Raw genomic sequence first — 56,653 nt, 5'->3', positions numbered from 1 at the left:
CGCCGCACACCTGCTCGCCTACAACATGATCCGCGCCCTGATGGTGCGCGCCCTCCAGAATCAATCCAGCAGCCCTCGCGCCTATAGCTTCGCCGCTGCACGACGCGCCGTGGCGCGCTTCCAGGAGGCCTTGCGTCATGACCCCTGTCGTTGCTTCAACTCAGCCTTCGAGCAGATGCTCAACGCCATCAGCGCCGCCAACATTCCCATACGCCCCGGCCGCGTCGAGCCTCGAGCCGTCAAACGACGCCCCAAAAACCCAATCCGCCTGACTCTCCCTCGCCCTTTGGCTCGCCAGAACATCCGCCTCGCACAACAACAACGCTTAAGGTAGTGCCATTGGGGTTGCACCCGGGCTACGCCGGCTTCCGGTCCAACGCCCCGCGCGACCCGACTACAGCTCCTCGCCGCCGCGGACCTTGATGATGCCGCGCACACCGAGGCCGCCATCGCTGTTGATGATCGCGCCGGTGATCGGCGCCGCGTTGTCGCGCGACGCCAGCAGCACGTAAGGGCCGCAGTACTGCGCGGGTGTCGGCGCGATGCGCAGCGGCGTGATGTCCGCGATCATCTGGTCCAGTCCTTCGATCTGCGACAGCTTCTGCGTCGCGGTACCGGTGGCGTCGAGTCCGGACAGATTGGTGCTCATGCCGCCGGGGGCGACGCCGTTGACCCGCACCTTGGGCGCCAGCTCGTGGGCGAGCTGGCGTACCAGGCCAACCAGCGCGTGCTTGGAGGCGGTATACAGCGGTCCGCCGCCACCCGGATAAAACCCGGCATTGGATAGGGTGAAGATGATGCTGCCCTGGGTCTTCACCAGTTCGCTCAGGGCCGCACGCGAGCCCAGCAGTCCGCCCTTGACGTTGACCGCGAACAGCTCGTCGAAGGCCGCGCCCAGGGTATCGCCTTCGAGCTGCGGCAGCGCCTGGAAGAAGTCGAAGATGCCGGCGTTGGCAATGAAGGTATCGAGCCTTCCGAAGCGAGCCACCGTGCGTTCGACCGCGCGCAGGTTGTCCGCGTAGCTCGATACGTCGCCAACCACCGCCTCAACCTGTTCGCCGTGGTCCTGGCTCAGCGCCTGCGCACGCTCGGCGCTGAATTCGAGGACACCGACCTTGGCACCTTCCTGCACGAAGCGCTCGACCAGCGCACGCCCCAAACCGGAACCGCCGCCGGTGATCAGTGCCACCGAATTGTTCAGCCAGCCCATTGCTCGCTCCTTCAAAGAAAGATCAACAGATTGCGGCCCACCACCGAGCGCTCGTCAAAATCCACCCAACGCTGCACCAGGCGCAGGGTCCCGGCCGGGCAGCGGCGCACAATGTCCTCGCGGCAATAGACGAATTGATCCACTTCGTAGGTGCGGCGGCTGCGCTGGGTCAGGCAGTTGGACCGCACCGCATATTCCTCGCGATCAGCGCCCCCGAGCTTGAAGGTTTCGATATTGGTCACCAGCCGGCGATAGCGCTCCGGTGGGTCCACCCGCCATTGCATGCCGCCGTGAAACTGATCGACGCGCGCCTTGAGGAAGGTGAAGTCGTCGTCGTAAAGAAACACCTCCGGCGCGGCCTGGTAGCGCCGCTCCTTGCGGAAGCGCAGCTCGCGGCTGGTGACCACGTAGCGGATCGTCGGATCGACAATCTGGTCCAGCCAGTCGGACAGGCGTTCGGTGTCGAGCAGGCGTGCCTCGCGGTGGAGCAGCTTCTCGACCTCCCTGGAAACCGCTTCCGACGCATAGTCCTCGAGCTGGGAGAAGTCCTGGCGCGGAGCGCTGGTGTTGTTGGTTGCGACAGCAGCATTGACCATGGATGCGCGCTCCTTATGCCGCGGCCTGGGCGGGAACCATCGCTTCCCCGGCCGGGTCCGGGTCCAAGCCGGATCCGGCCTCGATCAGCTGACGCTTCCAGGTGCTGTCCTGCACCGGCATCTCGGCCCAGGACTTGGCGCGCATGGTTTCTTCGTAGAAGCGGAAGTAGCCGCGATAGGAAGTCTCGCCTATGGCGGACTCGCCCACCACGCCCGGCAGCTCGGGATCTTCGCGATCGCCACCGATGCCCATCTGCGCATTCATGAACCCCTGCCGCGTCATGTGGCCGCGCGACAACTGCGATTCGGATTCCATGTTGTCGTTGTCGTCGGCCTCCCAGTAGCCGGCGACGCCAAAGGTGCGGTGCAGGGAGTTGGCGATACGCTGTTTGAGGTCCTGCGGCATGTCCTTTTCGACGATGGCCCAGGTGAAGCATTCGGTGCGGTCCGGCGCATGTGGATGCCACACCTTGAACAGGCTGGACCCCCACAGGTAGGTGTTGTTGGGAAACACCGAGCCGTTGATGTGCGAGCCGTAGTAGCGCGTGCGTAACGCGCCGTAGGCCTTTTCCATCGCCGGCCGCTTCTTTGCCTGCCAGGCCAGGATCTCCTGTGCCAGCGGGGTGTCGTGCGCACCGGGATTGACGTCGTACAGAATTCCAAGACCGTGACCGTAGCGCGTGGCCACCTGCAGACCGGCGCCGGCGGGCGGCAGCATCGCGTTGCCCGACATCGGCGCCAGCATGCTTCCCCCGGCCTTGAGTGCCGCGGCGTGGGTCCAGCCCACGTGATACGCGTCGCCAACGAAGTTTTCGCTCGGCGCCTTCCAGTTGCAATGCACCATCGAGCGCGCCGGCGGGCCGACCAGCTCGGCACCGCCGTTGGCTTCCATCCAGATGTCCAGGTAGAAGCGCGCCTCGCCCAGGTAGTCGAGCAGGCTCGGCGCCTGCGCATCGAAGTTGCCGTAGACGAAGCCGTGATAGCTGGTGACCTGCGCCACCTCGCGCAAGCCGTGCGTGCGCTTGTCGAGGCGTCCGCGGTACAGCTCTTTTTCGAACGGCATCGACTGCAGCGCGCCGTCGGTGCCGTAGGACCAGCCGTGGTAATTGCACACGAAGCCGCGCGCATTGCCGGCCTCCACCGGGCACACCCGTGCGCCGCGATGCCGGCAGACATTGAGAAACGCCTTGATGCCGCCATCCTGCTGGCGGACCACGATCACCTCGTCCTGGCCCATGCGCGTGGTGATGAAGTCGCCCTTGTTGGGGATCATGCATTCGTGGGTAAGGAACAGCCAGGTACGCGCAAAGATGCGCTCCATCTCCAGGTCGAATACATCGCGGTCGTGGTAGATGCGCGCGCTTTGCAGCCCGCGGGGGACGTCGATCAACAGGCTCATGGTTTGTTTTCTCCGTAGCTCATGGCTGAGAGGTGCTCCTCCAAAAAATCCAGGCGGTCGTTGCCCCACCACATGTGTTCGCCGACCATCATCGTGGGCGCGCCGAACACACCGCGGGCATGCGCCGCGTGCTGGTCCTGCTCGTAGCGCTCGCGCGCCGCGGCCGACTGTATGAATCCGAAAAAGTCGTCTGGATTCCAATTCATGTCGCGAGCCACACCGGCAATCAGCGACGGGTCGCTCATGTCGCCGCCCAGGCCCCAGACCGGGTGCCAGGCGCTGCGCACGTAGGCTTCGGCCTGACCACGATCCAGCGCGTAGTAGAGGCCGATGTTCAAAGACTCCGACTGCAGCGACTTGGGGAACTGTATCGGCAGGTCGTAGCGTTGGGCCCAGCGCTGCATATCGGTCTTCAGATAGCGCAGTTTGATCGGGATGCTGACGTTGGGCGGCGCGGTATTGCCGGCGGCCCGTTTGGCGGCAGGAAGATCGATCACGCGATAGGCCAGTTCGCAGCCGTACTTGCGCGCCATACCGGGCAGACGCGAATGCGCGAGGTAGGCGAACGGGCTCATGAAGTCGAAATAGAAGTCGAGCGTGGTCACGGGCTTCTGCCTTGAGCACTAGCGGTGCCGGCGGCCTGGCCCAGCTCGGCGTGCAGCGCCGCCCACCGCCGGCCGGACTCGCGCGCACCTTCCAGATAGGGCTCGGGCACCAGGGTGTAGGGTGGCCGGCAGGGGCCGGCCTTCATCCAGCCAGCGGCGTCCATGCGCGCCTTTTCCAGACCGATGTTGTAGACGGAGAATTCCTTGAACGAGCCCAACGGGAACAAGGTCTGGTAGGTGCGCCCGATGGCGTCGCCCAGGCGCTTGGCCTCGGTCCAATCCCCGCTGCGCTTGGCAGCGGCAACCGCGTCGCGTAGCGCGATCACCGGCTGCGGACCGCACACGGCGCCGCTGGTCCAGAACGCGGTGCAGGACTCCGGATCGATGCGCGCGGCGGCGTAGTAATCGACATCGATCGGGAAGAAGCGAATCCTGCCGCGGGTGAGCCTCAGGTCCGGCACCAGGGCGCCAATCCCCAGATACTTGGCGCAGATCACCTGCGGTATATCCGCGACCTGCGCCCAGAACGGGCGTGGGAATTCGAACTTGAACGCCTCGTGGTTGGCGTAGACGCAGATCGCGGTATCCGGGCAGGCCTCGGCAAGATCGCGATAGAACTGCACCGCGGTCGGTACGTCCGGTGCACACCACATCGGCGGGCCCAGCATCACGCCGTCCACGCCCAGCTCGGCCGCCTCGCGGGTCTGGCGGACGCTCTCGCGGGTGGACAGCGAACTGGTGCCGCCGAAGACCGGCACGCGACCGCGCGCGGCCTCCACCAGTACACGCATGAAGTCGCGCTTCTCGTCCCAGGTCAGGGTGGCGCATTCGCCCAGCGACCCCAGCGACAGAATGCCGTTGATGCCGGCGGCGATCAGTTGCTCCACCACCCGCGCGGCCTCGTCCAGGTCCACCGTGTCCTGCGCGCGCCAGTCCGAGGCATTGGATTTCGACGGGGTGGGCACGATGGCCCAGGCACCCTGCACATCGTCCACGCTCAATCGTTGTTTGCGCACGTCAGACCTCGAATGCTTCGATGATGATGCTTCGCGGAACGGGAGATTCTGGTGCTCCGGTTTCCGCCCTCGAATCGGCCCTGCGATGCCAGCGAGAATCAACGACCGCACGTTATTCGTGAACCGGGCACATGGAATAAATGCCATCAGCGCGGTGAATTCGATACAGGGGAGGTGGCTTCGCGGGCACCAGTTGACTCGAACCCTGGGTGCTGGCCGCGGATTCCACGGATGACACCGATTGAGAATCGGCGACTTGCCAGCACCGATCACGTCACCTGATCGGTGAAGCAAGGATGCTCAGCAGGGGGGCCCAGCCGGCCGGATTCAGGCTGCGTCGGCTTCGCCGAAGAAGTCCAGCAGCAGACGGTTGAAGCGGTCGGCGTGCTCGATCTGCGTCCAATGCCCACAGCGGCCGAAGACGTGCATCTGCGCACGCGGCAGCAGTTCCATGAACTTGTAGGCGTTGGAGAGCGGGATCACCTGGTCGTCGCGGCCGTGGACGATCAAGGTCTCCACCTCGACCCTGCGGATGTCCTCTTCCGGGCTGGCCATGGCGTCCACCCAGCGCTGGCGGGGCGCCGGAAACATCGCGGCAAACGACTCCTGAAAGCCCGGCCGGATACTGCCCCGGTAGCGCAGCATCGCCAGCTCGTCATTGACCAGGTTGCGGTTGAACGCGAACAGGTCCATCAGCTTGCGCATGTTCTCGAACGAGGGCTCGTAACCCCAGACTGCGTCCAGCGCCGGCGTGATCTGGAAGCGCACGCCCACCGCGCCCATCAGCACCAGCCGCTGCACGCGCTCGGGATGACGGATGGCCAGGGCCAGGCACAGCGCGCCGCCGAAGGAATTGCCCACCACGCGCGCCTTGGCGATTTTCAGCGCGTCCATCACGCCGACGATGTGGGTGACCCAGTTGTCCATCGTGTAGCGGTGCGCCGTCGGTCGCTCGGTGTAGCCGAAGCCGACCATGTCGGGCGCGATCACGCGGTAATGCGGACTCAGCGCCGGCAGACTCAGACGCCAGTTGACGAACGCGCTCACCCCCGGCCCGGAGCCGTGAATCAGCAGCACCGGATCGCCGCTGCCGACGTCGTGGTAATTGGTCTCGATGCCGGCCGCGACCACGCGCTTGCCGATCTCGGGGTTGCTGGCCGCGTCGTTCATGACGAACTTCTCCGATAGTCCCAAATTAACCTGGACAAAGCGTTTCGGCCACGGATTGCGCGGGCTGAGTCCAAAGCGTGTCGCACGCGACTCGAGCGCCTTCTGCATGGTGCAACGAGTCTCGGCAGGTCCTTCGACTTGTCCGTGTTCGTCCGTGTGATCCGTGGTGGGAACGCTTTTTCTGGTTGATGAAACTGCGCGACGACTGCGGCTAGGGCCGCAGCAGCATCTTCATCGCGCCGTCCTTCTTGTGATGGAAGGTGGCAAAAGCCTGGTCGATATCGGCAAGGGCAAAGCGATGGGTGAAATACGCCCCCGGTTCGACGACACCGCGATCCATCAGACGCAGGCCTTCCCACATGAAGGGCTGCACATTGGCAAAGCCGTTCATGTGCAGGCTGATGTTGCGCAGGAACACGTCGGCGAGGTTGAGATTGAAGGTGGCATCGGTGAATACGCCGATGGCCGACACCACGCCGCCGGGGCGCACCAGGTCCAGGCTCATCTGCAGCGATTCGGTATAGCCCACCGCCTCGATCACCTTGTCGAAACCACGACCGCCAGTCTCGGCCAGCGCGCGCTCCTTCCAGCCTTCCTGGGTGATGTCCACCGTGGCGGCGCCCTTGCTGCGGGCGATCTCCAGGCGATAGCCGAGCCCGTCCAGCACCACCATGCGGCCGGGACCGCGCGACAACGCGATGTCCAGCGCCATCATGCCGGTCGGACCGCAGCCCACCAGCGCCACCGTCTCGCCGGGCTGTATGTCGGCGAACTTGTTGGCGATGATCGCAGACGGCAGATTGCACGACAGGGTGACCGCCGCTTCGTCGCTGATCGACGCCGGGATCTTCATCGCATGACCGTCGGCCTGCGGGATCACCAGCGCTTCGGCATGGGTGCCGTTGATGCTGCCGAACGGCACGCCGAATCCGTACACCGCTCTGTTGGTGGTTTCGCAATGCGCGGTCTGGCCCACCTCGCACATGTAGCAGTGTCCGCAGGACACCGAATAACCCATGCTGATGCGGTCCTTGGGCTTGAAGCGGCCGACGCGCTTGCCCACCTGCACCACCTCGCCGATCAGCTCGTGGCCGGTCTGCGACTTGCCCCGTTCCATGATCGGGTCCAGCGCACCGCGATACAGGTGCAGGTCCGAACCGCAGATCGACGTCGCCGTGACCCTGACCAGCATGCCCTGGTCGTCGTCCAGCACCGCATCGGGAATCTGGGCGCAGCGGATGTCGTGCGGTGCGTAGTAGACGGCGGCTTTCATAGGAGGTTTCCCGGGAACTACGAGGATCGAACCCTTGGACGGCTCGCTTTCACAGCCCTGCTGCCAGCGAGCGACGAAAATCGCGGGTGGCCTGCTTGGCGGATTCTGCAGCATCCGTCGCGTCCGGCAGCGCCGCGCAATAGGCGTCGATCGCACGGTCGGCCAGCGGCTCCCATTTGGCCACCCAGCCGCGAATGACCTCGGCGTTGCCTTCCTTTTCGCAGACCATCCGTACCAGCGCGGCCGACCAGCGCCGATGGCGCGTGGCGTCGGTGTTCTGGGCGTCGGTCAGCATGCCGAGCAGGGTGTCCTGGTGATGACGTGCCGCATCGCCGAGACGCCGCAGCACCGCTTCTTCGATTGCCGGTTTGGCGACCAGATTGAGCGCAACGAAACACTCCGCCCAGTCGTAGGCCACCAGCACCTTCTCCATCAATTCGCGGAAGCCCTGCCAGGCCGGGTCGTCCTCCCAGTAGCCGCGTTCGGCCGTCCCGAAGCCCTTGTCCGGAAACATCGCCGACAGTTCCTTGGCGCGGTACGCCGCATGGCTGAGCCAGCGAAAGGCGTCCATGCCCTGGAATGCGGCTGCGATGGAAATGGTGCTGGCCGGTCCCATCTGCGCCAGATAGGCCGAGGCCATCTGCACGGTGTGAAACAGATAGCGCGCAGGGGTATGCAGGCGCACCAGCGAGCCCGCCCACTGCGGACTCAGCGCCTTGTCGTGTTCGCGCTCGTTGAACTGGTTGAACAGGCCGTAGACGTAGGTCTCCTGGCCATCCTGGAGCAGGCAGTAGGTGCGGTAGATCAGCTCGTCCGGATCGCGGAACGCGTTCCAGTCGTCATGCCTGAGCGGACTGTTGTCGCGGTGCTTGATGTACCAGCGATTCATGAACAGCTCGGGGTCGAGCTCGTACGGTGCGGCCGAACCCGGGCGCGTGCTGTAGTGCAGATTGACCGAGACCACTTCGTACTCGCTCGGCTTGCGGCGGCGCCCGGCGAGATGACTCCAGGTCTTTAGCGGCTTCAGCACCTCGATGTTTTCGCTCATCTGCTGTCCTTCTCTGATTACAGTTTCAAGTCAAAATAGAATCGCACCTGCTCTGCGCTGTTCTCGATTCTTCCGGCGAAGGAGCTGAGGTCGACTTCCAGCTCGCTCATGTGGAAAGGCTTACCGAGCATTTCCTCGATGGTGGCGCGACGCAGGATCAATTCGCCTTCGGTGGACACGCGCACGTAGGCGAGCTTGTCATCCACGCTGATGACCCTGTCCGGGTTGTCCACTTCCGCAGCCTCGATCACCGCGCGCGCAAGCGCACCCTGGCGCAGCACGGGGCCGACACGGTTGTTGAGATGCGCCGAGTTGATGTTGTTGGGTGATTCGCTCATGAATTCTGGTTTCCCGTGGCAGCAAGAACGACAGGGAGGGCTACTGCGAGTACAGCGGTTTGACGCCTTCCACCTCGACCAGCAATTCGCCGTTCTCGACCTTGATCGGGTATCGGGCGAGTTGCGAGTGGTCGGGGTTGACGCCCTTGCCGCTGCAGGCGTCGAACGTCCACTGATGGGCGCGACAGGTGATGACCTTGCCATCCAGTTTGCCTTCGACCAGCGGGATGTCCTGATGCGGACACTGGCCCTGGTAGGCACAGGGCTCACCGCCCTCGGGCCACACCACCAGCACTTCCTCACCGTCGACCTCGAAGGCCTCCATCTCGCCTTCCCACAAGTCGTCGAGCTTGCACACTGCCTTGAATGTCATCGCAGGCGCCTCAGTGCGCAGGTCCGCGCACGCTGCTCGGCGAGCCTTCCCAGAAAATCTCGACGCACTCCATCGGTCGCAGACCGGCGGCGCCTACCTTCAGATCGCGCGGGAACGGTTCGTCGGAACCCTGGCGGCGCACCCGCAGCACGCCGGGGCGGGCTTTGACGCGGCGTCCCACGGAATGCACGGCGGCCGCAGCCGCCAGCTCGTCCATGCTGTTGTCGGTATCGACCGCCACAAGCTGCAGGACAAAATCTTCCTGAAAGTTTGTCGTCAGTGGAAACAAAGCCATCTGTTGCTCCTCATCCAAGATTCTTTTTTTTGAGTTCGCGGGCACCGTTACCGGTGCCCGCGAACGTGTCGATCCGCCAAGTCGGTCCTGCTCAGCCAGCCTTGCGCAGCCGCTCGGCGCGGATGTCTTCCACCCATGAGAACTTCAGCGCATCGTCGCCCATCTCGCCCGGGGCCAGGCCCATGTACTTGAGCGTGCCGCCCAGATCCGGTGGCTGGATATGTCCGGCCAGGAAGCGATCGACCAGCGACAGATGACCCTTGTAGCGATCCGGTTCCTGCTCGAACACCCAGCGGCAGCCTTTCGAACAGAAGTGGTAGTCACGATCCTCGTGGGTCAGCGGGAAGTCGCGCACCTTCCACGCCGGACCCGGCGTGTAGTTGATCGGCAACTGGCACATGTTGCAGACCACCGGCAGGGTCAGCGGCAGGGTCTGTTCCATCTTGTTGTCGAGGGCGCTTTCGGTGATGACGTCCCAGCAGTGACCCCAGGTGTCGTTCCAGCCCGGATACTTTTCTTCGAGCCAGGCGCGCTCTGCGGTGGAAACGCCGGCGGCCGGGTTCCACCACACGGTCGGGCGCCAGAACCACACGCCCAGGTGCATGCCGTGGTGCTGGCAGTCGATCTCTTCGAGCATGTCGTCCCAGAACCAGGGCTTGTCCAGACCGAGTTCGAGCAATGAGCGCTCGAACTGGGTGACGATCCACTCCTGCATGAACTCCTTGAACGACTGCTTGCGGTGTTCCAGCGGCGTGTAGTAATCCATCACCGGCCCGGTGAGGATCGCGAACAGCTTCCAGGCGCGCCAGATGGAGATGTCGACCAACTTCTGCGCCTCGTCCTTCTTGCCGTTCTTGACCAGGATGCTGACCAGCGGACCGCCGATCTGCGCATGGCGCGACTCGTCGGTCTGGATGCTCGAGATCAGGCTGGAGAAGGTCCAGTCGCCGGCTTCCGCGGCGTCGGCTGCCAGACCCAGAAACTGCATGTTGGTGAAGCCGGTTTCGAACGCGAAGGTCAGCATCAGCGCCACGCCGGTCGCGCCGCGCGTGACCATCATGTCGTCGAAGAAGTGACGCGCCGCAATCATCGCCCATTCATTGGTGTCGTAGGCCTTGAACGCCCAGTCGAACTGGCGATCCTTGGACACGTACTGGTGCGGGAAGAACAACTGCAACTGGCTGTGGCGGATCTCGTCCATCATTCCGAACGTGGCCATGTTGCGCATGCCCGGCGCGCGGCCGAAGCGCACCATGCGGCCCTCGGCACCGGAGGCCGAATACTCGCCACGGGCGATCGCGCCGAAGTGAGACTTGAGCACGGACAGCCAACCCGGCGCGGCGTTTTCGAACATCTTGCTGCGCTCCAGCGCCGCCTTCACCGAGTAGGCGCCCGCGTCTTTCTCGCGCTGGACCTTCACGTATTCGGGATAGGTGGTCTTGTACGGTTCGTCGTATTCCTCGAAGGCTTCGACAGGGATGCCGAACGCGCTGCTCAGCTCCTCGGGAAACAGCTCCGACTCAGCGACGTACTTCGGGGTCCAGTTGGTGGTGCGCGCAATCTCGTACCAGTCCAATCGTCCTAGATTTGCCATGAGAATCTCTCCTTTGATGCCAGTCCAAACATCGAAAACGTCCGGGCCGTGACCCACACGCCTACTGCGAATCCGTTGCCACGCTCAACTCACCGCCAATGCCACCGCGCTGGTCATCAGACGAAGCGCAGCGATACGCTGCCCAAGCCCTGCATGCGCAGGTTCACGTGATCGCCTGGCGCCACCGCCACCGCCTCGGTGATGCCGCCGGACAGGATCAGGGTTCCCGCCGGAATCTCCTGTCCGCGCGCACCCAGATGATTGGCCAGCATCGCCACCGCCGCTGCCGGATGACCCAGTACCGCCGCGCCCGCACCGAAAGCGACCGGGACGCCATTTTTTTCCAGCACCACGCCCACGGTGCGCAGATCGACTTCCGAAGGCGGCTGGATGCGGCCGCCGACCACATAGCGCGAGGCCGAGGTGTTGTCGGCAATCACGCTCTTGAGATCGAACTTGAAGTCGCGGTAGCGCGAGTCGATCACCTCGATGCCCGGCATGATGAAATCGGTCGCCGCCAGCACCGCACCGATATGGCAGCCCGGGCCTGTGAGCGCGGCCTTGGTGACGAACACGATCTCCGGTTCCACTTTGGGGTGGATCAGCTCCGCGCACTTCACTTCGGCGCCTTCCGACACCGTGAAGTAATCCGCCAGATAGCCGAACACCGGCGCGGTCACGCCCATCTGCTTCATCTTGGCGTGTGAGGTCAGCCCGGCCTTGAGTCCGACGATGCGATGGCCGCGCGCGATCTTGCGCTGGCGCACGGCGTCCTGGATCGCGTAGGCGTCGTCCCAGTCCATGTCGGGATGATCGTCGGTGATCTTGTGCGTATCGCGCGCCTCCAGTTCGCAGTGCTCCAGATGCGCGGCGAGTTTGGCGATGGTGTCGCGGTCGAGTTTCATGAGTCAGACGGCCTTCGAGGGCTGTGCGGCGCCGGCATGCTCGCGCCTCGGGGAGACGGCGGAATGCCCAGTCACCAACTCGCCCAACAATTTGTTCATGGCAGTTCTCATGGCTCAGACGAAGCGCACCGAGCAGCCGCCAATGCCGCCCAGAGTCATGCGGAATGCGTCACCGGCCGCGATGGGGAACATGGCCGCCAGCGATCCGGACAGCACCACTTCGCCGGCCTTGAGGGGGATGTCCAACTTGCCCAGGGTATTGGCCAGCCACACGATGGCGTTGACCGGCGAACCCAGGGTGGCGGCGCCGGCACCGGTGCCGACGATCTCGCCGTTCTTTTCCACCACCATGCCGCAGGTCACCAGATCCACTTTGCGGGGATCGACCAGGCGATCACCGAACACCATCACGCCGCAGGAGGCATTGTCGGCCACGGTGTCCTGGATCTTGATCTTCCAGTCGCGGATACGTGAGTCAACGATCTCGAAACAGGCCATCACGCCTTCGGTGGCGGCCAGCACGTCGGCGGCGGTGACGCCGGGACCTTGCAGGTCACGCTTCATCACGAAGGCGATCTCGCCCTCGGCCTTGGGCTGGATCAGGCGCTTTAGCTCGATGGCCTCGCCCTCGCCGTAGACCATGTCGTCGAGCAGATACCCGAAGTCGGGCTGGTTGACGCCGAGCATGTTCATCACCGCGCCGCTGGTGACGCCGATCTTCTTGCCAACCACCCGCGCACCCTTGTCGATGCGCATCGCCACCATGCGCTGCTGCACGTGGTAGGCGTCTTCGATACTGATGTCGGGATGGCGGCTGGTGAGCGGTTCCAGCACCTCGCGCGACACGAGTGCCCGGTAGAGTTCTTCGCCAAGACGGTTGATCAGGGTCTTGTCCATTACTTTCTTCTCAAGCACAGCAGCCACCCTGGACCTGCATTGATGGGCACTTGACGGTGCCGTACGAACAGAACACGCAGCAGTGCCCTGCAGCGGGCTTCAAAACACGCTTGCAGCCAACGCACTCGTAGAAGAACTGACAGCAATTCGTAGGCATGACTTCCAGCCGCGACAATCCGCACTCCGGACAGGTAATCACCGACTCGAGCACCGCATGAGCCCCATGATCGACATCGGCCGGAGTCGTGTTGGAGGGAGTCGGCATGGAGTGCGTTTCAGAGCTTCACGCAGATGTTCTTGAGCTCGGTATAGAACTCAAGCGAATGCACGCCGCCTTCGCGGCCGATGCCGGACTGCTTGGCGCCGCCGAAGGGCGTACGCAGATCGCGCAGGAACCAGCTGTTGACCCACACCAGCCCCACTTCCATCGCCGCCGAAACCCGGTGCGCACGAGCGACCTCGCGGGTCCACACCGAGCAGGCCAGGCCGTAGGGATTGTGGTTGGCGCGGCGGATCACTTCGTCTTCGTCGTCGAACGGCATGATCAGCGCACAGGGCCCGAAGATTTCTTCGCGCGCCACGGTGGAATCATCCCCCAGGCCGGTCCAGACGGTGGGCTGCACCCAGGCGCCTTCGGCCAGCCCGCCGCTCATGCTGGGCACGCCGCCGCCGGTAACCACGGTGGCACCCTCGTCCTTCGCCTTGGCGTAGTAGCCCAGCACTTTCTGGCGATGCTCCTGCGAAATCAGCGGCCCCATGTGGGTGGATGCTTCTTCGGGACGACCCAGGGTCATCGCCTCGGCGCCGGCCTTGAGCGCGTCCACGAAACGCTCGAACAGGGGCCGTTCCACATAGACCCGCTCGGTGCCCAGGCAGACCTGGCCGCAGTTGGCGAAACAGGAACGCAGGGTGCCTTCGATGGCGGCGTCGAAATCGCAATCGGCGAATACGATGGCGGCGTTCTTGCCCCCCATCTCCAGCGACACCGGTCGCGCGCCGGTGGCCGCCGCCTTCATGATGATTTCGCCGGTGCGCGTCTCGCCGGTGAAGGTGATGGCATTGACATCGCGGTGCGAGGTGACGAACTCGCCCGCCGAATTGGGACCAAAACCATGCACGACGTTGTAGACACCCTTGGGCATGCCGACGGTGTTCATGACCTCGCCCAGCAGGGTCGCGGTTTGCGGAGTTTCCTCGGAAGGCTTGACCACCACGGTGTTGCCGCAGGCCAGAGCCGGTCCGACTTTCCAGGTCATCAGCAGCAGCGGCAGATTCCACGGGCAGATCACGCCGACCACGCCCACCGGACGCCGGATCGCGTAGTTGAGCGCGCCGCGTCCGTCCGGCGTCGCCATCTCGAAGAACTCGGTCGGCACGTTCTTGATGACGTCCGCAAAGATCTTGAAATTGGCGGCACCACGCGGGATGTCGATGTGCCGTGCCAGGCTGTAAGGCTTGCCGGTGTCGGCACACTCCGCCTCCAGGAATTCGTCGAAGCGCCGGTTGATCTCGTTGGCCACCGCGTACAGCAGATCCACGCGATCATTCACCGCCAGCTTGCCCCAGGGCCCGTGCAGCGCGGCGCGCGCCGCTGCCACCGCGGCGTCGACCTCGGTCTTGCCGGCCTCGTGCACGCGGCCCAGCACCGTGTTGTCCAGCGGCGAGCGCTTGTCGAAGGTCTTGCCGGTAGCGACGAACGCGCCATCGATGAAATTGCGGATGTCTTTCATGGGCGCTTCGAGCTCGGACCTTGGATGGCGACGTCGTCACCCCTCGCCCACTCAGCGATCCTCGCGGCGCTGGCCGCAGCATTCTGGATGACGATCTGCTGCAGCGATGTGGTGGAGGGCTTGGACATTCGGTTCGACTCGCGAGCGTGGGCGGATCAGGTGTAGACGCCGGTAAAGGATTCGGGCAACACGCCGGTGTGGTAGAAAATTCCACGGCCGATGGTGTCCTCGGTCCAGGTGATGACTGGCCGATCCGGCTGCGCCATGTAGCCCAGGCCGGCGAAGGTCTCGTTGCGGTTGCCGCTGGGGTCGAAGAAGTAGATGGTCTCGCCGCGGGTAATGCCGTGCCGGGTTGGCGCCACGTCGATACGCACCTTGTTCTTGGCCATGATGTCGCCGGCCTTGAGGATGTCGTGCCAGCTGTCCAGGAAGAACGACACGTGGTGCATGCCCGGACGCGGTCCGCCGACGAAGGCGATGTCGTGCGGGGTGCTGGTGCGGAACATGAAGGCGGCCGCCTGGATGTTGGCATCCGGCCCCACCATCGCCTGCTCGCCCAAATGAAAGTCCAGCACCTCGGTCATGAACTTGCAGTTGTCGGCGACATGGTTGACGCCGTTCGGCGGGTCCAGGGTGCACATCAGCAAGGTGTGATCCAGCCAGTGCGCACCGGCGCCCTTCTTGTCGTCTGGCCAGGGATCGGGGTTGGTGGAGCCCACGTCGGTGCCCACGCATTCCTTCTTGGCGTAGAGCCGGAATTCATGCGAACTGGGCAGATTGAACTTGAGTATGCGACCGACGAAGGGCATGGCGCCTTCGGGCAGCATCTCGGTGGCGATACCGTAGGCCTCCACGCGCTCCTTGAAGCTGTCGAGGTCGGCGTCCTTCTCCACCTTGTAGGCGACGTGATTCATGCCGGCCTGGTCGGCCAGCGTGAGGATGATGGAGTACTTGTCCCACTCGTCCCAGCACTTCAGGTAGACGTTGCCGTCGGCATCGGTGTGCACGGTCTTCATGCCGATGACGTTCTCGTAGTGCTTGAGCGATGCCGCCATATCCATGACGCGGATGCTGGCGTGGCCGATTCTCATGACACCCATGGGGTCCTCCTCCTGATGTGCTGCTGTGGGGCTTCGTTTGACGGTTCAGTCCGGCTTGCCGCTCAGCCCGAACTGCTGGAGAAATCCGCGTTGCATCTTGCCGATCACTTCCACCTCGATGTCGCAGCGCGGAATCGCGCGACAGGCCAGGGTGACGCCGCTGCATTCCTCTTCCACGCTGACGTGGGCGCGGCTGATCGCACCGGCCTTGTCGCAGGTGCCGCCGTGGATGCGCACCTTGCACACCCCGCAGCCGCCGTTGACGCAACCCACCGGGATGCCTTTGCGGCCGAGGCGCAACATGCCCTGCAGCAGGGTTTCGTCGCCCTGGCAGGAAAAGCACTCGCCGGTCTGGCGCACACTGACCTGCCGTGTCTTTCGATCTTGCTCAGCGATGGCTCGGGTTCCGTCCGGCATGAGGAGAGCGCCGCTCAAATTTTCTTGAACAGCGGGCTGCGTGCCTGCTGCGTGTCGGCGGCGGAAATGAATTTTTCGACGTAGATGTCGCGTTCGAACAGGCGGCCTTGCATCAGGGTGCTGATACAGGCGTCGATCATCAGCGGCGGTCCGCACAGGTAGGCCTTGTATCCGCGAAAGTCGTTATCGAAGTGCGCCTTGGCCGCCTCGTGCACGAAGCCGCGAAAGCCTTGCCAGTCGCTATCTTCGGGCTCCGACGACAAGGCCGGGACGTAGGTGAAGTTCGCCCGCTCGGCGGCGTGTTGCAGAAACCGGTCGTGGTAATACAGCTCGGCGCGCACACGCTGACCGTAAACCAGGGTGATCGGCAGTTCGCAGCCCTGTTCCAGCAGGTCGAGAATCATCGACTGCGGACTCGACAGCCCCGAGCCTCCGGCCATGAAGATCATCGGCGCCTGCGCCGACTTGCGCACGAAGAAGCGCCCGTAAGGCCCGGACACCGACATCGGATCGCCCACCTTGAGCGTGTTGTGCACATAGCCGGTGCCGATGCCGTCGGCGACGATGCGCACGTTGAGCTCGATCTCGCGCGCCGTCGACGGCGGGTTGGCCAGCGAGAACGGCCGTGAGCAGTCGTGGCCCGGAATATGCAGACTGAGGTACTGCCCGGCCTGGAAGTGCAGCGGCTCGTCGAGCTGCAAGAACACGCCGCGGATGGTGGGTGTGAGCTGCTCGATACGCGTCACCGTCCCGCGGAAGTCGCGCACCGGGATCGATTCGGCGTCGGGCTCTTCGTCGATCTCGGCCTCGATGGTGCAGTCGCCCATCAGAGTGGCGCAGCAGGCCAGCGCCTTGCCCTCGTCGCGCTCAAAGTCCATCAACGCAAACGGCGACGCATCGCCGTGCTCGACCTCGCCTTCGATCACCGAAATCTTGCAGGTCGCGCACAAGCCGTGACAGCAGGCATGCGGCAGGTAGATGCCCTGGCGCAGCGCGGCATCGAGAATCGTCTGGCCGTCCTCAACGTCCAGAGTCGTCCCCAGCGGCTCGATGGTGAGCTGGTAGCTCATGCTGCGTCGATATCCTCCTGTTTCTTCCGGGCTTCAGGTGTAACAGCCCTGGATGCCGGTGAGCCCCGGCGATACGAACTTGAGCGAGTCCTTGTGCTTGAGTCCGTTGTCTGCCAGCGACTTGTCCGGATCCGGCGTCCACGGCTGGCTGGACTTGAACCACTGCACAGTGGACCAGTCGATCTTGGCGAAGTCGGGGTGCGCCGCGTAGATGCCAGGGAGAATCTGTTCCATCAATGCCCTGAATGGGGTGGCCGGCGGCAGCGGCAGGGCCACCGGCGCGCAGAACATCAGGTGGTCCACCCAGCCCACGTAGAGCACCTGATTGCCATGGAAATTCTCCACCCGGTCCAGCGCCGGAAATTTGTACGGCTTGAGCGCCACCGTCGCCATCGTCGCGTCCTCCAGTTGTCGATGCCCGTTCTTGTCGAGTGACCCGGTCAGCCCGGACGAGTGGCCTCGCCGCGCCACGCGGCGAAATTCTTCTGATCTTCGGAGCCTTCGAATTCCATGTTGTCGCGGCCGAAGTTGTAGCCGTACCAGTCCAGCACCGCCTTGAGCGGTTCGAAACCGGGTGCGGTGGGGTCGACGCCTTCGTTGAAGCAGTTGCCCTGATAGATCTGGTGTACGGGCAGCCAGGACTGCACGAATTTCTCCGGCTCGTCGTCGAAGATCTCTTTGCAGTGATCGGAACAGAAGTGGTACTTGTCGCCCTCGTAATCCGACTCGCGATAGCAGATCTTGGTCGGATCGTCCGGCTCGGTGAAGAACATCGGGATCTGGCAGGTGGTGCAGAGCTGCGGCAGGGTGCCGTGATAGAAGCGCTTGCCCGCCGATGCCTGCTGCTCCCAGTGCTCGAAGCGCGGACGGTAGTACTTGTCGAAGGTGTCGGGGTACTTGGCCGACAGCCAGTCTTTCTCCTCGGCCGTCGGCGTCCAGGTATGGAACGCGGCGGCGGCGCCGAAGTTGTAGAAGGTCGCCCAGGTCTGGTGACTCAGGTGCTCCTTGTCGGTACAGGCCTGCTCCCAGCCCTTGGGCTTGCGAATGCCGTAGCGCGCCAGATCGTCGAACAGCGCGGTGCCGTTCTGCTCGCCATACAGCTCCCAGGCTTCCTTCCAGCTCATCACTTTCTTGGGCAGCATGTAGTCCATCATCATCGACACCAGGGTCAGTACCCGGTAGCCGCGCCAGAACCACTTGTCCAGCCAGCGCTGCACGATGGGCACATTGGCCGGGTCCTGCTCCAGCAGGAACTTGATGATTTCCAGGCCCAGGGTCATGTGGCGGGATTCATCCGACTGAGCGGAGAACCCGAAGGTCACCGTTGCCATGTCGCCGTTGTAGGCCGCGCCGCTCATGAACGGCACGAACAACAGGTTGGTGAGCACGTACTCGAAGGCGAAGCTGATCGCCACCACGAATTCGAACGGGCCGGCGGAGATGGCGTCGTCGAAGAACGACTTCGGCACCGACAGATACCATACGCGGTCGTGCCAGCGCCGCCAGCTGTGCATGCCGTTGTAGTACTTGTTGTAGTTGGACACCGTGTGCATCTGCGTCTGCGCGTGACGCAGTTCGTCGATGGACTGCATCTGGCAGGCCACCCGCGCACCGGCGCCGTCGAACTGGCGGCCCACATGGGCAAAGCCGCGGTGCGCCATGTATTCGAGCGGGCTGACACCCTGGATGAACAGCTTGAGCGCGTTGATGTAGCGCGCGTCGGAGACGCCCAGATGACCATTGTTCTGCGCAAACGCATCAATGATGGCGTAGAGCTTTTTCTCTTTTTCCCCCTGGTATTTCCAGTAGGCGTCCATGGTCAACCGAAACGGATCTTCGAACTTGTCCCAGTCGTGGATCTTGATGCCCTCGTAGCGCGAGTAGGGGAACACCTTGTCCATCGGTTGATAGGTGGTGTCCCAGCTCAGGCCGCGCGTCATGTGGTTGTAGCGCTCCTTGAGCCCGAGCTTTTTCTTGCTTGCCTGCATGTCCATGACGCTGTCTCCTTAAAGCTTTGCGTGATGTCGCGTGATATTCAGCGCACTTCTTGCGGTTCAGACGCTGTGACAGTCATCCTGGGCGCTGCAAAGGATGACGGTGTCGCGGATTTGGTCTGTCCGTAGATCGAACATGCGCTCAGTGCTTCCAGCTCAGGGTGAACTCGTCGTCGTCCTCGTCGATGTTCCCGGTGAGCGTGATCAGATGCATGTGCATTTCCTGCAGATCGAACTTGCGTCCGATGCGTGCTTCGATGCTGGTCCGGCGTACCACCAGCCGGTCCTGGGCATCGATCTTGACCATCGCCGGTGACTCGCTCTTGGTCGAGCCGGGGTTGTCATCCAAGATGGCCTCCACGATCGGGCGGGTGTCTTCGTTGACCTGAAATGCGATGAAGATGTTGGACATGGGGTTCGATGGGGATGGGTCGATCAGAGGATCACGCCGGCCTTGGCACAACGCGCGTTGAACTGGGTGATCGCCTGTTCCAGGTCGTCTCCGGCCCATTCCGCGGGCAGGACTGCCTTCACCAGCGGCGCCAGCGCGACGGCGGCACGATCACGCCAGTGCGTGATCCATTGCTGCAGCAGCGCCTTGTTTTCCGGTGACTCTGCAGCGGCAACCTTGATCTGTGCTTCGACCCAGCGCGAGGTTTCGTCATGCCACTCCGTCATGAACTGGGTGAGCATGGCGATGGCGCTGCCGTTTCTGGCGGCCAGGTAATCGTCGACGATGGAGCCGTAGATCAGCGGATACAGCAGGCCGTCCAGGGCCAGGTTCTGCGCCACGAACAGCTCGAACCAATCCTGCACCACGAAACTGTCTTCCACGTAACGGCGCAGCTCCTGCCACTCCGGTGCATTCAGCCAGGCCTGCTTGGCCGCATCCAACTGCTCGACATCGGCGAGCAGCAGACCCAGGCGCGTGAGGTACTGCGCGATGCCGAGCTGGTCCATCGCATGGAAACTGCAGGGCGCGGTGATGGCGGTGCCGTAGCCGTAGGCGCACATGGAGGAGTTGTTCATGTTGGCGCCCCAGGCGACATGGCGCAGGGGCACCAGCAGGCGCAGCGAGATGTCGCGCACCTCGTCGGGCAGCGCGGTGATCAATCCACGGGTTTCGACAAAATTGAAGTTGGACTCCATGGCGTCCTGCTGGCGCGCGCGGCCCATGGTCCAGTTGCCGTAGTAGAGCTGCCGCGGGTCCTTGAGGGCGTACCAGTCCTTCATCTTGATGGCGGTGCGCGCCGGGTCGAAGATCTCGTGATCCGGATCCCAGGTCGGTCGGTAGTGGAAGTTGACGTCGGGCTGCATGCCCATCGTCGCCTCCTGGTAGCGCGAGGCCTGCTTGTCGCCGCCGATGCGGTCGGCCACGTTGGCAAAGGTGTTGCGCAGCGCTTTGACATTGACCGTCTTCAGATCAATCTGCATCCGGAGGCTCCTCTGCTATGTGAGTGGGTGAACCGGCGACGCGGACCCCGCAGATGGCGTTGAGTCGTTACCGCCATCCGACACCCCAAGCCGCGCCGTCGAGCACCGGAAGCTCGCGTCCCGATCCAGGGTGACGGCTTCAGTGAGCGACAACTGTGCCAATCGCCCCACGAGCCCCATCCATGTTCCAACTAACTGATCTATATCAGCTTGACGAGTAGCTGGCAGTCCCTGTCAAGACCCAGTTCGATGATCAGTCATTGACAATATGGTGAGTCATTGATGATCAAGTTCGGCGTCGACGGCACCCGTCGATCAGCGCTGCGCATAACGATCCAGCAGCGAGACAATCCGATAACAGGCCTGCAAGGTAGGCACGGCGATGCCGAGTTCATGCGCCTTGTCGATCATCGGCTTGATGATCAGATCGGCCTCGGTCCTGCGACCGTGCAGAGCATCCTCGTGCATCGAGGAGCGCCCGCGAAATCCGCTCTCCACCAGCTTGCGTCCTTGCGCGAGCATGATCGCTGCGGCCGCAGCCAGATCGGGCGCCGCGCCCAGCTCGCGCAGTCGCGAGGACGGCGCGTAGAAATCCTGCGGCTCCCAGCCCATCGCGCGATACACCGCAATGCATTCGCGGGCGACGGCGGCGTAATGCGCGGCGCCCTCGGGCTGCGACAGGCCATCGGCCAGAACCCATTCGGGTCTGCCGATCAGGCTACTGACGGAGAACGACGACACCGTGCACACCAGCGCCAGCTTTTCCCAGATCACCTGCCGCACACAATCCACCGCACGCGCAGGCAGATCCGCCGCACTGAATGCTGCGGCCAGTTGCTGCGCGCGCGGACTGATACGGCCGTCGATCTCGCCGCAGTAAAACGTGGTGAGGGCGGTCAGGTGATTGTGGACGCGGCCGGGTGCCAGCAGGGTTCCGCCTTCGACGATGGAGACGCCCAGCACCTTGTCGGCGCCGGCCCAGTCGGCCAGCAGGTCTTCCTTGATCACGCCGTTCTGGACCGAACAGACGCAGGCCACGCGCGGCCTCAGCGCTTCAGCGGACGCCAGCGCGGATAGCGTGTCCTTGTGCTTGACCGCCAGGATCAGAACATCGAAGTCGCCGCTCGCCTGATCGGCGTGGGTGACGGCGGTGAGGTGCCGGCGGATCAGGCGCTCGCCGCGACGCCCCTCGATGCGCAAGCCCTGGGCGCGAATCGCCTCCGCATGCGCAGACCTGGCCACCAGCACCACCTCGACGCCGGTCTCGGCCAGATACCCGCCGATGACCGAGCCCAGGCCACCGGCGCCGAGTATGCAAACGCGCATGCGCGACGACCGCTCAGAAATGCCGGGTCCAGCCCAGCATCACAGTGTTGACGTAGGGCGTCACCGACTCCTCGCCGCCCACACCCAGGCCGGCGGTCGCCGACGGGCCACGGTAGGTGCCGCGCAGATAACGGCCGTAGGCGAACTGCAGATCGTTCTTCGGATTGAACGCCCAGGTGAAGCCCGCGGTGATCTGGCGCAGCGGGTTGGGTGCAAACAGGTTGAAGCTGACCGAGTTGGCGCTGGAGTCGGCCTGCGGCCGGCGGCCATAGAGAAAGCCCGCGCGCACGGTGAGCTCGGGCGTGGCCTCGTAAGCCACCGCCAGCTTGTAGTTGGTGAGGTGGCGCCAGTTGAAACCGCTGCCGCTGCGCGACCCCAACGGACTGTTCTCCGGATCGGCCAGTGACGCCAGCACACCGTTGCTTAGCGCCTTGATGTCGCCATAGAAGATGCGCTGCACGTCGCCACCGAAAGTCCAGCCCTTCAGCGGCCTGACCGCGAAGCCGACGCTGAAATTGGACGGCACATCGAACGCCCCGCCGTCCGCCAGCAGCCCGCGGTACTTGTTGAACTTCTCCATGTGCACTTGGGTGGCGTACGCCGCACCAACGTCCAGCCACGGCGTGATGCGTCCGAACCAGCCGACGCGCACCCCGGCACCGAAACCTTCGTCGTAGCCACGATTGGTGACTTCGTTGGGGAAGGCCGACACGCCTTCGAACGCCTGGAATCCGTAGGCCTTGAAGCGCTGATAGGCCAGCAGCGGAGAGACCCCGATGCTGTGTCCGGGCTTGAACTCCCACGACAGCGTGGGCGCCACGATCAACTGGCTCAAATCAAAACCGAGCTTGCCGCAGCCGAAGAAGAAATTTCCCGGCTCGCTGCCGCAACGCTGCGGATTGGCATTGGTGTCGGGAATCCCGGTGGTGTCCGCGTATTCGGTGTTGAGGCCGCCATTGCCGTAGATCGTCACGCCCCACGACAGCGTATCGTTGATGCGCTGCGCGTAACCCACTTCCGGCAGGGCAAAGAAGGAATTGCGGCTGGTGGAAATGAAGTCGTACGGCGTGTCCGAGCCAGTGCGCTGGATGCGCCGGTAGGGCATGAACAGCAGCACGCCCAGATCGAGTCGCGAATCCACCGCGGACAATTTTCCGGGATTGGAAGAACCCGAAAATCCATCCAGACCCATCGCCGTTGCGGTGCCCGCCGACTGATGCGCCATGGGACCGTAGCCCAGGATGAAATAGCCGTTGCCCGCCTGCGCCGATCCGGCGCCAAGTGCGAGCCCCAGCGCTGCCGCGAGGTGAATCGAATGGCGCAACCACTTTGGACCGACTTTCATGCGATCTCCCCGTTCTCGTTCTAGATTGGATTCACGATAAAAACGACCCCTGACAGGCCGTCATCTCCATGACCCTGCACGGCGGTGGAGCCGTTGGCAAGCGCGGCAGGCGCCCCGACTACACGCTGTAGATATCCAGCACCGTGGGGATCAGATCGTTGTGCACCAGGATCCTTTTCTTGCGGATGCGCCAGGCGTTCTCGTGAGGCGCCAGCAGATACTCCGCCAGCCCGAAGAACTGGGTCGCCTGCGCCTTGCGGAACAGATGTACCACCCAGCGCGTCTTCACCTTCACGGTACCGTCGGCGTTCGGCAACACCCGCACATTGCTCACCATGTGGCAAGTGCGCGGCAGCGGTGTGGACGCCGAAGAACGCCCGGTGCGCAGCCGGAATACGCGATCCTCCAGACCCGCTCTCCCGTTGTAATAGATCAGCGACATTTCGCCCTGCGGATCGGTGGTGGGCTCGTACTCGGAGTCCCAACTGGGCACCCAGTACTCCACCGTCTCCTCGTGCAGCGCCAGCCAGGTGTCCCAATCGCGGTCGTCCATGGCATCGGCCTCGCGCGCGAGGAAGTCGCTCACTGAACTTCGTAGCGCAACAGCATCCATCGGCCTGCTCCCGTCCATCATCACAGACCGTCCTTCAGGGCCGGCGCCATCAACTCGGCCCAGCGGCGGTGCTGCGCCACGAAGATGCCCTCGTCCTCGATCTTGGCGCCGGAAGTCGCCGGATCGATGCCCAGTGCCCGTGCATGCGGATCCGCCCCGGCGACTTCGTGCGCGGAGCCGCGGCTCATCTCGCTCCAGCGAATGATGTCGTGATGGGTGGCGCCGCGATGACATTCGTTGAATTCGGTGAGGTCGTCCGGCGTGGCCATGCCGCTGGCATTGAAGAAATCCTCGTACTGTCGGATGCGATGTGCGCGTGCGCTGCCGTCTTCACCCACCGGCGCAAAGCAGTAGATGGTGACTTCGGTCTTGTCGACGGCCAGCGGCCGGAACATGCGGATCTGGCTGCTCATCTGGTCCATCAGGAACACATTGGGATACAGCAGCAGATTGCGCAGCCGGCCCACCGTCCAGGCGGCGCGCTCCACCCCCATGCTCAGCGCCAGCTCCTCGCGCCGCGGCCACAAGGGTCGCGCTTCCGGATTGCTCCAGTCCGACCAGATCATGGTGTGGCCATGACCGAGGTCGTAATAGCCGCCGGCGGCGTTCGGGATGCCGCCCGCGTTCATCGCCTTGGTCTTGTCGCCCGCGGTCTTGGAACGCGCACGCTGCTTCATGGTCGCGACGTAGTTGGCGTGCACCGAACCGACGTGATATCCGTCTACGCCGTTTTCGGCTTGCAGCTTCCAGTTGCCGTCGAAGGTGTAGGTGGAGCGACCCTTGAGTATTTCCACGCCTTGCGGCGCCTGATCGACGACCATGTCGATGAAGGCCTTGGCGTCCGACAGATACGCCGGCAGCGAGGGCGCCTCGTCGTTGAGGGTGCCGAACACGAAGCCGCGATAGTTCTCCAGACGCACGCGTCGCAGACCCAGTCTGGACTTGTCGAAACCCGGCGGATATCCGGCGCCGGCTTCGGCCATCGGCGCGGCCAGATTACCGTCCAGGTCGAACGACCAGCCATGGAATGGGCAAGTGAAATCGCGTGTGCTGCCCTTGGACATGCGGCACAGGGTGGCGCCGCGATGCGTGCAGATGTTGACCAGGCAATTGAGCTGACCGCTGTCGTTGCGGTTGACGATGACCGGCACCCGCCCGATCCAGCCGGTGATGTAGTCGCGTGGATTCTTGATCTGACTTTCATGCGCCAGGTAGACCCAGACCTTTTCCCAGATGTGGGTGAACTCCTGCTCGTACAGCTTCGGGCAGGAAAAGATGCGGCGATCCACGTAGCGCGTACCGCCCTCGCCGTCCCAGAGAAACTGCTCGCGCGGGATGGGGCTCATGTCGTTCATCGTGCATCTCCTCCTGCTGTTATCGCTGTTGGCGCTGCCCGCTGCGGTGCGGTCGGGGCTTCACGGCAGCCAGACAGCCAATACGCCGTTCACGCCCGCGCCGGCAGATTCGCGGATTCCGGCATGTCCACCCATTGCGGCCAGCCGGCGCGGGCATTGGCCTGCATCGCCAACTTGCGCTCGGCCGGGGTGGCGTAGCGTTCGTCCCAGTTTCTGAGCCTCGGCTTGGCGACCAGCGCGTGCCACAGCGGCGGGATCAGCCCCAGGAAGAAACACAGGAACAGCGACGGCATCTGCGGCGCGTTGGCCTCGGGCGGCAGTTCGTGGAATTTCTTGTAGCCGTCGAGGTGATGGTGAATATGATTGGTGATCTCCACACCCAGGGGACGCACGATCGCGCCCAGATGATTCCAGGCGTGGTGCAGCAGGATCGGACCACCTTCCACGCGGACCAGGCCGTAGTGCTGGAAATAATTGAAGGCTTCCACCAATGCCTTGGCCATGATCATCGCCCCCAGGCACACCAGCATCGCGGTCAGCCCCGCGAACGCGGCGGTCAGCAGCGGCAAGGTCAGCAGCAGCGCCAACTGCTGCCAGATCCGGTTGCGCCAGTTCCACGGGCTGCGGCCGGCACGGCGCAGACTTTCCGCCTCGCTGTGAAAAGCGTCCAGGTAGGAGCCGCGGGTCGCGCGCCAGACGAAGGTGTAGAGCGTCTCGCCGCGCACCGGCGTGTCGCAGTCGCGCGGCGTATCCAGGTACAGGTGATGCGTCAGCACGTGGCCGACATCGCGATTCGGATCGAAATAGAAAGTGCTGGCGAGCTGGGCCATGCGCCGCGCAAACCAGTGGCGCCGATGCATCAGCTCGTGTGCCACCGGCAGATTCGGCACCGCGCTCAACCAGCCCATGGACAGCAGACTGCCCGCGATCTGCCAGCCGGCCCCTTCGCCGCTGAGCGGATTGGAGCCGTTCATCACCGACACCACAAAACTGGCGTAGAGCGCCACGATCAGCACCACGTGCAGGTGCAGCGCCAGGTCGGCCAGCATCGGCGACCGCACGCGACGCGGCGCGATGTCGCGTGGCAGCACCACATCAAAAAAAAGTAGAACCGGAAAAGTCGCCAGACCCAGCCATACGTAGCCGCCGCCGAGCATGAAGCCGATGACGCCGCACAGCGTGGTCATCGGGACCAGGTAGTAGCGCAGGGTATCCAGCATGTCGCACCTCCAAGTGCCTGCATCCGCGTTGTTCTTTATCGGAAGGCCGCAGGGGCTGATCTCCAGCGCCAGGGCCGCTCCTTGTTGATTACCGCGCGCAGCTTAGCACCACGGCTTCGGCAATACACCGCTAAAGCCATATCCATGCCACGCGCACGCGCTGATTTGCGACCGTGCAGGATCTTGATTAGGCGAAACTATTCGCTATATGAAATCGTCAATTCCGCGCGAGCGTGCGGATCTGAGCAATGTTCGATATCGATGATTGACGCCGTTGATCAATCCATGATTCGCGGTGCGCCGGGCCGCGGAGGCGCTGTCAACGCAGGACGGCGATGGGGCGCGAGCAGGAACCCGCAACGGCGGACAGGCGCACGCCAGTGCGGACACCGCGGCGCAGCGACGATCAGCTACGCCGTCTGCACAGCTCGTCGAAACCCAGCTTGCGCGACCGATATGCGATCTGCGCGCGCGTGATGCCCAGTTCGCGGGCGGCGGCAGAAAGATTGCCGCGGTGCCGGGTCAATACCTCGCGAATCAAGGCATGCTGACCGGCGTGCTCGCGCGGGCTGGCCGGCGACGCTGGATGAACATCGGAGTGGTTGCCATTGCGCGGCGCTTCGATCCGACCTCTGCACGCTTCGCCTGCGGAGTGCGACAGCTCGCCGACGGTGTTCGGATGCAGCAGGATGGTATTGCGCGCGCTGGAAACCAGTTCCGAGAAATGGCTGACGTCGATCGCGCCGCCCTCCGGCGCCAGGATCACTGCGCGCTCGATCATGTTTTCCAGCTCCCGAACATTGCCCGGCCACGAGTACGCCAGCAGCGCATCGATCGCGCGATCCGTGAATCCGGAGATCTTGCGGCGGTGGCGTGTGGACATTCGGTCCAGGAAATACTCGATCAGGATGGTGATGTCTTCCACGCGCTCGCGCAGCGGCGGAATCTCGATCGGATAGACGTTCAATCGGTAGAACAGGTCCTCGCGAAAGGTCTTGGCGGCAATGCATTCGCGCAGATTCTCGTTGGTGGCGGCCACCACGCGCACGTTCACTTCGCGCGTGCGGGTGTCGCCGACGCGCTCGATCTCGCCTTCCTGCAGGACACGCAACAGCTTGCTTTGCGCACCCGGACTCAGACTGCCGACTTCGTCCAGAAACAGCGTGCCGCCGTTGGCGCGTTCGAACCGCCCGGGCCGACTGGCCACCGCACCGGTGAAGGCGCCTTTCTCCACGCCGAACAGTTCCGCCTCGATCAGTTGATCGGGGATGGCGGCGCAATTCACCGCGATGAAGGCACGATCCGCCCGCGCGCTGTTGCTGTGCAGCGCGCGCGCAAACATCTCCTTGCCGACCCCGCTTTCGCCCAGGATCAACACCGGGGCGTCGGTACCGGCGACACGGCTGATGCTGTGGCAAGCGATGTTGAAGCCGGCCGACGCCCCGATCAGCACGCGTGCATCCTGGCGCCGCCCGGTGACGAGGCGCGTGGTGTCGTCGGACTGCCCGCACTCGCGCGGCTTGGCCGCACCCAGGTCCACCACCGTGCGGTTCACGAACGGCTGCGCCTTGAAATAGCTCAGATCCTCTTCGGCGTCGTCCCATTCCTCGACAGGCTTGCCGATGATGCGGCAGGCACTCTCGCCGGTCGCCCGGCACGCCACTTCGCGATACAGCACGGCGCGACCGAGAAAGGCGCTGGAGTAGCCGCAGGCGTAGCCGATCTGCATCCAGCAGACCGCCTCCGAGCCGACGCCGTAGGCGGAAATGTGCGCCTCGTCCTCGATCGACTCGCGCCAGATGAACTCGCCGTAGTGATGGCCGCGCTCGACGTCGATCTCGACCCGGACCGGTTCGACCTTGACGATGCCCTCCAGCGCATGGAGTTGCGGGCCCACCGCGAAACGCTCGAAATAGCTCAGTTCGCTGCGCAGCTTCTTCGCCAGTTCGGCGTCGCGACTGCCCGACTGATACCCCATGCGGGTCAGGATTCCACGCGCACGGGCCATGCCCATGGTCTCGATCAGCTCCCGCCGCAGGGTGCCGAACGCCCCCACGTGCAGCAGGAACATGCGCTTGGAGTCCAGCCAGATGTTGCCGGTCTCGGGCGAAAACCGCAGCCGCGACAGCAGGTCTTCGCGCGCGGGCATGTCGTAGGCGGGCGCCGTCGATGGACGACGCTCGGCAGCTTCTCCATTCATACGTCCGATCTCCTCCAGCCATCCCGCAGCCGGTGCTCCGGTCACGGTGCAGTACCCTCGGGTGGGCTCCTTGCCAGACGGGTGACCTCAGGTCAGCGGGAAGCGAGACGTCCGCAATCTGAGCCGCAGCGCAGAAACCTCTGTTGATCAATCATTGATCGGGCACCGGCCCAACCTAAGGTCGAGTATCGGCCGGCGCCATCGGGTCTGTGAATAGCGCCTATAAGCTGCGGAGAGATTTCTTACTGTGCGACTCCACAATGATTTTCGCCAATACCGCCGCCGACCCGACGGTATGGTCAGGCCGCGGCCGTGAGGCCGCGGCACCGAACGGGCTGACCGGATGCATCAATCTTTTATCAGTCCGGCAACGACCATGGGACGCGAATCGCACGGCCTTGTGGTCGCTCCGCCTAGCGCCTTCAGCTCCCCGCGAGGAACTCGCGCAGGTGAGCCAGGGTTTGCGCCGGCTGTTCGAGCTGGGGAATGTGCCCGCATGCGTCAATCATCGCGACCTTGCTGCCAGCAATGCGCTGCGAAAATTCCTCGGCATAGACCGCCGGCACCAGCGCGTCCTGCCGACCCCAGATCACCAGGGTGGGCGCGGTCACGCGGTGCAGGCGCCTGCCCAGTCCGTAGTCGGCAATCGGCCAGAAGAATTTGCCGGTGCAGCCCAGCGCCCAGACCATCGCGGCGCCGAGCTTGATGTTGGTCTCGGCGTCCGGTAGCGGGGTGAACAGGCTTCTGGCGCCCTCGCCCTCGACATCGTGAAACAGGAAGGCCGGCAGCTTGTCGGGCGTGCTGGAAGTCAGGGTCACCAGCGGGATCGGCGCATCGTCGCGCCACAGGCCGATGGGGTTGAGCAGCACCAGCTTGCCGACGGCGGCCGGAAACATCGCGGCGATATCCGCCGCCATCATGCCGCCGTAGGACTGGCCGACCACCACTGGCCGCTGCAGACCCAGCTCGCGGAACAACTGCTCGTACATCATCAGCAGTTCCCACCAGGTATCGACCTTGTTGATGGTGGTGTGGTTGGCGCCGGTGCCGGGATGTTCCGGCGCGTAGACGGTGTAGGACTTGGCCAGCGTGTCCAGCACGCTGTCCCACACCAGACCGGCGGCCGGGTGCAGGTAGACCAGCGGCGGACCGCTGCCGAGGATGCGAACGTTGATGTCCAGCGTGCCGTTCCAGACGGTGACGGACTGCTCGCGGCCGGTGAATGCAGTGACGGGCATGTTCGGATTCTCCTTCAGGCCGCGGCCTTGGCTGCAGGTTTCTTGCCGCGCAGGCGTTCCGGCCAGGCGAAGTTGTCCCAGCCCTCGTCCAGCCAGATGTTCTGTAGATGCGGCAACACCTCGGAGGCGAACAGGCGGATATTCTTCTGGGTCAGCTCGGTGGGCATGGACCCCACCTGGGTCATGACCAGCAAATTGCCGACGCGGAATTCCTTGACGAACTCGGTGATCTGCTGGCGCACCGTCTCTGGGCTGCCGATGATCGCCACGCGCGAGTCGACCAGCTCCGAATAGTTGATGTTGCGCATGCGGATGGCCAGACCCAGATCGCCCGGATCGCGCATCAGCCCTTCCACCCCCGGGCGCTCGATATAGCCGGGCAGCCCCAGGCCGGTGGGCGGAATGCTGCCCAGGCTGGTGCGGAAATGCGTTTCCAGGTGCTGGCGGTAATCCTTCTCGGCTTGTTCGTCGGTCTCGGCCACCAGCACCACCTGCAGGAAGGCCAGACGATGCGGGTTGATGTCCTTGCCGATCTTCTGCGCGATCTCCCAGTAACGATCAAAGATGCGTCGGCCGGTGAGCTTGGGGCCGAACCAGGACAGGTAGGTGTAGACGTCGTCGCGTTCCAGCACGCCCTGCATGGTCTTGGGATTGCCCACGCCAGGCACCCAGCGCGGCGGCGACGGCTGCTGGATCGGGCGCGGCCACAGGTTGACGTGCGAGTACTTGGAGAAGCGGCCGTTCCAGGCAAAGGGCTCGGTCGCGGTCCAGGCTTTCTCCACCAGCGCGCGCCCCTCGTAGTAGCGGTCGCGCGTATCGATGGGCGGAATGCCGGCGTTCTGGTTGGCGTCGTACGACAGGCCGATGGGAAAGCCCGCGATCAGGCGCCCGCCGCTGATCTGATCGATCATGGCGTACTCCTCGGCGATGCGCAGCGGCTCGCGCGACTTGCCCAGGGAGCGGCCGACCACCGCAATCGCGACGTCCAGCTTCTCCTGCTCGGTCATGTACGCCAGGATCGAACCGATCAGATTGGGGTTGGGCACCACGTCGTAGCTCGACTGGCTGTGCTCGGTCACCGCCACGCCGTCGAATCCCAGACGCGCGCCCAGCATCAGCTCGCTGATGAAGGCATTGAGGTCCTGATGCATCAGCTCGGGCTTGACGATGCCGAAGTAAGGCGTGGTCACCACCGAGTCGTGATGCTTCTCGAAATCGGGCGGGAGGTGCCGGTAGGGCGCCTGCTGGAACAGCGAAACCTTCATGAGTCGTTCTCCTTGCCGGACCGCATGCCGCGATCCGTCGCCGATGGCGTCGTCTGATTATTTGGGCCGGTTACCTGAGAACCTGTTGCACCAGGTGGGTATCGGTGTGCTGGTCGAAGTACACGATTTTGCCATCGCGTACCCGGAACACGTGGGCGAACGGGCAGGAGAACGTTTTGCCGGTCGCCTTGAAGGTCCCGGTGTAAGTGCCCAGGCCGATCACGGTCTCGCCCTGCTCCACGGTCTCCGACGGCACCGTGGTGTAGCTGGACCACTCGCCGATGATCCGGTCGAACACGCCCTTCTGCACCGCCTCCGGACCGATGTAGACCCCGGCATACGGATAGCCGTCGGCTTCGCGCCAATGAACCTTCGGATCGAGCACACCCATCACCCCGGGCAGGTCGCCCTTGGCAAAGGACTGGTACAGGCTGTTCACGGTGTCTGCTGCAGCGCCCATGGTGTGCTCTCCTCACTCGTTCATGACGGGTCGTACGACCGACCGCAGACTAGTGTCGCGCCGCCAGCGATAACACCCTGAGTGATGAATACCAATTATTCGATAACGTGGGCGGGGTACGGGTCGGCAGCGAACCGGTCGCGAGGACAGGTCGTGGCCGCCATCCGGACTATCCAACGAACGCGGACGGCGGCCACGGGCCGGCCTACGCCAGCAAGCCTAATCGAGCTGAAAGCCCGCGACCCGAATCGCCTTGATGGCGTCGACCGCCTTGTCGTTGTAGTAGTCGCTGGTGCCAAGCGCGCCGTAATGAATCGGTCGCCGCTTGTGGTTCTCCGAAATGTTGAAGATCCAGGACCCGATCAGCAGAGGCTTGATCTGCCCCCAGGTGAGCTTGCGCCGCGGATCCTGCAACATCTGCTGCACGATCCGATAGACGAGCTGGCTGCGAGCCGCTTCAGAGGTGGCCAGAATGACCATGACCAGATCGGTTCCACTGGGCAGCGCCACGTCAAAGGCAGAGACGATCCGGCTTCCACCAATGACGAACTCGTCTTCAATCCCCATCTGGGAATAGTTGTGTCGGGTGATCTCCCGCCAATCTGCGGCACCGGTCTTCATGTGCGTGAGATACAGATCCGAAACCTTGTATCGGAAACTGTTCGGGGCGCAATTGACGTCGACCACATCCCCACCCCGGTTCGCAGGCACGCCCACGCCGAGCGCGTTGCGAAATTCCTTCACAAAAGTCTTGTAGCCAGTCAGTTTAAGTTCGATCGCCACGACGCCCTCCTATCCACGCACGCTCAGCCGAACACCAGCGTGCACGCAATGCAGGGATCGCGAAAGCCCGGCTTGTGATGAAGGTCACGGCGGGGCAGGCCTTTGCCGACATTCTTGGATGTGCTTGGGGAAGACCCAGGGAGTACTCAGTGGCGCCTCCCTGTCAGCTGGACGAAGCAGTGAATTCTTCGTTGCAGCGCTCAACGAGGGTTCAGTTCTCTGATGAGGCACTTGACCGGGGTTCAAGGAACCGCGCCATTGTCAGGGCAGGTTGCGGGCTCTAATCGATCGAAATTGAGCGCCATCTCTCATTTCACAAGAACTGACTATCGGATAGTTGGCCGCGACAGAGCGGAAAAGCTTTCTGCGAAGTCAGGTCCGGGCACGCCCACGCTGGTTGGCTACCCGGTGGCGCGGACTCATTACCTTTCACTTCAGAGGATTGATCATGGCCTATCTCATTCCCGGGACGAATCCCCCAATCTATAACGTCGAGCAGGCGGTTGGGCAGAACTCCCCGAACGCCCGCGGCGACGTGATGCTCGTGCAGTACTTATTACACCATCTCTATGGTAATGCTGCCCCCGATCTCAAAGTCGACGGTTGGATAGGTCCCATCACGCTGCGTTGGATCAAGCAGTTTCAGATCGACTTGAAGCAACATGGCTATAGCATTGTTGCGGACGGTCGCGTTGATCGTGCGGGTGCCACAAAATCGTCCGTTTCCAAGACGTTCTACACAATTTTGTGGATGCAAAAGCTCCTTTTCGAGAAGAATCCGGCGGCTTATGCATTATTGCCCAAATACGTTCCTCTCAGCGCCAAGCCCAAGCCCAGTCCATACAGCGATGCAGGACTGGTAATCCCGGCCTCGGGTGGTTTCTGACGACGAAGCAGCCGGACCGGCATGATTGACAACATGGAGGGGGCTCTCTCCAAGCCCGGGTAAAGCCTGAGAGGGCGAGAACAGGACTGCTGGGTCGACACCGTGCGCTCGTACGGTGCTCGTCGTCTTCAGATACGTCTATGTAGGCCGTGACTCTGCGTACTGGCCTACGCAACCTTCTTCGCTGGCGCCGATTTGCTCGCACTCTCCGAGTCGGGGCGCGCCCCAGTCCGAATCAACTGCCCCGATCCCACAAGCGCTCGGCTATCGGTCACCGCAGCCGGCGCAGATCGGCACACCGAGCCAACTGCGCTCACGGTAGCGTTTGTCGCGCTATTTGGCACAGTGCAACGAACGATACGCAGTCAACGCGACGTGGTCGTCCTGGAGGTCGCGGTCAATCTCCGCCGCCACTCACCGTCGTCCGACGGTGCGCGCGCCGCGACTGACAGCCACCAATGCCCGAAGCATTTCTGGTTCGGGATCCTAACCCGAAAACTCTAGCCCGCATTTCTCACAGGGGGATCGAGCGATGGCCGTAGGTCGAGGACGTGCAGTGCGCCGGGACGGAGCGAACCCCATAGTGCGCCGGCGACACGGTGCCTGCGCAGCGGTTGGGTCCCAGCGTGGGAGTGCCATTGAGTCACTCCCACGTAAACCCAACCGGGGTGCGGGAGCCGGCGCTGCAGTCCCACCCGCACACTCGCTGCGCTCGCAACACCGTGGCGGGACTGCCCATGGGGTGAATGAGTCCCAAGCCCTGCGCGCCGCAGTCAGGCCAGCGCCGATCCAGTCGGAGAATCTCTCTACAGTCTGTTTCGGAACCGAAGTCGAAGAACGTTGTGCGGATTGGCGATGGCAAGGGATTCTCCGGCGACCTGTGAGAAATGCGGGCTAGACATCCTTATTTCCCGCAGGCGGCAAACGGCGCACAACGGTCCAAAACGTCATCGCTGCAACGATCGAGTGCCAGCCGACCCAGAGCAACGCCGGGTCGGCGCCCATGATCGGAACCCAGGGCAGAATCGCAGCGGCAATCAGGGTCCAGGGACTCACCAGCCCAAAGTGCCGAAGGACCAGAAAAGCCGGCAGTCCGTATCCCAGTATGAGCAGGGTGGCAGGAATCATGCCGAACAGGCCGACGACGATCCCCGAGATCGCCGCTGCCGCAATCTCGGACACTTCTCCACCTAGCCAAAGCAGCGCCGTAACGCTGTAAAGCGCGGAAGCGACGGGGATGCTTGCGATCGCTGCAATCACGCCCCAGCCAATCGACAAAGCCGCTTTCATTCGATCAGGTCACTCATCGGACTCTCGTCCAGATCGATTCTCATGCGGGCCACGAGCAGCGCCACGGATCCCGGGCTCAACCCGACGGCCATACACGCATACGCGGTCGCCAGGGTTGGCATCGGCCTTTCGGATTCATTCGATCCGCAGGCGAAACGAGGCCTGTAGCGACCACAGCACTTGCGCGGGGGCGTCGCGACCCTCGATCCCGATCGCCGTGACATCCCCCGCCCAGTCGATTGGACCGGCAGCGGAAAAATGGATGTAGTCGCTGCTGTTGCTGGTCCACGATAGGCTGCCGATTTCGGGGTAGCGCCCCAGCGCGCCACCATTGAACCGGCCCGCAGCAGCTTCCGTCAGCTCGATCCGGTATCCCGCGGTTTGGTGCGCGCCGAGAAAGGCCTCCACCTCATCAAGCCCTTGGCGTGTAATCTGCTCTGGGATGGATACGGGTGACAACACCAGGGTAAGGGCGCGCGTCACCGGCGACCCGCTCATCGAAACCGACCACCCGCCCGGGGTGGTGACCGACCGATCTGCTGTTCTCGGCGGCAGTGCGTAGGCGTAGCGCAACTCGAACACGCTCTTGCCGGACCGGAGGGTGCCGGTGGCCTCGCCGCCGGCAAGGCTGGTGGAGTCCAGATGCAAGTCCTGGATTGGCAGATCGAAGTCTGTTCTCAGGAAACGCACCATTGGCTCGTCGAAAAATTCCTCGCGCTCAGCGATGCGTAGCAGTTCGCCGGCGTCCGGCTCCAAGATGGCGTGCCCCTGTATTCTCGAACCACTACGGGCGATCTTGAACGTCGCTGGGAAAGCGGGTTCACCGAAACCCCACGAGCGCCGGACCGGGACTGCCAGACCGTCGCGCATCAGCGTGAGTTCCGGCCACTTTTGGGAGGCACTCTTCCATCGCGCCAGCAGGCCGCCGCTGGACTGCCAGCGAAGGTGGTGTTCGAGCCGGCGCGGGATCAGCTTCTCCTGCGGAATTGGATCGGCGGCAAACACCAACCAGACCGAGTCGGATTCGTCGTCCGAGGGCTCGGCTTGTGGTCGCTCCGGAAATTCTGCGGGAACTCGCAAGGCGTAGAGGTTCCGGAAGATCACAGCCTGGCTTCCGTGTGTCAGCTCGACGGGGGCCGACGGTGCTCGGCGGGCCTCCGCAATAGCAACCGGGGACGGGGTGTCGGCTGCGTTCACGCCTTGGATGCCGAGTAAGAGCGCCAGCCAGATCGGGCCAGTCGCAAGCCGATCAGGAGGAACAACAGGCATAGCAACATCACGAAGGCGGAATTGAGGAATGGGCCCTCGATGCCCAGGCTCTGCATGATCTGAAACGCCTCCATCAGCATGGGAACGGTGCCAACGGCAAGTACCGACGAAGCCAGCGCCAGCGCAGCACCGATCACGATCAGCGCAATGTTCTTGAACGTCATGTGATGTCTCTCCTTTCACGATTGTCTTGGAGTTCCAAGAAGGTTCGCACCCAGTGTGCGAAGGGAGGAACGTCGCGACAATGCCGAAATGTCGGCTTGCCCACACTTTGCGGAATGTTTATTTGCGTATTGGGGCCGTCGCTGACTTGTCTACGGCCATCCCTCGATCACCCCATGAAAAATGCGGGCGCGAAATTTGGACCGTGTGTCGCCGCCATGCGATAGGCATCCCAACGTCGGGACGGAGGTTTTCGCCGCAGCCGGGCGCGTCCGGCAGCCGGCCTCGCGCCCAGGAAGGTTCGCGAAAAGGTCGCGGCTCTGGGTGTTGCGGCGCGATCAGCCGATTCAGCGTACTTATTGGTCGGGGGAAACCGTTGGGTCCCGCCTTGCTTGTCAGCCCGCTCAAGCACACCTCAGGCTGCGCCCGATGATGCTCAAGCTGCCGCCAGGCTGCGCCCAATGATGATTTTCTGGATGTCCGAGGTGCCCTCGTAGATCTGGCATACGCGCACATCGCGGTAGATGCGCTCCACCGGAAAATCCTCGACGTAGCCGTAGCCGCCGAAGGTCTGGATCGCGGCCGAGCACACCGCTTCCGCGGTCTCCGACGCGAACAGCTTGGCCATGCAAGCTTGGTCGAGACAGGGCAGCCCGGCGTCCTTCATGCGCGCGGCCGAATACACGAGCTGGCGTGCCGCCTCCAGTCGCGTCTTCGCGTCAACGAGTCGGAAGCTCACGGCCTGATGTTCAAGCAGCGCCTTGCCGAAGCTCTTGCGCTCGGCGGCGTAGCGCACCGCTGCGTCGAGTGCGGCCTGGGCCATGCCGATGCTCTGAGCGGCGATGCCGATGCGGCCGGTCTCCAGACTCGACAGCGCAATCCGGTAACCCTCCCCTTCCGTGCCGATAAGATTCTCGACCGGCACTTCCATGTCGTCGAAATTCAGCGAGCAGGTGTCGGAGGCCTTCTGCCCGAGCTTGTGCTCGATCTTGCTCACCGTATAACCCTTGGTGTCGGTCGGCACGAGGAACGCGCTGATGCCGCGCTTCGGGTTCGCCGGATCGGTCACCGCGAACGCGATCACGTACTTGCCGATCTTGCCGCTGGTGATGAACTGCTTGGCGCCGTTGAGCACGTAGCGATCACCGTGGCGCACCGCGCGCGTGCGCAGCGCGCTGGCGTCGGAACCGGCGTGGCTCTCGGTGAGCGCGAAGCCGCCGATGAACTCGCCACGCGCGGCGGGCTTGAGCACGGTCTCTTTCTGTGCAGCGTCGCCGTAGCGCTCAACAATGGCGCAGAACGGCGCGTTGTGGACGCTCATCACGGTGGACACGGCGCCGTCACCTTCGGCCACCGCCATCAGCGCCGCGGCGTAGGACACGTAATCCGCGCCGGCGCCGTCGTAGTCCGGCGACACCGTCATGCCCAACAGGCCCATTTCGGCGAGGCCGCGGAACACGGCCGGTTCGATGGCCTGCGCTTTTTCGCGCTCCGCTGCACCGGGCGCAAGCACCTCGTGCGCGTAGCGGCGAGCGGTGTCGAAAATCAGATTCTGGTCTTCAGTCAGCATGGTGATCGGGCAATTGAGCGAAGCGTGAGTGCGAGCAGAGCTTGCCGAATGTAGCCAGCCTGCCGCGATCAACGCGCCGTACCAAAGGCGGGGTCAGAAGTGGCGCGTCCAGCCCAGCAGCATGGTGGCCACACGCGGTGTCACCGATTCCTGCCCGCCCACGCCCAGACCTGCCGTCGCCGACGGCCCTTCGTACTTGCCGTTGATGTAGCGCCCCACGGCGAACTGGAAATCGTGTTTCTTGTTGATGGCCCAGGTAAACCCTGCGCTGATGTTGCCGCGCGGATTCGGCGCCAGCGTGTTGAAAGTCACCGAGTCCACGCTGGCATCTGCCTGCGCCAGCCGCCCGTAGGCAAAGCCCGCACGCAGAGTCAGCGCAGGCGTCGCCTCGTAGGCCACGGCCACCCGGTAGTTGGTCTGATGACGCCAGTTGAAGCCGCTGCCGTCGCGACTGCCCAGGCCGTTGTTCTGCGGATCCTGCAGCGAAGCCAGCACGCCGTTGCTCAGTGCCTTGATCTCGCCGAACAGGATGCGCTGCACGTCGCCCGCCAGGGTCCAGCCCTTGAGCGGCTTGAGCGCAAAACCGAAGCTGAAGTTGGCGGGAATGTCGAAGTCGCCGCCGTCGGCGAGCAGGCCGCGGTACTTGTCGAACTCTTCCATGTAGATGCGGGTGGAATAGGCCGCGCCCAGATCCAGCCAGGGCGTGATGCGCCCGAACCAGCCCACCCGCACGCCAGCGCCAAAGGCCTCGTCGTAGCCCAGGTTGGTGAGCGCCTCGGGCGCCGAGGACACGCTCTCGAAGGCCTGCAGGCCATAGGCCTTGAAGCGCTGAAACGCGATTAGCGGGGTCACCCCGAAACTGTGCGACGGATGCGCCCGCCAGCTCAGGGTCGGCGCCAGGATGATCTGACTCAGATCGAAGCCGGCCTTGCCGCAACCCAGGAAGAAGTTGGCCGGCGCGTCGCCGCAGCGCGCCGGGTTGAAATTGCTGCCGGGGATGCCGTTGTCGTCGGCGTATTCGGTATTGAGGCCGCCGTTGCCGTACAAGGTCACGCCCCAGCTCAGGCGCTCGTCGATGCGCCGCACGTAGCCGGCCTCGGGCAGCGCGTAGAACGAATTGCGGCTGGTGGAGGTCAGGTCATAAGTGCCGTCCTGGGAGCCCGTGCGATTGACCCGCCGATAGGGCGAGAACAACAGCACACCCAGATCCAGACGTTCGTCGGTGAACGAGAGCTTGCCCGGGTTGGTGGCACCGGCAAATCCGTCGAGGCCGGTCGCGGTCGCGGTGCCGGCACTCTGGTGCGCCATCGGACCATAGCCCAGGATGAAATAGCCGCCGCCTGCATGTGCCGGTATCGCGACCGCGCTGATCGCCAGCACGGCAAAAGCACACAGGCACAGCAGCGCGCGAAGGATGTCCATAAGGCTCCCTGAAGTATTTGGAATGGAGGGCCGCAGCGAACGAGGTCGAAGCGCCACCCGATCTGGTCGGTGCGACATTGTGTCGCGATTACAGGAATTGTTCGAGCAGGGACGACGCCCTACTCGCCACTCCCCGGTCCGCGCGTCGCTTGACGCGCAGCCCGCGCCTTACGGTGTGCCGCTGGGCACGAACTTGTCGGCGTGGATGCGATCCGGGTCGACGCCCAGTTCGATCAGGCGCCCTTCTACCGCCTCCACCATGGCGAGGTTGCCGCACAGAAAGCCGGCGACGGACGTGTAATCCACGCCGAGGTCCGGCGTCAGCGCCGCCGTCACCAGGCCGCGCGGCCCCTTCCAGTCCGAACCCTGCGGCTCATGGGAGAGGATGGTGATCAGGCGCACACGGTCGCCGGCCTCGGCGAGCAGTTGATTCAGGCGCTCGTTGGCGAAGATGTCCGCACGGGTACGCACGCCGAACACGATGGTGAACCTGGCCTTCGATGACTTGCGCAGGCGCTCACCGACGATGGACAGGATCGGCGCCAGGCCGGTGCCGCCGGCCACGCACAGGCCATCCACGTCGACATCGTCCACGCCCATGATCCCGTAGGGGCCTTCGATCCAGAATTTGGTGCCCGTGCGATCCTGCTCGAACAGCCACTCGGAGAAGCGGCCGCCCGGCAGGCGCTTGACCAGGAACCCCACTTCGGTTGCGGGCGCGTCCTCGTCGATCGGCGGCACGTCGTAGTAGGAGTAGCTGCGGCGCGTGAACGAACCCGACTCGGCGATGGTGCAGTACTGGCCGGCGTGGAAATGCACCGGCTCATCACACTTGAGACGCAGATCGATGACGTCGCCCGGCAATTTGTGCCAGCGGCTCACGCGCGCGGACACGGTCTTCACCGGCAGCAGGGCGTGGTGACCGAGCTTGGCCTCGACCACCAGATCGCCGCGCACCTTGGCCTGGCAGGCCAGCACATAGCCGGCCTCGATCTCCTCGTTCTTCAGCGGCGACAGCGCCAGGTCCACCATCGGACTGACGCGACCGGAGACCAGCCGGGTCTTGCAGGTGCCGCAGACGCCGACCCTGCAGTTGTGCGGATAGTCGATGCCTTGCTCGATCGCGGCCTTGAGCAGCAGATCGTTGCGCCGGATGTCGAATACTTCCTCGCTACCGTCCCTGCCGCGCACGGTGATGCGGCACAGGTCGGCGCGCGCGGCGGTCGGCGCGCCGGCTTGCGCAGTCATCACGCGGCTCCGAGCGTGGCCGAGGATACCGACGCACGCTGGCGCTCGGTGAGCTTGCCGCGCATGTCCCAGATGCCCTTGGGCAGATCGCGTGCGGGATCGGGCGTGTTCAATTCATGCCAACCGGCGCGCTCGTTTTCGCGGCGCGCGATTTCGCGCTCCTGAGGCGTGGCGTAGTGCTGGTCCCAGTGCTTGAGCAGCGGCTTGATCATCATGAAGAACAGTGGCGGCACCAGAGCCAGGATCACCACCAGCAGGAACTGCGGCTGCACCGGGCCGTTGGGGTCCGGCTCCAGCTTGTAGAACGGCTTGTAGCTGTCGTCGTGGTGGCCGGCGTGGTTGGTGATCTCCAGCGCCAGAATGCGCACCATCGGGGTGATGTGGTTCCAGGTGTGGTGCTTCTGGAAACGACCGGGTGTGGCCGAGATCAGTCCGTAGTGGTTCACGTAGTTGAATACTTCGAGCAGCATGCGCGGGCCGAGCAGCAATGACAGGATGGCCAGCAGCGCACCCTTGAATCCGCCCAGCGCAGCGAGGATGGCGGTGAAGGTGATCAGGGTGGCCGCCTTCCACACCCAGGCGTTGCGCGGGTCGTACCACTTGCGGCCACGCTTGGTCCACATCATCTTTTCCAGGTGATAGGCCTCTTTCCACTGCGCCGGAAAAGTGCGCGCGATGTGGCCGTACACGGTGTCGCCGCGGCGCGCGTAATCCGGGTCGTCCGGCGTGGCGACGCGCATGTGGTGGGTGACCACGTGGGTGATCTCGCGCCAGGTGTCGAACACCAGACACTGGCCGATACGACCGAGCCAGCGCAGCACGAATTCCTCGCGGTGGAAGAGTTCATGCACCGGCGGCGCGCCCACCACGAAGCCGATGAACAGCGTGCTCAGGAACGCGCCGAGTTCGGCCGAGGAGCCGACGAAGTGATCCTGCCCCACCAGCCAGCTATAGAAGAAAATATTCGCGAAGCTGCACAGCACAGTGACCGCGCAGATGACGTCGTAGATGCGCACGTAGTTCTGGTCGCGCATCGAGTAGTCGCGCGGCAGAAAAGCGTCGAAGAACAGCACGCCCAGCAGCATGGCCAGGCCCAGCCAGGCGTAGTTGCCGCCGAGCCAGAGGCCGTAGGCGTGCGCGCCGAGAATCATCGGCGACAGCAGGTACTTGAAGTAATCGAAGACCTTGACCGGCTCGGACTTCAAAGCGGTGGCAGACATTGGTGATCTCCTTGGCTCGGAAGCACTTGCGCTCCCGCGGACGGTAACTCAGCGAGCCTATCGTCGCTGCCGCACCCCACCGCCACCCCAACCCATAGTTTGGTCCGGTCTGGTGCACTCGCCGATGCTGCGCTGCAGCAGTGCGCCGAACCCGGGTTCGATACGCCTGTCAGCGCGCCAGCAGGTTCAGGGTGCGCGCCCGCGCCAGCGCTGCCGAGCGGCTGGAAACACCGAGCTTGGTGTACAGGTTGTACAGATGCCATTTGACCGTGGCCACCGACACGCTCAGTCGGTCCGCGAGCTGCTGGTTGGACAGTCCGGCCTCGATCAGGCCCAGCAGCTCGAGTTCGCGCGCGGTGGGCGTCTCCAGCAGGGGGCTGTCGCCCTGGCCGGCGTCCATCTGATCGAACAGCGCGCTGTTGGTCAACGGCAGGTCGCGGCAGATCTCGGCAAAGAAGCGGCGCTCTTCTTCCAGCGCAAAACCCCAGGCCGAGGGCTTGGTGTCGTTGACCAGGCCGGCGATGGTCTCGCTGCGGTCGCGGAACGGCCGCAGGATGCGCCGCCGCGCCGCCAGATTCACCGCGCGCGCCAGATGCCGCGCTGCCGGCTGCGGGTTGTGCGAGCAGATCGCAATCACGGTCTCGCCCAGCGCCAGTTCCACCAGGCGTGCGGTGCGACCTTCCAGCTTGGCCAGGCGGGTCTCTTCGGCGATCAGAATTTCGGCCGGCTTGAGACGGCCGGTGGCGATCAGCAGGTCGATCTCCGAGGCAGCGTAGAGATCACGCGCGCGCGCCGTCTCCAGGCCGCTCACCACCGGCTTGCGCCGCTCCGGGGCGCCGATATTCAGACCGATGTGCGCCGCCTCGGCGATCGCCTCGTCCATCCGGCCCAGGCGGGCCAGGCGCTGCACCAGCAGGCAGGACAGCATCAACCCGAGTCGCGGCGGATAGCCCCCGGCAATTTCGCGCAACTGGGCCAGCGCGATGTCGCCCTCATCGCGGCCGGGCCACAGCTTGATCGCCGCGTCCAGCCCCAGCACCGCGGTATCGACGATGCCGTGTGTTTGCGCCCAGCGCAGACCGTGCGACAGCAGCTCGCGCGCCTCGGTCTCAAGATTCATCTCCACCGCGCACTTGGCCGCCACCAGCGCCATGGTGCCGCTGATGCCGGCGCTGTCGCCCAGCGCAGCCCGCACCCGCGACAGCGAGGCCAGCAGGTCCTGATGCACGACGGCGTAATCGCCTTCCTGCACCGAGATCACCGCCTGCAGCAGCGCCACCCAGCCGACCCCGTACGCGCTGTCCGACTGCGAGATCGCTGCCTGCGCACGGCGCATGACCTGGCGCGCGTCGACGAACCGATGCGCGCTGCTCAGCGAGATGCCCGCCGCGCAGGCCACGGTCGCGACGTTGAAAGGATCGTCCGCAGCGTGCTCCTCGGCCAGCCAGCCGGTGGCCTGCTCGTAGGCTTCGGCCAGGCGATCGGTGTAGGTGTCCACGCAGGTGCCGATGACGTCGATCCGGCGCTTCAAGTCGGCCAGTTGCGCGGCGTCGCGCCCAGCCTGCTGTTCCTGCCGGATGCGCAGGTTGAGGCGCTCGTTCTGCCGGCGCGCGTATTCGTAGCGGCGATGAAAGACCAGCGCCCAGACGTACCAGAAGTCGGCTTCCCAGCCGACCTGATGACCGCCGGCGTGCAATTGTTCGATCCACTCGATGTACTGACGCAGATCGCCACGGTCGCGCACGAACGTCGCCGCCACCCGCTCCAGCATGGTGCCGGCCAGATCCGCCGATTCGGCCTCCAGCGCATAGTCGATGGCGTCCTGCCAGTGCCCGCCGCGCTCGCACCACAGCGCCGCGCGTTGCAGCACTTCGGCCCGACGTGCCGGCGCCAGCTGCTGCTGCGCCTGCTGGATCAGGAACTCGCGAAACAGGCCGTGCAGCCGATAGCGGCTGCGATTGCGATCCAGTGGTATCACGAACACGTTGCGCTGCAACAGCAGGTCCAGATGCCCCGCAGCCTGCGCATCGCCGGTGGCCTCGCGACACAGATCGGCGCTGAAACTGCGCAGCGGCGCGATCTCCATCAGGAAGCGCCGCATCTGGGGCGCAAAGCCGTCCAGCACCTGCCGGTTGAGCAGATCGGCCAGATCGGCGTCGGCGCCGGAGAACCCCTGCAGGGCCCGCAGCGGCTGGTCAGCGGTCGACAGGATGATCTGCGCCAGTCGCACCGCCGTCGGCCAACCCTCGGTCTGGCGCACCACGCCGAGCACCGCGGCGTCGCCCAGAGTCCGGCACAGGTCCTTGCCCAGAAACGCACCGACCTCGGCGGGGTTCAGACTCAGCTCGGCAAAACCGACCTCGCGGAGGCGCCCTTCCAGCTTGGCGCGCGCCAGGTTCATCGGCACCCGCTCGGTGCTGGAAAACACGAACTGCACCGACGACGGCGTGCGAAACACCAGCCGGTCCAGCAGATAGCCCAGGGTCTCGTCGCGGCAGTAGCCGAGATTGTCGATGACGATCAGCGCCGGTTCGGGCAGGTGCGCCACCGTCTGCAGCAGCACGTCGATGCGGCTTTCGGTGGGCTCGTCGCCGCGGATCAGGTCCTGTGCCGGATGCATCGGCGCCTGCGGATCGCCCAGGCCGGCCTCCAGCAGCGCCAGCACGCGCTCGACGCTGTCGTCGCGGTCGTCCAGCGCGATCCACCAGGCATGCATGCCGGCGTCGGAAAAATGCCGGAACAGCGCCCCCGACAGCACCGTCTTGCCATAGCCGGTGGGCGCCACCACGGTCACCACTTTGGCCGGCAGCAGCGGCCCCGCCGTCAAGTCCTCGAGCGTGCGCGTGCGCACCAGCGGAAAGGAAAAACTCGGGGGTTCCAGCCGCCCCGCCCGCCCTCCTCCGGGCTTGCGAGGCGACCGTTTCTGCACTTTGGCCATGTGCCAGCGCACCGGTCGATTTCGTTATGCGACCGAGTGTAGCCCGAGTGCCGCCGAGCGGCGGCCGCCGCCGGATCAGCCGGTGAATTCTCTGCCGAAGATGTGCCGCGCAATCACCCAGCTCTGGATCTCGTTGGCGCCCTCGTAGATCTCGCCGATCTTGGCGTCGCGATAAATGGATTCGAGCGGGAAATTCGTCCCGGGACCGGACAGGGTTTTGACAAAACCATACGCGCCGCAGACCTGGATGGCGTCGCGTGCCACGTCACAGGCCAGGCGGCTGCCCGCGATCTTGCACATGGCGGCTTCGATATCCGCGCCGCCCTCTTTGTCGTAGCGGATCGCGGCCTTCTGGTAGAGGTTGCGCGCCATCTCGATCTGCAGCGCGTGCTCGGCGAACTTGAACTGCCAGTGCTGGAAGCGCGCCAGTTCCTGGCCGAAAACCTTGCGCTTGCCCATGTAGTCGGTGGAGAAGTCGAACGCCGCCTGCGCCATGGCCACGCCGACGGCGCCGATGCCCATGCGGCCGAGCACCAGCGCGGTGATCGCGGTTCGCAGGCCGCCGCCGACCTTGCCGACGACGTGCTCGTCCGGCACGAACACGTCCTTGAAATGGATGTCCGCGGTGAGCTGCACGTGGTTGCCCATCTTGAGATCGGGCGCGGACACCGCGACGCCGGGCTCGCGCATGTCGGCCCACAGCATGGTCAGGCCATCGCCCGTTCTGCAGAGCACCGCGATCCAGTCGCCGACCGGCGAGTTCGTGATCCAGCGCTTCTGGCCGTTGATCTTCCAGCCGCCTTCGACCTGGGTCGCGACCGTCTCGATCGATTTCACCGACAGATCGGTGCTCGCGTTGGGCTCGCTGGTGGCAAAGCAGCCCACGAACTCGCCGCGAATCAGCATCGGCAAATACTTATTGCGGATATGCGGCGGCGCGTGCTGCAAGGTCTTGCCGACCAGGATCGCCTGGCCGTCGTACAGCGCGGAGGCGAGGCTCGGCGAGTAGTACGCGAGTTCCTCCAGCACCGTGCAGGTCGCCAGGGTCGGGAATTCCAGCCCGAGGCCGCCGACATCGGTCGGATACGGAATCTTGTACAGGCCGGCCTTCGCTATCGCATCGAACTCGGCACGAGCGAAGCTCTCCTTGCTCTCCGGCGTGGTGTTGAGGCGATGCGCGACCGGGCGGATCACGTCGTCGCAGAACTGCCGCACATCCTCGCGGATGCGCTTTGTCTCGTCGGGAACGAACAGGTCGCTGTAGAGAGCGTCGGCGCGGCGGCGGGGGTGGGTCATTTCGAATCTCAAGGGGTAAACGCGCGGTGTGGGGCGGGGCGGGCCCGCCATCGAAACCATCTGTCGCGCATCGACGGCGGCCATGGGCCGACCTACGTCGGCCTTCGCGGCAACGCTGGGAGTAAAGATCAGTCCGGGAAAATGGCCTTGCGCTTTTGCTTCGCGGCCTCGACCGCCTCGGCCAGGTCCTCGCCGACCAGCATCGCCGCGTTCCAGGTCGCGACGAAGGCCAGGCCGTCCTGCACGCTGTGATCGCGCGACCACAACAGGTTGCGCTTGATGCCGCGCACCGCGGTCGGCGGCTTGGACGCGATGTCCTGCGCCAGCCGGTTCGCCGATTCCAGCAATGCGCCCTTGTTGTCCAGCACCCGCGACACCAACCGCAAATCCAGCGCACGCCGGGCGTCGAAGGTCTCCGCGCTGTAGGTCAGCTCCGCGGTCGCGGAGTAGCCAATGACATGGCTCAGACGCTGCAGGGTGCCGACGTCCGGCACCACCGCCAGATCGACCTCCTTGACGCAGAACTTCGCATCCGCAGAACACAGGCGCAGGTCGCAGGCCGCAATCAGGTCCACACCGGCGCCGACGCAGGCACCGTGGATCGCGGCGATGACCGGCACCGGGCAGCGCTCCAGCGCGTTGAACGCGTGCTGCGCCTTCTCGATGAAGGCCAGCACGTCCTCGCGCCCGCGCGTGGCACGCTGCGGGTCTGCCGTCAGCTCCATGAGCCAACTCACCACCGACAGGTCGATGCCGCCGGTGAAATGTCTGCCCTCGCCGCTCAGCACCACCACGCGCAGGTGGCGCTGCGTGCCGATCCACTCCAGCGCCCGCGGCAACTCCTCCCACATGCGGCGATCGAAAGCGTTGGCATTGTCGGGCCGGTTGAAGCTGAGCCGGGCGACCGGGCCGTCGGCGAGCAAACGGACGGTCTCGAAACTTGGGGTCTGGGGGCTGTTCATCTGCCGATGGTAACGCCCCGGACCGGCCGCTACCCCGACTTTCGCACGGGTCCGGAGCGGCGGCACCAGCGTGTTCCGCTGAGGCCCCGACGATGAGCTTCCGCGCCAGCCGCGCGGGATCGCCCAGGCCGGCAAAACTTTGGTTGGGTGCCGCGGGCGTATGATTCGACCACGCTTAAACCCAGAAAAACACGCCCGTGGAGACGATCGCGAACGGGCGAACCGGCGGAGGAGAATCCACATGCACAGCCAGCACGTTTCCGCGGGAGTACCGCAGTGAAGCTGTCGCGCGAGCTGATCGACAGTTCGCCGCTGGCACCGCGCCTGGAAGCCCGTCGCGTGGTGAAGCTACCGCGTTTTCGCGCCGAGATCGAAGCCCTTGCTGCCAAGCTCGGCCGACCGGTGGAACAGGTCACACGGGAGGCGCGATCGCGTCTTGCCGAGATGGCCTCGGTGCGCAGCCACAGCGGCCTGTGGCTGTGGGATCACGCGCTCGGCCCGGCGCACACGCGCGCGTTCACGGTGGACGCCGACAGCGCCGCGATGGCACGACTCAAGAAGCTCAACGAGAAACACTCGCTGATCTACCTGCCCTCGCACCGCTCCTACGCGGACGTATTCGTCACCTCGAAGATCTTCAGCGCGCACGGCGCGAAGCGGCCGAGAGTGCTGGGCGGCGACAACCTGCGCTTCTTCCCGCTGGGGCCGATTGCGCGCCACAGCGGCGGTGTGTTCATCCGCCGCTCGCTCGGCAACGACATCATCTACAAGGCGATGCTGCGCGAATACTTCGTGCATCTCGTCGCCAGCGGCGAGAACCTGGAGTGGTACATGGAGGGCGGGCGCAGCCGCACCGGCAAGCTGCGGCCGCCGAAGTACGGCCTGCTCAACTACCTCGTGCACGCGATCCGCAGCGGCGCGGCCAAGGACGTGATCCTGGTGCCGACCTCGATCTGCTACGACCAGCTCCACGAGGTCCGCGCGATGATGGACCAGGAGACCAGCGGCGCGAAGCCCAAGGAAGGGCTGCCCTGGCTGATCGATTACGCGCGCACGCAGCAAACCTGGATCGGCCATGTGTACGTGCGCTTCGGCGAGCCGATGTCGCTGGCAGAACGGCTTGCCGAAGCCGGCGAGGACGCGGAGCGCAACAAGTACGTGGTGGAGAAGAGCGCGTTCGAGGTGTTCAAGCGCATCAATCTCGCGACGCCCGTCACCACGCAGGCGCTGGCCACGCTCGCGCTGCTCACCTCCGGCGACCGCGCGCTCACGCTCGACGAGGTGTTCCGCCGCACCATCCCCCTGCTCGACTACCTGCGCGCGCGCAGCGTGCCGGTGTCGCAGGTCGAATCCTTGCGTCATCACCACGGCGTGCTGGAGACGCTGGATACCTTGGTCAAGACGAACGTGGTCGAGGGCTTTCGCGACGGTGCCGAGCCGGTGTATCGCATCTCGCCCGGCCAGCACGCGGTCGCGGCCTATTACCGCAACAGCGCGGTGCACTGGTTCATCAACCGCGCGATTCTCGAACTCGCAATGTGGAAGGCCGCCAACAGCGGCGCTGAGGATCTGGTCAAGGCCGGCAAGCAGGAGACGCTCGCGCTGCGTGACCTGCTCAAGTTCGAATTCATCTTCAGCGACCGCGCCGGCTTTCGCGACGAGCTGCTGGTCGAGTCCGACCTGTTCGACCCGGACTGGCGCAATCGCATCGCGACCGCGCAACTGCGCAAGGACATGATCGCGGACGCGCCGTTCCTGATGGCGCCGACCGTGCTGCCGACCTTCCTCGAGGCTTACTGGGTGGTCGCCGAGCGGCTCGCGGCGCACCCGACCGGTGCCGCGGTGGAGGAAAAGAAGTTCATCGACGCGTGCATGTCGGTGGGCCGGCAGTGGGTCTTGCAGCAGCGGCTGACGCATCCTGAATGCCTGTCGCGCGAGCTGTTCGGCAACGCGCTCAAGCTGATCGCCAACCGCGGTCTACTCGTCCCCGGCGACGCGACGCTCGCCGCACGTCGTGCCGCGTTCGCGCGCGAATGCGAGTCGCACGTGCAGGCGATCAACGAACTGGGCCGCCTAGGTCCGCGTGTTGCCGGTGTCTCGAAGGTGGAGGTGGCGCGTGCGATGGCATGAGATGCAGGTTTCCGCGCTGCCCTCGCGGCACACGGATGGCCCTTGCACTCCCTCACTTCTCGACTCACGACGTACACGAAACGTTTCATGAACACTCCCCAAGCCAGCGCGCCGATTTCGCTCAACTGGGGTACCGCGCCCGCGCTCGACGCCTTCGAGACGCTCATGTGGCGGCTCGACACCTATCCCAACCTGCGTTCTGCCGTCGTCGGCATCGAACTGCTCGACTGCGCGCCGGATCGTGCACGCATGCTCGCCGCGCATGCCTGGGGCGTGCAGGCGGTGCCGCGGCTGCGGCATAAGCTGGTCGAGGTGCCGCTCGGCACGCCGGAGTGGGTGGACGATGCGCAGTTCGACCTGTCCGCGCATCTCGACTTCGTCACGCTGCCCGCGCCCGGCAGCCAGCGCCAGTTGCTGGACCTCGCGCAGTACTTCGCGATGGAACCGTTCGATCGCGAGCGCCCGCTGTGGTCGGCGCGCGTGGTGCTCGGTCTGGACGGCGCGCGCGCGGCCTACATCCTCAAGCTGCATCACGCGATGAGCGACGGCATCGGTATCGTGCAACTCATGTCCTTCATGCACAGCCGCAAGCGCGCGCCGAGCACGGATCGCGAGTTGCCGCCTGCGGCCTTCCCGTCGGACGCGACTCCGCCGAGCCCGGCCGAGGCGGCACGCCGACAGTATCGACGCGAGCTGGCGAAGCTGCCCGCGCGCGTCAGCGCAGGCGTCGCGTCGCTGCAAAACTGGATCAGGCCGGCCGACGATGAGGGCTCGCGCCTGTCGCGCATCGCGCGCTACGCGGCCTCGTTGCGCCGCGCGCTCGCGCCGTACATGGCACCGCCGTCGCCGCTGCTCGCGGGCCGAACGTTCGACTGGCGCTTCGAGGCCATGGAAGTGCCGCTCTCCCCCTTCAAGGCCGCGGCCAAGGCCTGCGGTGCTTCGCTCAACGATGCCTTCGTCGCCGGCATGCTTGGCGGCTTCGCGCGCTATCACGCGCACATGGGCGTGGAGCACGACGAGCTGCCGATCGGCATTCCGATCAGCGTGCGCGCGGCCGGCGATACCGGCGGCGGCAACAAGTTCGCGCCCGGTCAGCTCGCCGGCAAGCTCAGCGGTGCGACGCCGCAGGAGCGCATGCGTCACATCGGCGAGCAGGTCACGCGCCTGCGCGACGAACCCGCGCTGCTCGCGCCGTTCGCGATCATGCCGCTGCTCGCGCGCCTGCCGACCGCGGCGGTCGCGAAAGCGATGGGGCCGAAGATGGCGGCGAACGATCTGCAGATGAGTAACGTGCCGGGCATTCGCGACGAGGTCTACATGGCCGGCGCGAAGATCACGCACCTGTTTCCGTATGCGCCGCTGCCCGGCGTGGCCGGGATGATCGCGCTGGTCACGCACGGCCAGACGTGTTGCATCGGTCTGAATCTCGACGCCGGTGCCATCACTGAACCCGAGGTGCTGATGCGCGCGCTGCGCGAGAGTTTCGACGAAATTCTTGAGCTGGGAGTCAACTGACATGCAGGAACGCGAAGGCCGCTACGGCGGCGAAAAGGGGGTCTCGATCTACTGGCAGGCCTGGCTGCCCGGCAGCGCGCCGACCCGCACTGCGGTGATCGCCCACGGCGTGGCCGAACACAGCGGGCGCTATGCGCGTCTGGCGCAGGTGTTGGTCGAGCAGAACTGTGCGGTCTATGCGCTCGACCACCGCGGTCATGGAAAATCCGGCGGCACCCGCGCGTTCATCGAGAAGTTCGAGTATTCCGTCGCCGACCTCGATCAACTCGTCACCCTGGCTGCAGAACAGCAGGCGCCCGCCGGCAAGCCGATCCTGATCGGCCACAGTCTGGGTGGCGCAATTTCGCTGAGCTACGCGATGAAACACCAGGACAAGCTGCGCGGCCTGGTGTTGTCCGGCCCGGCGGTGCAGCTCAATCCCATCCCGATGAAGGTGCGGGTTCTGGCGCGGCTTTTTTCGATGGTGTCGCCGGCCAAGCCCTTCCTGCCGATCGACGGATCGGCGGTGTCGCGCGATCCCGAAGAGGTCCGCAAATACAACCAGGACCCACTCAACTCGCGCACACCGATCCCGGTGCGCACCGTCACGGAGTTGCTGGATCGTCTCAGCTGGCTGTCGGCCGGGTACTCGGTGCTCACGCTGCCCCTGCTGATCATGCACGGCACCGCCGACAGCCTGGCCCTGCCCGCCGGCAGCCAGCGCATCCACGAACTGGCGGGCTCCAAAGACAAGACACTGAAACTTTACGAGGGCTATTTCCACGAAATCTTCAACGAGCCGCCTGCCGAGCGCACACGCGTGTTCGAAGATCTCAAACGTTGGGTCGCTGCACACTGACAACCGAAGGAGAAGAGGGTCATGCAATTCACTCAGGGCCTGCATCGCGCGGTGCAACAGCAACCTGACGCCGTCGCAACCGTCTGTAACGGTCGCATCCACAGCTTTCGCGAACTGCACGGACGGGTGGCCCGGCTCGCGGCCGGCCTCAAGGCGCTGGGCATCCGCCATGGCGACCGCATCTGCGTCCTGGCACTGAATTCCGACCGCTACCTGGAGGCGTATCTCGCCATCGCCTGGATCGGCGCCGTCGTCAACCCGGCCAACTTCCGCTGGAGCACGGCGGAGATCGTCTACTCGATGAAAGACTCAGAGTCGGTGGCGCTGTTCGTCGACGATGCTTTCGCGCCGCAGATCGAGCCGCTGCTGGAAGGCTGCATGTTTCTGCGTCGCGTCATCTACATGGGTGACGCCGAAACCCCGGCGGACGCGCACTCCCACGAGGCGCTGATCGCCGACAACGAGCCTATCGACGATCTCGAAATCGGCGGCGACGAGCTGTTCGGTATCTTCTATACCGGCGGCACCACTGGCGCGCCCAAGGGCGTGATGCTCAGCCATCTGAATATCTGCAGCTCGGCGCTGAGCCTGCTGGCGGAGGGCGCGCTGCCCGAAGGCGCCGTGGGCCTGCATGCCGCACCGATGTTCCACCTGGCCGACATGATGCTCATCACCTGCCTGCTGCTGCGCGGCGGCGAGCATGTGATGCTGCCGGTGTTCAAGCCCGACGCGGTGCTGGACCTGATCGAGCAACGCAAGCTCAGCGATCTGCTACTGGTGCCCGCGATGCTGCAGGTGCTGATCGATCACCCGGCCACCCAAGCCCGTGACACCTCCAGCGTCAAACGCATCATGTACGGCGCCTCGCCGGCGTCCGAGGCCCTGCTGGACCGCGCCATGGCGGCCTTGCCCAGTGCCAGCTTGATGCAGGTTTACGGCATGACCGAGACCGCTGCGGTGATGACCGTGCTGCCATTTGCCCAGCACACCGCCGAGGGCCGCGCCCGCAGCAATAAGCTGCGCAGCGGTGGCCGCGCCAGCTTTCACGTGCAGGTCAGGATCGTCGATGGTGCCGACCGTGAGCTGCCGAGGGGCGAGGTCGGCGAAATCATCGCGCGCGGTCCCAATGTGATGCAGGGTTATCTCAACAAGGCCGAGGCCACCCGCGAGGCGCTGCGCGGCGGCTGGATGCATACCGGCGACATGGGGTACATGGATACCGACGGCTACGTCTTTGTCGTCGACCGCCTCAAGGACATGATCATCTCCGGCGGCGAGAACATCTATTCGGTCGAGGTCGAGAACGCCATCGCCAAGCACCCGGCGGTGGCGGCCACTGCGGTGATCGGCATCCCGGATGCGGACATGGGCGAGGGGGTGCACGCAGCGGTGGTGCTCAAGCCGGGCGCAACACTCACGCAGGACGAGCTGTACGCCCACTGCAAGACGCTGATCGCCGGCTACAAGTGCCCGCGCAGCCTCGAACTGCGCGAGGCGCTGCCGATCTCGGGCGCAGGCAAGGTGCTCAAGACCGAACTGCGCAAACCTCATTGGGTGGGGCAGGAACGCGCAGTCGGTTAGCGCCGCACAGGGACGCGACCTCCCTACCGATCTGCGTCAGGGTTGTCTGCCCGGGCGGCTGGCCGCGATCGAAAGCGGCGGTATCGTCGGTTGAGATGCGGGCGCCGCTGCCGCCGGTGAAGGACGCGGTCGACCGGGTCGCCGGAGGTTTCCAGACCCATGGTCGGCGCAGACTTCTCACCGTTTCCACACCCTGTGGATGCGCGAAATGATCTGAAACCAGTCGCATCTGCCGGAACGCGCTGACTTTCCGGTCTCCGCAAACAAAAAGCCTGTTGCACTGCGGTTTACGCGGTGCTATCCACATTCGCATGGTTCGATAACCACCGACCCTTTCGTGGGCAAGATTTTCAGATCTGGAGGCAACATGAAGTTCTGGATTGCTGTCGCCGCGCTCTACCCAGCAAGTGCTTTTGCGGGCTTCTTGTCCGACCTGGTGGACCGCGTAGGCGGCCTGGTCACCGACACCACCCATACTGTCAGTGGCGTGGTGTCACCCGGCGGCGCGGCGGATACCGCCTCGGCCCCAGAGATCAACGGCTCCGCCGCGATTCTGGCGGTGACGCTGGTCGTCGGGATCGCCAGCCTGCTCAAGCGGGCTCGCGACAAGCGACTCTCCAACCTCTAGCCACCTCGCTGCGGTCCCGCCTTGTCGTGGCGGGTGCGTCCTTCCCGAGGCGCGCTCGCTGCGGTACGGGACGTGGCGGCGGAAGACGCCCCCGCCTTGCCCCAGGACTTCCGCCCGACGCTGGGGGCCACCGCTGGCTCGGCCTGGAGCGGGCATCGATCCTTGTTGCTGGCGCTTGTCGTTCTCGCCCTCCAACTCGTGCTGGCCATCGAATGCTTCGACTCCGATGGCGTAAGAAGCAACCCCGAAGAGTGGGCCAGGATTCCGCACCATCGCGGCTCCGCTTTTCGAATGTCGTTGCTGTACATCTGCCTGCTGGCGTTTTTTTTATACCCACGGGCGCCGCAGCACTTCCGGCAGTTCAAGTCCGCGATTGCGGGTTATTCACGCGTCCGCCCGCTGTGCTTCCAGTGCTGTGCTTACGGCATCGCGTTCGGGCTGGCCATCCCCGTATTCACGTCCCCGTTTCCGCTCGATGGCTGGCAGTGGCCCTGGGTGCTGATGTGGGTTGCCGCAACCCTAGTCGCACTGGTGCTGACCGCCTGGGTGATCGCTCCCGCCGCGTACTGGAAAGCCTTCGCCCGTCGCGAACGCTGGGCACTGCTGTACTCCGCGGCGATCCTGCTGGCCTACATCCTGGTGCTGCGCGACTGGCTCAAGCTGGGAGAGGAAGGGCTGTGGTCGGGAGCGCTTGCGCAGCTCACGCTGCATGCCAGCGTCGCGGTACTGGAAATCTTCTATCCGAGCGTCCTGCTGATCGCCGACCAGGCGATCATGGGTGCCGGCGATTTCAAGGTGCACATTTCCGCCGAATGCTCCGGCATGGAAGGCGCGGCCCTGCTGGTGGCGCTGGTCGGTGCCTATCTGTACACCTTCAGAACCGAACTGCGATTTCCGGCCGCCTTCGCGCTGCTGGCGTTCGCCGTGCCGCTGAGCCTGTCATTGAATGTGGCTCGCATCGCGATCCTGGTTGCCATCGGCGCCGAAATTTCACCCGAATGGGCGATCAAGGGTTTCCACATCTATGGCGGTCTGGTGTTTCTGCTGCTGGAATGTGTGGCGCTGTGGGCGCTGTCGCGGACCTCGTGGTTTTCGCGCCCAAGGGAGCAGACCGGATTCGTGCTGGACTTCGAGGCGGCGCTGCTCATCCCCCTGCTGACATTGCTGGCCGCGACCTTGCTGACCGGCTTGCTGACCGTCGATTTCGACTGGCTCTACCCGTTGAGAGCGATCGCCGTGGGCGCCGCAATCGCGATCTGCTTCAAGCCCCTGCGCAGCCTGCTGACTCCGCCCCGATGGCTGCCGGTGCTGGCCGGGCTGGCCGTGCTGCCGTTGTGGCTGTTGCTGGTTCCGGCTGCCGAAGATACCGACCGTGCCGACGCTTCCGCACTGGCCAGCGTTCCCCCGACGTGGGCGGCGGCATGGCTGTGCTTTCGGGTGCTCGGGGCCGTGGTGACGGTGCCGATCGCCGAAGAGCTGGCCTTCCGCGGTTATCTGCTCAAGCTGTTGACGCGACGACAGCCAGCAGAAGGCTTGCCGCTGCCGTTCGACTGGATCGCGTTGGCGGGGTCCTCGCTGTTGTTTGGAGCGCTGCACGGCCACTGGGTGGCGGGAACGCTGGCCGGCATGGTGTACGGCCTGGTGCGCTATCGCAGCGGCCGCATCGGCGACGCGGTGATCGCGCATGCCACCACCAACGCCGCGCTGGCCCTGTACGTCTTGTCGACGGGCCGATGGTCATACTGGTAGCACACCGGGCGTGTCTGATCGCGAACGCGGCATCGGGCACGATCTGCGGAGCGTCGCGAGTCCGGAGATCAGCGACGCCTTGGATTGCGGCAACGACCGACCTGCCGTTACTGCCACAGGCGTCAGTCTTTATCCTGACATTCGCGTTTACCACGTGTTTCGCGGATGACCGGGATTGGAAATCCGAACGCAGCGTGAGCTGATCGAATCGTCGCACCGGCATGTCGACAATCCCGCCAAGCTGCCTTGTGTCTCAATCTGCACTTGTCGGCGTAGGCCGTTGCCAACCGCCGTTCTAGGTCTATCCAAAGACGCCATTTCCAATATCCGTTCCTTTCGTCAGCACCCCTACACGCCATGCATCAACCTGACGGCATCACCGTCTCGCGGCAGTTGCCCATGCAACTGGATACGGCGCCCGAGCTGCCGCAAGCTTTGGGGCCCCAGGCCCTGCTGCTGCCCAGGTTTGCCGCTGCCGACGCCGATGAGCTTGTGGCCGCGGTACGGCGCCTGAGCGCAGTTTCACCGTTCCGTCACTTGGTGACGCCGGGCGGTTTTGCCATGTCGGTGGGGCTGACCAATTGTGGCGCGCTGGGGTGGACGACCGATCGGCGCGGTTATCGCTACGCCGGTATCGATCCCGAAACGGGCCAGCCCTGGCCCGCCATGCCGACGGTCTTTCTACGCCTGGCGCAAACGGCGGCGCGAGCGGCTGGCTACGACCGTTTCGAACCCGACGCCTGTCTGGTCAACCGTTACCTGCCGGGCGCGCGCCTGTCCCTGCATCAGGACCGCAACGAGCGCGATTTCACCCAGCCCATCGTGTCGGTGTCGCTGGGCATGCGCGCCACGTTTCTGTTCGGCGGCCTGCAGCGCGCCGTCAAGCCCGCCAAGATCCCCCTGCAGCACGGCGACGTGCTGGTATGGGGCGGCAGCGATCGCTTGCGCTATCACGGCATCATGCCGCTCAAAGACGAACCGCATCCGACCTTGGGCGGCCAGCGCATCAATCTGACCTTGCGCAAGGCCGGGTGAACGACCCGGTCAGAAGTTGTCCTTGACCCAACGCAACAGACTGCGCCGGTGCCGGGCCGGCAGCGGCTGCCCGTGTTCGTCCACCTCATCGGCGACGTGCCCGCAATAGGCGAAGCGCGGCACCCGCTGCCCTTCGTGCACCACCTCCTGATTCCATACGCGCAGCTTGCGCGTGCTGGTCGGCAGGCCGGCACGGGGGTACAGGCGCGTGTAGACCACCACGACCTCGTCGGTCTCGTCCTCGCGCGCCAGGCACAGCGCCAAGTATTGCCCGCCTTTGTAGTGCCGATAGAGGCCCGGCTGAAAGTCATCGATCATGCGCGCAAGCGCTTCGCTGCGGTCATCGTCTTCGGTCATGAATCGATTCTCCCGCGCGATGGCGCTAGCGCTCAGGGCAACAACACCACCTTGCGCGCGGCAAACCGCCAACCAAGCTCGGTCAGCACGAAGCGATCCAGATAGCGGGCACGAATCTCCTCGACCTCGGACGAATCTTCTCGGCCGCGTTGCATTTCGAGATCGGCCTCACCGCTGGCGCTGCGCAGATCCGGCGCCACCTCGACGCGCACGTTGCTGCAACGATGGCGCGTCCATACGCCGGCGGGCCGCCCGGCAATGAGCTTGCGCAGGGCTTCGCGCCCCTCG

General features: G+C 64.5%; 54 protein-coding genes (2 of these 54 only partly in view). 9 read left to right on the top strand and 45 right to left on the bottom strand.

The features are described 5' to 3' along the window. Positions 1-334: the end of an IS4 family transposase gene (locus ACOOHP_RS20050; protein WP_420467169.1), read on the top strand. The gene continues 980 nt to the left of window position 1, outside the view; the window shows 334 of its 1,314 coding nt (coding positions 981-1,314); its start codon lies off the left edge, out of view; the stop codon is at positions 332-334. 60 nt (positions 335-394) lie between these two features. Here ACOOHP_RS20050 and hcaB read toward each other — a convergent pair whose 3' ends face one another. The 33 genes from hcaB to ACOOHP_RS19885 form a co-directional block, all read right to left on the bottom strand. Continuing rightward, positions 395-1,210 carry a 3-(cis-5,6-dihydroxycyclohexa-1,3-dien-1-yl)propanoate dehydrogenase gene (gene hcaB, locus ACOOHP_RS20045; protein ID WP_420468245.1) on the bottom strand — a complete coding sequence of 272 codons (816 nt, stop codon included), beginning with the start codon at positions 1,208-1,210 and terminating at the stop codon, positions 395-397. An 11-nt stretch (positions 1,211-1,221) separates the two neighbouring features. Then, positions 1,222-1,806 carry an aromatic-ring-hydroxylating dioxygenase subunit beta gene (locus ACOOHP_RS20040; protein ID WP_420468244.1) on the bottom strand — a complete coding sequence of 195 codons (585 nt, stop codon included), beginning with the start codon at positions 1,804-1,806 and terminating at the stop codon, positions 1,222-1,224. A gap of 13 nt (positions 1,807-1,819) precedes the next feature. Then, on the bottom strand, positions 1,820-3,205 hold the full coding sequence (locus ACOOHP_RS20035) for an aromatic ring-hydroxylating oxygenase subunit alpha (RefSeq protein WP_420468243.1): 1,386 nt from the start codon (positions 3,203-3,205) through the stop codon (positions 1,820-1,822). Next, positions 3,202-3,810: a 2-hydroxychromene-2-carboxylate isomerase gene (locus ACOOHP_RS20030; RefSeq protein ID WP_420468242.1), complete on the bottom strand. Its 609-nt coding sequence runs from the start codon at positions 3,808-3,810 to the stop codon at positions 3,202-3,204. The genes ACOOHP_RS20035 and ACOOHP_RS20030 overlap by 4 nt, the downstream gene beginning before the upstream one ends. Then, positions 3,807-4,826: a dihydrodipicolinate synthase family protein gene (locus ACOOHP_RS20025; RefSeq protein WP_420468241.1), complete on the bottom strand. Its 1,020-nt coding sequence runs from the start codon at positions 4,824-4,826 to the stop codon at positions 3,807-3,809. Before ACOOHP_RS20025 ends, ACOOHP_RS20030 begins: the two co-directional genes overlap by 4 nt. Positions 4,827-5,153: 327 nt before the next feature. Beyond that, positions 5,154-5,996, bottom strand: coding sequence for an alpha/beta fold hydrolase (locus ACOOHP_RS20020; RefSeq protein ID WP_420468240.1), 843 nt, complete (start codon positions 5,994-5,996; stop codon positions 5,154-5,156). 211 nt (positions 5,997-6,207) lie between these two features. Further along, complete coding sequence (locus ACOOHP_RS20015; RefSeq protein ID WP_420468239.1) at positions 6,208-7,269, bottom strand: alcohol dehydrogenase; 1,062 nt, start codon at positions 7,267-7,269, stop codon at positions 6,208-6,210. A 49-nt stretch (positions 7,270-7,318) separates the two neighbouring features. Then, positions 7,319-8,317, bottom strand: coding sequence for an aromatic/alkene monooxygenase hydroxylase subunit beta (locus tag ACOOHP_RS20010; RefSeq protein ID WP_420468238.1), 999 nt, complete (start codon positions 8,315-8,317; stop codon positions 7,319-7,321). Between the two features lie 17 nt (positions 8,318-8,334). Beyond that, positions 8,335-8,655 (bottom strand): MmoB/DmpM family protein, encoded by a 321-nt coding sequence (locus tag ACOOHP_RS20005; protein WP_420468237.1) that lies wholly within the window; start codon positions 8,653-8,655, stop codon positions 8,335-8,337. 40 nt (positions 8,656-8,695) lie between these two features. Then, entirely contained in the window at positions 8,696-9,028 is a 333-nt protein-coding gene (locus ACOOHP_RS20000; RefSeq protein ID WP_420468236.1) for a Rieske 2Fe-2S domain-containing protein, read from the bottom strand. 10 nt (positions 9,029-9,038) lie between these two features. Next, positions 9,039-9,323, bottom strand: coding sequence for a toluene-4-monooxygenase system B family protein (locus ACOOHP_RS19995; RefSeq protein WP_420468235.1), 285 nt, complete (start codon positions 9,321-9,323; stop codon positions 9,039-9,041). Between the two features lie 91 nt (positions 9,324-9,414). Then, positions 9,415-10,917: a toluene monooxygenase gene (locus ACOOHP_RS19990; RefSeq protein WP_420468234.1), complete on the bottom strand. Its 1,503-nt coding sequence runs from the start codon at positions 10,915-10,917 to the stop codon at positions 9,415-9,417. Between the two features lie 116 nt (positions 10,918-11,033). Beyond that, entirely contained in the window at positions 11,034-11,822 is a 789-nt protein-coding gene (gene dmpH / locus ACOOHP_RS19985) for a 2-oxo-3-hexenedioate decarboxylase (protein WP_420468233.1), read from the bottom strand. 114 nt (positions 11,823-11,936) lie between these two features. Further along, entirely contained in the window at positions 11,937-12,719 is a 783-nt protein-coding gene (gene dmpE / locus ACOOHP_RS19980) for a 2-oxopent-4-enoate hydratase (protein WP_420468232.1), read from the bottom strand. Positions 12,720-12,729: 10 nt separating this feature from the next. Next, positions 12,730-12,984 (bottom strand): GDCCVxC domain-containing (seleno)protein, encoded by a 255-nt coding sequence (locus ACOOHP_RS19975; protein ID WP_420468231.1) that lies wholly within the window; start codon positions 12,982-12,984, stop codon positions 12,730-12,732. Between the two features lie 10 nt (positions 12,985-12,994). Further along, entirely contained in the window at positions 12,995-14,449 is a 1,455-nt protein-coding gene (locus ACOOHP_RS19970; protein WP_420468230.1) for a 2-hydroxymuconic semialdehyde dehydrogenase, read from the bottom strand. 155 nt (positions 14,450-14,604) lie between these two features. Continuing rightward, positions 14,605-15,549, bottom strand: a complete 945-nt coding sequence (locus ACOOHP_RS19965) for a catechol 2,3-dioxygenase (RefSeq protein ID WP_420468229.1) — start codon at positions 15,547-15,549, stop codon at positions 14,605-14,607. Between the two features lie 45 nt (positions 15,550-15,594). Beyond that, on the bottom strand, positions 15,595-15,966 hold the full coding sequence (locus ACOOHP_RS19960) for a 2Fe-2S iron-sulfur cluster-binding protein (protein ID WP_420468228.1): 372 nt from the start codon (positions 15,964-15,966) through the stop codon (positions 15,595-15,597). Between the two features lie 14 nt (positions 15,967-15,980). Next, complete coding sequence (locus ACOOHP_RS19955; protein ID WP_420468227.1) at positions 15,981-17,036, bottom strand: NADH:ubiquinone reductase (Na(+)-transporting) subunit F; 1,056 nt, start codon at positions 17,034-17,036, stop codon at positions 15,981-15,983. 33 nt (positions 17,037-17,069) lie between these two features. Continuing rightward, the gene (locus ACOOHP_RS19950; RefSeq protein WP_420468226.1) at positions 17,070-17,429 is read right to left on the bottom strand and encodes a phenol hydroxylase subunit P4; all 360 of its coding nucleotides are present in this window, start codon (positions 17,427-17,429) and stop codon (positions 17,070-17,072) included. 47 nt (positions 17,430-17,476) lie between these two features. Continuing rightward, positions 17,477-19,030: an aromatic/alkene/methane monooxygenase hydroxylase/oxygenase subunit alpha gene (locus tag ACOOHP_RS19945; protein ID WP_420468225.1), complete on the bottom strand. Its 1,554-nt coding sequence runs from the start codon at positions 19,028-19,030 to the stop codon at positions 17,477-17,479. Between the two features lie 142 nt (positions 19,031-19,172). Beyond that, positions 19,173-19,442 carry an MmoB/DmpM family protein gene (locus ACOOHP_RS19940; RefSeq protein ID WP_420468224.1) on the bottom strand — a complete coding sequence of 90 codons (270 nt, stop codon included), beginning with the start codon at positions 19,440-19,442 and terminating at the stop codon, positions 19,173-19,175. Between the two features lie 23 nt (positions 19,443-19,465). Next, the gene (locus tag ACOOHP_RS19935) at positions 19,466-20,464 is read right to left on the bottom strand and encodes an aromatic/alkene monooxygenase hydroxylase subunit beta (RefSeq protein WP_420468223.1); all 999 of its coding nucleotides are present in this window, start codon (positions 20,462-20,464) and stop codon (positions 19,466-19,468) included. A 315-nt stretch (positions 20,465-20,779) separates the two neighbouring features. After that, the gene (locus tag ACOOHP_RS19930) at positions 20,780-21,790 is read right to left on the bottom strand and encodes a ketopantoate reductase family protein (RefSeq protein WP_420468222.1); all 1,011 of its coding nucleotides are present in this window, start codon (positions 21,788-21,790) and stop codon (positions 20,780-20,782) included. 13 nt (positions 21,791-21,803) lie between these two features. Beyond that, positions 21,804-23,135, bottom strand: coding sequence for an OmpP1/FadL family transporter (locus tag ACOOHP_RS19925; protein WP_420468221.1), 1,332 nt, complete (start codon positions 23,133-23,135; stop codon positions 21,804-21,806). A gap of 118 nt (positions 23,136-23,253) precedes the next feature. Further along, positions 23,254-23,748: an aromatic-ring-hydroxylating dioxygenase subunit beta gene (locus tag ACOOHP_RS19920; RefSeq protein WP_420468220.1), complete on the bottom strand. Its 495-nt coding sequence runs from the start codon at positions 23,746-23,748 to the stop codon at positions 23,254-23,256. 20 nt (positions 23,749-23,768) lie between these two features. Beyond that, on the bottom strand, positions 23,769-25,103 hold the full coding sequence (locus ACOOHP_RS19915) for a Rieske 2Fe-2S domain-containing protein (protein WP_420468219.1): 1,335 nt from the start codon (positions 25,101-25,103) through the stop codon (positions 23,769-23,771). Between the two features lie 89 nt (positions 25,104-25,192). Further along, positions 25,193-26,323, bottom strand: a complete 1,131-nt coding sequence (locus ACOOHP_RS19910) for an alkane 1-monooxygenase (protein ID WP_420468218.1) — start codon at positions 26,321-26,323, stop codon at positions 25,193-25,195. Between the two features lie 406 nt (positions 26,324-26,729). Beyond that, positions 26,730-28,523, bottom strand: a complete 1,794-nt coding sequence (locus ACOOHP_RS19905) for a sigma 54-interacting transcriptional regulator (protein WP_420468217.1) — start codon at positions 28,521-28,523, stop codon at positions 26,730-26,732. 422 nt (positions 28,524-28,945) lie between these two features. After that, positions 28,946-29,761: an alpha/beta fold hydrolase gene (locus ACOOHP_RS19900; protein WP_420468216.1), complete on the bottom strand. Its 816-nt coding sequence runs from the start codon at positions 29,759-29,761 to the stop codon at positions 28,946-28,948. Positions 29,762-29,775: 14 nt separating this feature from the next. Then, positions 29,776-31,026: an LLM class flavin-dependent oxidoreductase gene (locus ACOOHP_RS19895; protein ID WP_420468215.1), complete on the bottom strand. Its 1,251-nt coding sequence runs from the start codon at positions 31,024-31,026 to the stop codon at positions 29,776-29,778. 70 nt (positions 31,027-31,096) lie between these two features. Further along, a complete protein-coding gene (locus ACOOHP_RS19890) occupies positions 31,097-31,486 on the bottom strand; it encodes a nuclear transport factor 2 family protein (protein WP_420468214.1) in 390 nt (129 codons plus the stop codon). Positions 31,487-31,705: 219 nt separating this feature from the next. Beyond that, the gene (locus ACOOHP_RS19885; protein WP_420468213.1) at positions 31,706-32,269 is read right to left on the bottom strand and encodes a hypothetical protein; all 564 of its coding nucleotides are present in this window, start codon (positions 32,267-32,269) and stop codon (positions 31,706-31,708) included. A 448-nt stretch (positions 32,270-32,717) separates the two neighbouring features. Here ACOOHP_RS19885 and ACOOHP_RS19880 point away from each other — a divergent pair, with 448 nt between their 5' ends. Next, positions 32,718-33,155: a peptidoglycan-binding domain-containing protein gene (locus ACOOHP_RS19880; RefSeq protein ID WP_420468212.1), complete on the top strand. Its 438-nt coding sequence runs from the start codon at positions 32,718-32,720 to the stop codon at positions 33,153-33,155. Between the two features lie 894 nt (positions 33,156-34,049). Here ACOOHP_RS19880 and ACOOHP_RS19875 read toward each other — a convergent pair. From ACOOHP_RS19875 to ACOOHP_RS19830, 10 genes are all read right to left on the bottom strand, one after another. Beyond that, a complete protein-coding gene (locus tag ACOOHP_RS19875) occupies positions 34,050-34,445 on the bottom strand; it encodes a hypothetical protein (protein WP_420468211.1) in 396 nt (131 codons plus the stop codon). A gap of 135 nt (positions 34,446-34,580) precedes the next feature. Next, on the bottom strand, positions 34,581-35,642 hold the full coding sequence (locus ACOOHP_RS19870; RefSeq protein WP_420468210.1) for a hypothetical protein: 1,062 nt from the start codon (positions 35,640-35,642) through the stop codon (positions 34,581-34,583). Then, positions 35,639-35,878: a hypothetical protein gene (locus tag ACOOHP_RS19865; protein WP_420468209.1), complete on the bottom strand. Its 240-nt coding sequence runs from the start codon at positions 35,876-35,878 to the stop codon at positions 35,639-35,641. The genes ACOOHP_RS19870 and ACOOHP_RS19865 overlap by 4 nt, the downstream gene beginning before the upstream one ends. Positions 35,879-36,312: 434 nt before the next feature. After that, positions 36,313-37,452, bottom strand: a complete 1,140-nt coding sequence (locus tag ACOOHP_RS19860; RefSeq protein ID WP_420468757.1) for an acyl-CoA dehydrogenase family protein — start codon at positions 37,450-37,452, stop codon at positions 36,313-36,315. 87 nt (positions 37,453-37,539) lie between these two features. Beyond that, positions 37,540-38,868 carry an OmpP1/FadL family transporter gene (locus ACOOHP_RS19855; protein WP_420468208.1) on the bottom strand — a complete coding sequence of 443 codons (1,329 nt, stop codon included), beginning with the start codon at positions 38,866-38,868 and terminating at the stop codon, positions 37,540-37,542. 168 nt (positions 38,869-39,036) lie between these two features. Continuing rightward, positions 39,037-40,116: a 2Fe-2S iron-sulfur cluster-binding protein gene (locus tag ACOOHP_RS19850; protein ID WP_420468207.1), complete on the bottom strand. Its 1,080-nt coding sequence runs from the start codon at positions 40,114-40,116 to the stop codon at positions 39,037-39,039. Next, complete coding sequence (locus ACOOHP_RS19845; protein WP_420468206.1) at positions 40,116-41,336, bottom strand: fatty acid desaturase; 1,221 nt, start codon at positions 41,334-41,336, stop codon at positions 40,116-40,118. Before ACOOHP_RS19845 ends, ACOOHP_RS19850 begins: the two co-directional genes overlap by 1 nt. Positions 41,337-41,505: 169 nt before the next feature. Continuing rightward, entirely contained in the window at positions 41,506-44,187 is a 2,682-nt protein-coding gene (locus tag ACOOHP_RS19840) for a LuxR C-terminal-related transcriptional regulator (protein WP_420468205.1), read from the bottom strand. Positions 44,188-44,349: 162 nt separating this feature from the next. Beyond that, on the bottom strand, positions 44,350-45,570 hold the full coding sequence (locus ACOOHP_RS19835) for an acyl-CoA dehydrogenase family protein (protein ID WP_420468204.1): 1,221 nt from the start codon (positions 45,568-45,570) through the stop codon (positions 44,350-44,352). Positions 45,571-45,698: 128 nt separating this feature from the next. Beyond that, the gene (locus ACOOHP_RS19830) at positions 45,699-46,532 is read right to left on the bottom strand and encodes an enoyl-CoA hydratase-related protein (RefSeq protein ID WP_420468203.1); all 834 of its coding nucleotides are present in this window, start codon (positions 46,530-46,532) and stop codon (positions 45,699-45,701) included. A 276-nt stretch (positions 46,533-46,808) separates the two neighbouring features. On the opposite strand from ACOOHP_RS19830, the gene ACOOHP_RS19825 reads away from it, so the two are divergent. From ACOOHP_RS19825 to alkB, 7 genes are all read left to right on the top strand, one after another. Beyond that, positions 46,809-48,662 (top strand): 1-acyl-sn-glycerol-3-phosphate acyltransferase, encoded by a 1,854-nt coding sequence (locus ACOOHP_RS19825; RefSeq protein WP_420468202.1) that lies wholly within the window; start codon positions 46,809-46,811, stop codon positions 48,660-48,662. Between the two features lie 87 nt (positions 48,663-48,749). After that, positions 48,750-50,177: a wax ester/triacylglycerol synthase domain-containing protein gene (locus ACOOHP_RS19820; RefSeq protein ID WP_420468201.1), complete on the top strand. Its 1,428-nt coding sequence runs from the start codon at positions 48,750-48,752 to the stop codon at positions 50,175-50,177. A 1-nt stretch (position 50,178) separates the two neighbouring features. Continuing rightward, positions 50,179-51,015 carry a lysophospholipase gene (locus ACOOHP_RS19815; RefSeq protein WP_420468200.1) on the top strand — a complete coding sequence of 279 codons (837 nt, stop codon included), beginning with the start codon at positions 50,179-50,181 and terminating at the stop codon, positions 51,013-51,015. Between the two features lie 21 nt (positions 51,016-51,036). Beyond that, the gene (locus ACOOHP_RS19810) at positions 51,037-52,596 is read left to right on the top strand and encodes a long-chain-fatty-acid--CoA ligase (RefSeq protein ID WP_420468199.1); all 1,560 of its coding nucleotides are present in this window, start codon (positions 51,037-51,039) and stop codon (positions 52,594-52,596) included. 367 nt (positions 52,597-52,963) lie between these two features. Next, on the top strand, positions 52,964-53,224 hold the full coding sequence (locus tag ACOOHP_RS19805; RefSeq protein ID WP_420468198.1) for a hypothetical protein: 261 nt from the start codon (positions 52,964-52,966) through the stop codon (positions 53,222-53,224). 33 nt (positions 53,225-53,257) lie between these two features. Then, on the top strand, positions 53,258-54,973 hold the full coding sequence (xrtE, locus tag ACOOHP_RS19800) for an exosortase E/protease, VPEID-CTERM system (RefSeq protein WP_420468197.1): 1,716 nt from the start codon (positions 53,258-53,260) through the stop codon (positions 54,971-54,973). A gap of 399 nt (positions 54,974-55,372) precedes the next feature. Next, positions 55,373-56,008, top strand: coding sequence for a DNA oxidative demethylase AlkB (gene alkB, locus ACOOHP_RS19795; RefSeq protein ID WP_420468756.1), 636 nt, complete (start codon positions 55,373-55,375; stop codon positions 56,006-56,008). A gap of 9 nt (positions 56,009-56,017) precedes the next feature. On the opposite strand, the gene ACOOHP_RS19790 is transcribed toward alkB, so the two are convergent. Both ACOOHP_RS19790 and ACOOHP_RS19785 read right to left on the bottom strand, forming a co-directional pair. Further along, positions 56,018-56,326 carry a DUF1653 domain-containing protein gene (locus ACOOHP_RS19790; RefSeq protein WP_420468755.1) on the bottom strand — a complete coding sequence of 103 codons (309 nt, stop codon included), beginning with the start codon at positions 56,324-56,326 and terminating at the stop codon, positions 56,018-56,020. Between the two features lie 71 nt (positions 56,327-56,397). Further along, positions 56,398-56,653, bottom strand: the 3' portion of a protein-coding gene (locus ACOOHP_RS19785) for a nuclear transport factor 2 family protein (protein WP_420468196.1). Its footprint extends 146 nt past the window's final position; 256 of the gene's 402 nt are visible here — the last part of the coding sequence; the start codon falls outside the window, past its right edge; it ends in the stop codon at positions 56,398-56,400.

Source organism: Panacagrimonas sp. (assembly GCF_965216805.1).
Classification (GTDB): domain Bacteria; phylum Pseudomonadota; class Gammaproteobacteria; order Nevskiales; family Nevskiaceae; genus Panacagrimonas.
This window is presented reverse-complemented; position numbering and strand designations above follow the sequence as displayed.

What these genes read in the sequence shown, in the direction of transcription:
- hcaB (WP_420468245.1), bottom strand. Translation starts at nt 1,210, where the DNA reads ATGGGCTGGCTGAACAATTCGGTGGCACTGATCACCGGCGGCGGTTCC.
- ACOOHP_RS20040 (WP_420468244.1), bottom strand. Translation starts at nt 1,806, where the DNA reads ATGGTCAATGCTGCTGTCGCAACCAACAACACCAGCGCTCCGCGCCAG.
- ACOOHP_RS20035 (WP_420468243.1), bottom strand. Translation starts at nt 3,205, where the DNA reads ATGAGCCTGTTGATCGACGTCCCCCGCGGGCTGCAAAGCGCGCGCATC.
- ACOOHP_RS20020 (WP_420468240.1), bottom strand. Translation starts at nt 5,996, where the DNA reads ATGAACGACGCGGCCAGCAACCCCGAGATCGGCAAGCGCGTGGTCGCG.
- ACOOHP_RS20015 (WP_420468239.1), bottom strand. Translation starts at nt 7,269, where the DNA reads ATGAAAGCCGCCGTCTACTACGCACCGCACGACATCCGCTGCGCCCAG.
- ACOOHP_RS20010 (WP_420468238.1), bottom strand. Translation starts at nt 8,317, where the DNA reads ATGAGCGAAAACATCGAGGTGCTGAAGCCGCTAAAGACCTGGAGTCAT.
- ACOOHP_RS20005 (WP_420468237.1), bottom strand. Translation starts at nt 8,655, where the DNA reads ATGAGCGAATCACCCAACAACATCAACTCGGCGCATCTCAACAACCGT.
- ACOOHP_RS20000 (WP_420468236.1), bottom strand. Translation starts at nt 9,028, where the DNA reads ATGACATTCAAGGCAGTGTGCAAGCTCGACGACTTGTGGGAAGGCGAG.
- ACOOHP_RS19995 (WP_420468235.1), bottom strand. Translation starts at nt 9,323, where the DNA reads ATGGCTTTGTTTCCACTGACGACAAACTTTCAGGAAGATTTTGTCCTG.
- ACOOHP_RS19990 (WP_420468234.1), bottom strand. Translation starts at nt 10,917, where the DNA reads ATGGCAAATCTAGGACGATTGGACTGGTACGAGATTGCGCGCACCACC.
- dmpH (WP_420468233.1), bottom strand. Translation starts at nt 11,822, where the DNA reads ATGAAACTCGACCGCGACACCATCGCCAAACTCGCCGCGCATCTGGAG.
- dmpE (WP_420468232.1), bottom strand. Translation starts at nt 12,719, where the DNA reads ATGGACAAGACCCTGATCAACCGTCTTGGCGAAGAACTCTACCGGGCA.
- ACOOHP_RS19975 (WP_420468231.1), bottom strand. Translation starts at nt 12,984, where the DNA reads ATGCCGACTCCCTCCAACACGACTCCGGCCGATGTCGATCATGGGGCT.
- ACOOHP_RS19970 (WP_420468230.1), bottom strand. Translation starts at nt 14,449, where the DNA reads ATGAAAGACATCCGCAATTTCATCGATGGCGCGTTCGTCGCTACCGGC.
- ACOOHP_RS19965 (WP_420468229.1), bottom strand. Translation starts at nt 15,549, where the DNA reads ATGGGTGTCATGAGAATCGGCCACGCCAGCATCCGCGTCATGGATATG.
- ACOOHP_RS19960 (WP_420468228.1), bottom strand. Translation starts at nt 15,966, where the DNA reads ATGCCGGACGGAACCCGAGCCATCGCTGAGCAAGATCGAAAGACACGG.
- ACOOHP_RS19955 (WP_420468227.1), bottom strand. Translation starts at nt 17,036, where the DNA reads ATGAGCTACCAGCTCACCATCGAGCCGCTGGGGACGACTCTGGACGTT.
- ACOOHP_RS19950 (WP_420468226.1), bottom strand. Translation starts at nt 17,429, where the DNA reads ATGGCGACGGTGGCGCTCAAGCCGTACAAATTTCCGGCGCTGGACCGG.
- ACOOHP_RS19945 (WP_420468225.1), bottom strand. Translation starts at nt 19,030, where the DNA reads ATGGACATGCAGGCAAGCAAGAAAAAGCTCGGGCTCAAGGAGCGCTAC.
- ACOOHP_RS19940 (WP_420468224.1), bottom strand. Translation starts at nt 19,442, where the DNA reads ATGTCCAACATCTTCATCGCATTTCAGGTCAACGAAGACACCCGCCCG.
- ACOOHP_RS19935 (WP_420468223.1), bottom strand. Translation starts at nt 20,464, where the DNA reads ATGCAGATTGATCTGAAGACGGTCAATGTCAAAGCGCTGCGCAACACC.
- ACOOHP_RS19930 (WP_420468222.1), bottom strand. Translation starts at nt 21,790, where the DNA reads ATGCGCGTTTGCATACTCGGCGCCGGTGGCCTGGGCTCGGTCATCGGC.
- ACOOHP_RS19925 (WP_420468221.1), bottom strand. Translation starts at nt 23,135, where the DNA reads ATGAAAGTCGGTCCAAAGTGGTTGCGCCATTCGATTCACCTCGCGGCA.
- ACOOHP_RS19920 (WP_420468220.1), bottom strand. Translation starts at nt 23,748, where the DNA reads ATGGATGCTGTTGCGCTACGAAGTTCAGTGAGCGACTTCCTCGCGCGC.
- ACOOHP_RS19915 (WP_420468219.1), bottom strand. Translation starts at nt 25,103, where the DNA reads ATGAACGACATGAGCCCCATCCCGCGCGAGCAGTTTCTCTGGGACGGC.
- ACOOHP_RS19910 (WP_420468218.1), bottom strand. Translation starts at nt 26,323, where the DNA reads ATGCTGGATACCCTGCGCTACTACCTGGTCCCGATGACCACGCTGTGC.
- ACOOHP_RS19905 (WP_420468217.1), bottom strand. Translation starts at nt 28,523, where the DNA reads ATGAATGGAGAAGCTGCCGAGCGTCGTCCATCGACGGCGCCCGCCTAC.
- ACOOHP_RS19900 (WP_420468216.1), bottom strand. Translation starts at nt 29,761, where the DNA reads ATGCCCGTCACTGCATTCACCGGCCGCGAGCAGTCCGTCACCGTCTGG.
- ACOOHP_RS19895 (WP_420468215.1), bottom strand. Translation starts at nt 31,026, where the DNA reads ATGAAGGTTTCGCTGTTCCAGCAGGCGCCCTACCGGCACCTCCCGCCC.
- ACOOHP_RS19890 (WP_420468214.1), bottom strand. Translation starts at nt 31,486, where the DNA reads ATGGGCGCTGCAGCAGACACCGTGAACAGCCTGTACCAGTCCTTTGCC.
- ACOOHP_RS19880 (WP_420468212.1), top strand. Translation starts at nt 32,718, where the DNA reads ATGGCCTATCTCATTCCCGGGACGAATCCCCCAATCTATAACGTCGAG.
- ACOOHP_RS19875 (WP_420468211.1), bottom strand. Translation starts at nt 34,445, where the DNA reads ATGAAAGCGGCTTTGTCGATTGGCTGGGGCGTGATTGCAGCGATCGCA.
- ACOOHP_RS19865 (WP_420468209.1), bottom strand. Translation starts at nt 35,878, where the DNA reads ATGACGTTCAAGAACATTGCGCTGATCGTGATCGGTGCTGCGCTGGCG.
- ACOOHP_RS19855 (WP_420468208.1), bottom strand. Translation starts at nt 38,868, where the DNA reads ATGGACATCCTTCGCGCGCTGCTGTGCCTGTGTGCTTTTGCCGTGCTG.
- ACOOHP_RS19850 (WP_420468207.1), bottom strand. Translation starts at nt 40,116, where the DNA reads ATGACTGCGCAAGCCGGCGCGCCGACCGCCGCGCGCGCCGACCTGTGC.
- ACOOHP_RS19845 (WP_420468206.1), bottom strand. Translation starts at nt 41,336, where the DNA reads ATGTCTGCCACCGCTTTGAAGTCCGAGCCGGTCAAGGTCTTCGATTAC.
- ACOOHP_RS19835 (WP_420468204.1), bottom strand. Translation starts at nt 45,570, where the DNA reads ATGACCCACCCCCGCCGCCGCGCCGACGCTCTCTACAGCGACCTGTTC.
- ACOOHP_RS19830 (WP_420468203.1), bottom strand. Translation starts at nt 46,532, where the DNA reads ATGAACAGCCCCCAGACCCCAAGTTTCGAGACCGTCCGTTTGCTCGCC.
- ACOOHP_RS19820 (WP_420468201.1), top strand. Translation starts at nt 48,750, where the DNA reads ATGAACACTCCCCAAGCCAGCGCGCCGATTTCGCTCAACTGGGGTACC.
- ACOOHP_RS19815 (WP_420468200.1), top strand. Translation starts at nt 50,179, where the DNA reads ATGCAGGAACGCGAAGGCCGCTACGGCGGCGAAAAGGGGGTCTCGATC.
- ACOOHP_RS19810 (WP_420468199.1), top strand. Translation starts at nt 51,037, where the DNA reads ATGCAATTCACTCAGGGCCTGCATCGCGCGGTGCAACAGCAACCTGAC.
- ACOOHP_RS19805 (WP_420468198.1), top strand. Translation starts at nt 52,964, where the DNA reads ATGAAGTTCTGGATTGCTGTCGCCGCGCTCTACCCAGCAAGTGCTTTT.
- alkB (WP_420468756.1), top strand. Translation starts at nt 55,373, where the DNA reads ATGCAACTGGATACGGCGCCCGAGCTGCCGCAAGCTTTGGGGCCCCAG.
- ACOOHP_RS19790 (WP_420468755.1), bottom strand. Translation starts at nt 56,326, where the DNA reads ATGATCGATGACTTTCAGCCGGGCCTCTATCGGCACTACAAAGGCGGG.